Here is a 55,578-nt window from a genome sequence, read left to right on the forward strand (position 1 = left end):
CCCCCGGCGCACGGCTGGGCGCCGCGCCCGCCGACGGCTCGATCACTGCCGCGTCGGACCCGCAGCCGGGCAAGGAGCCCGTGCAGCCGGGCATGTGGCTGGCCGCCTTCACCAGTGCCGTGTCCGGTGAGAGCACTGCCGCCTCCTCTGACAGCAACAGTGACGAAACGTTAGATAAGGGTGAGTAGCCGTGATTCAGCAGCGGGCCAACATGGACTGGATGCTCAAGGACCTGGCCACGAGCGTTCCGGAGACCCGTCACGTCGTGGTGCTGTCCTCGGACGGCCTGCGCATGGCCCAGTACGGCGGCGACACCGATGCGGCCGACCGTCTGGCCGCCGCCTGCGCGGGCCTGCAGAGTCTGGCCGCGGCCATCGCCGGTGAGTTCCCGCACGGCGACGGGCGGATGCGGCTGGTCGTCATCGAGGTGGACGGCGGCTTCTTCTACCTGATGGCGGCCGGCGCGGGGGCGTACCTCGCGGTCCTCGCCGACGAGGGCGTGGACGCCGGGCTCATGGGCAATCGGATGCGGGACCTGGTCGCGCGGATCGGCGCACACCTCACCAGTCCTCCGCGCCGGGACGGGCAGGCCGTATGAGTGACGGACCTGCGGAGGAGTGGGACAACGGCAACCCCGAGCGGCTCTACGTGGTGACGGGAGGTCGCAGCGGAACCTCGGACGAGGCCGCCATCGACCTGGTCACCCTGGTGCGGGCCCGCTCGGGGCCACCCCCGGGCATGGCGCCCGAACGAGCCGCGATCCTGCGGCTGTGCACCTCTCCCCTGTCCGTCGCCGAGATATCCGCGTACCTGAACCTCCCGGTCAGCGTGGTGACCGTACTTCTCGCGGATCTGCTGGCCGACAAGCGGGTGGAGGCACGACCACCGGTCCCGCCCGCACTTCTTCCCGACGCTGCACTGATTGAGGCGGTGATGCATGGACTTGAAAGGCTCTGACGCGATCGGCGTCAGGGGGCCGCGGAGCGAGGACGCTCTGCCGGAATCGGCAGCCGCCGCGGTCAAGATAGTTATTGTCGGGGGTTTCGGGGTCGGCAAGACGACCCTGGTCGGATCGGTCAGTGAGATCCGGCCGCTCTCCACCGAGGAGACGATGACCCAGGCCGGGGTCGGCGTGGACGACATCGTCGGGGTGGAACGCAAGACCGCCACCACGGTGGCCATGGACTTCGGCCGCATCAGCATCAACGACCAGCTGGTCCTCTATCTCTTCGGGACACCGGGCCAGCAGCGCTTCTGGTTCCTGTGGAACGGCCTCTTCGAGGGCGCGCTGGGCGCGGTGGTGCTGGTCGACACGCGGCGCCTGGAGGTCAGCTTCGACGTGATAGGGCGGCTGGAGGAGCGCGGCACCCCGTTCGTCGTCGCCGTCAACTCCTTCCCGGAGTCGCCGACATACCCGCTCGACGAGCTGCGGTCCGCCCTGGACCTGCCGGATCACGTTCCCCTGGTGGAGTGCGACGCCCGGTCCCGCAGTTCCGTCCGTGACGTGCTGATGACGCTCATGCGCCATCTCCAGTCCCTCGCCGCCGCATCGGCCCTGTGATCCCTCCCCCGCCCGTGATCAGGAGCGTCCTGTGACCACCCCACCCCCCGAATGCCCCGCCCACGGCCTCGGCCCGGGCGGCCTGCGGCGGCTCTACGGCCCCGAGGCCGAGGCCGACCCCATGGCCCTGTACGAGAAGCTGCGCGCCGAGCACGGAGCGGTGGCCCCCGTCCTTGTCCACGGTGACCTGAACGCCTGGATCGTCCTGGGGCACCACGAGAACCTCGAGGCCATGCGGAACCCCTCGCGGTTCGCCCGGGACTCCCGCATCTGGCGGCACTTCCGCGAGGGCAACGTCGCCATGGACTCGCCGCTGCTGCCGATGGTCGCCTGGCAGCCGCTGTGCGTCTTCGCCGACGGTGCGGAGCACGAGCGGCTGCGCGGAGCGGTCACCACCAGCATGGGCCGCCTCAACCGCCGGGGAATCCGCCAGCACATCATCCGCTTCTCCAACCAGTTGGTCGACGAGTTCTGCCAGGCCGGCGAGGCCGAGCTGGTGACCCAGTTCGCCGAGCAGCTGCCGGTGCTCGTCATGACCCAGCTGCTGGGCATGCCCGAGGAGTACGGGCCGAAGCTGGTGGAGGCGGCCCGTGACCTGATGCGGGGCACCGAGACCGCCCTCGCCAGCAACGACTACGTCCTGGCGACCTGCCGGCAGCTCGTGCAGCGCAAGCGCGCGGACCCCGGCGGTGACCTCACCTCGTGGCTAGTGCGCGACGACGCCGAGCTCACCGACGACGAGATCGCGGAGCACCTGCGGCTGCTCCTCGTGGCCGCGAACGAGCCCACGGTCAACTTCATCACGAGCGCGCTCAAGATGGTGCTGACCGACCCCCGTTTCCGGGCGCATCTGTCGGGTGGGCACATGACGCTGCCCGACGCCCTGGAGCAGGTGCTGTGGGACGAGCCGCCGATGGCGGCCTTCCCCGGTCGCTGGGCGGCCGGGGACACCGAGCTGGGCGGGCAGAAGATCAAGGAAGGCGACATGATCATGCTGGGCATCGCGGCGGGGAACGTCGACCCGCGCGTCCGCCCGGACCTGAGCACGCCGGTGTTCGGAAACCGTTCGCACCTCTCCTTCAGCAGCGGTCCGCACGAGTGCCCCGGGCGGGACATCGCCCGCGCCATCGTGGACACGGGCATCGACACGCTGCTGATGCGGCTGCCCGACCTGCGGCTGGCCGTGCCGGAGGAGGAGCTGGAGTCGAGTTCCGCGTGGATGACGCGCCACCTGGTCGCGCTGCCCGCGGAGTTCAGCCCGGCCAAGCCCCTCGGCGGCCAGGAGGCCGTGCCGGGGGAAGGACAGGCGCATGAGGAGCCCCGGATCCCGCAGACACCGCCGCGCCCGCGGCCCTCGCACGACACGCCCACGGTCGGCGCCGAGTTGCCCCCCGCAGCCCTGCCGGAGAACACCGCCCCGTGGCCCGCGGCCGCGGTTCCCCCGCCGCGCCGTTCCTGGTGGCGCGTGCTCGCCGCGCGACTGCGGGGGCGGTAACAGTCGTACCGTGTCTCACTGTGTGACCGGTTCATGACGGGCGCACGGGCGAATGCGCCCGTGCGCCCGTTCGTGCGCCCTCCATGCCGTATGGCCATCGTGGCTGGTTCGGCCCAGGTCGAGCATCGGGCGCACACACCTTGCTCATGAACGCAACCGGAATGTGCGTCAACTGTCGATCTGATGACGCGTTTTGGTCTCTTGACTGCTTCGCCATATGCCGGAGTAATTGTCAGTTGAATGATCCACTTGTGTTCGATTTCCGCCACCCGTGCGGAGTGTCGCAGGTGGAACGGTTGTGACAGCTGACAGCTGAGAGGTGATCGCCGGTGGAGCGTGGGCCCGTCGTTCTGCTGCGGTATCCCCTCGACGCCCGTCCGGTGCTCGTCCGCGGCCTGCCCGGGTGCCGCCTTCTGTGATTTGGCGCGTCCATGGCAAGGCTGTGTGGAAGGTGGCCGGGGCCGGCCTGCCCTCCCCCAAGCTCGAAGGAGCATGTCCGTGACCACTGTGCCCGCTCTCCAACTGGCTCCCTTCTACTGTCCGATCGCACCCGCCAGACACCCCTTGGCGGACCTGTTCGACCGGACCACCAACGAGTGGCTCCGTCGGTTCGGTCTCTACGAGGACGAGTCCCAGCGCGAGCGCCTGGAGCACGTCGGTGCGGGCCGGCTCGCCGCCCTCACCTCGCCCTTCGGGAGCCGGGAGGCGACGCAGATATCGTCCGACATCGGCATGTGGCTGTTCGCCTTCGATGACGCGCACTGCGACGAGGGTCGGCTCGGACGCGATCCCGGTGAGCTGAGCCGGGTGCTGATCCGGCTGCTGCGCATCCTGGAGGCCCCCGAACCTCCGCTGTCGCCGGACAGCCCCTACCACTCCTTCGAGGCGGCCTTCCTGGACCTGCGGCTGCGCCTGGGTCGGGTGGCGACGCCCGTCCAGATAGGCCGCTGGACCGATGCCATGCGCATGTACTTCTTCAGCCAGGTGTGGGAGGCCGCCAACCGCGTCGAGCGGGTCACGCCCGACCTCGACACGTATGCCCTGCTGCGCATCCACAACGGCGCGATGAAGGTCAGCGTCATGATGCTCGATATCGCGGAGGGCTACGAACTGCCTCCGGCCGAGCTGGAGCGCCCCGACGTCCGCGCGCTGACGGAGGCGACCTGCCTGCTGGCCGGCTGGGACAACGACATCCTGTCCTACCGCAAGGAGCACCTGCGCGACGGTGACGACCAGAACCTGCTCGACGTCCTCGCGCACGCCACGGGCAAGCCCGTCCCCGGCATGGTCTCCGAGGCGATGTTCCTGCGCGACCAGGTCATGGTCCTCTTCCGGACGCTGAGCGAGCAGGTGAGCGGTACCGCCTCGTCCGAGCTGCGGCGGTACGTGACCTCGCTCGGCCACTGGATACGGGCGAACCTCGAATGGGGAACCACCTGTGAGCGCTATCTCAACCCCGAGGACCCGGCCTACCTGCCGACCACCTGGGCGGCGGCGCCGCTGCCAGGCAGCGACGCCCCGGTCGACCTCCCGGCGATCTCCTGGTGGTGGCGGCAGCTGAAGGGCTGACGCCCGCCCCGCGCAGCCGCGCCCTGATGTCCTCGCGCCCTCGTCGCGTTCCCGTCAGCGGGATGCCGCGAGGGCGCCGGCGCGTCCGGGTGCGAAGGCGTCGTCCGTGCCGGCGGCCGCCGGAAAGTCGGCGGTGGGGCCGTCGGCGGACTGGGGGCCGGGTGCCGTGCCGGGCGGAGGCTCACCGGCGGCCGGGTGCTTGTCGCAGGAGCAAGTGGGCTTCAGCATGTCGATCTCTCCCAGCGTGTGAGCCCGGGACCATCGCACGGGACGCGATGATCCACGGTCGTTTCTTACCAGACCAGGACATTCGCCACTGTGGCGTTGAGGATTCCCGCGCCCCGGCCGACTCAACCGGCTAACGTGCTCCGTTCTCAACAGGCCGGTGCCGCCAACCGGGTTGAACGCGCGGGCCACTTGATCCGTACCGGCGGCCGGCGGGCGCCGGCGCCTCCTAGGATCGCGCCATGGAACTGACGTTCGTGGACGTGAAGCCCGGTGAACCGGCTATGACCGCTGAAGTCGGGCCTTTGATAAGGATGTTGAGGCCTGCCCTCACCGCCGACGGTTTCGCGGCCTTCGCCGCCGAGGCGCACGGGCAGGGCGTGGTCTTCACCGCGGCGCTGGACGAGCGGGACCGCTACCTGGGGGTCGCCACGCACCGTGTGCTGACCTCCAGCAGGGGACGGCTGATGCTCGTCGACGACCTGGTCACGGCGCCGGAGGCGCGTGGCGCGGGGGTCGGCACGCGGCTGCTGGCGGAGGTGGAGGCCAGGGGCCGCGCGGCGGGGTGCCAGCGGCTCGAACTGGACGCGGGCGTGGCCAACCACGGGGCGCACCGCTTCTGCCACGCACGCCGTATGGCGATCACGGGGCTGCACTTCGCGCGCGAGCTCACCTGAGGCCCGCCGGCCCGGCAGCCCCGCCAAGGGCCGCCCGCCGGCCCGGCCCGCTCAGAGGTCCCCGGTGAAGGCGACCAGTTGCGGGGTTCCCCACGGCGCGGTCACCGGGGTCCGGGTGGCGTGGTCGACGAGCCACTTCTTGAGCACCGTGAAGTCGGCGTCCCCGTAGGTGTCCTTGTAGAGCGCGGCGATACCGGTCACGTGCGGGGCCGCCATCGAGGTGCCGCTCATGATCGCGTAGAGCCCGTCGGGGTACGCGGAGGCGATGTCGACGCCGGGCGCGTTCAGGTTGACGCAGCTGCCGAAGTTGCTGAACGGCGCCCGGTGGTCGGCCCGGTCGGTGGCGGCGACGGTGAAGGCCTCCGTCGCGCTGGCCGGGGAGATGACGCAGGAGCTGACGTCGTCGTTGCCGGCCGCGACGACCGGGAAGACCCCGGCCCGGGCCAGCGCGTCCAGGGCCTCGTTCATCGTCGGCGAGTAGAGCCCGCCCAGCGAGATGTTGGCCACGGCGGGCTTCACCGCGTGCCGGGCGACCCAGTTGATCCCGGCGATGATGCCGGAGTTCGGGCCGCGCGCCTCGCAGTTCAGCACGCGTACGGCGACCAGCGAGACCGCCCGGGCGATCCCGGTGTGCTCGCCGCCGACCGTGCCGGCGACGTGCGTGCCGTGCCCCGCGCAGTCGGCGCCGTTGCGGTCGTCGTCCATCTCGTCGATGCCCGGCCTGGCGCGGCCGCCGAACTCCGGGTGGGCGAAGTCGATCCCGCTGTCGATGATGTACGCGGTGACCTTGGCGCCGGTCGCCTTGACGGTGAAGCCGTGCGTCGCCGGCGCCCGGTTGTTCACCCGCTCCAGGCCCCAGAACCTGCCGGTGCCGTCGGCCGGGGGCGCACCGGAGGGCAGGCTCCGGCTGGTCGTCACCGGGACCCGGTCCTCCGCGGGCAGCGTGACGGTGGTGTCCTGCTCGACGCCGCGCACGGACGGCAGGGCGCGCACCCGGGCCAGTTGGGGTCCGGTGAGCGGGGCGGCGAAGCCCCGCACGACGCTGTCGTACACGTGGGCCGGGGTGACTCCGGCCGCGCTCGCGACGGAGGCGGGGTCGCTTTTCGGCGCGAGGGTGACGATGTAGTGGCCGGGGATGGCGTTCGGCGCCCCCGCGCCGAGCAGCGGTGCGAGGGCGACGGGGGTGTGCGCGTGCGCCGGGTTCGGCGCGGGGAGGGCGGCCAGCGCGGGGACGGCGGTCATCAGCACCGCGGCGAAGGTCCGGCGCAGGGACACACGCATGCGTCGATCTCCTCCAGGTCGGCGGACGGGTCGGCCGGCGGGCCGTCAGCCGGCCCTCTGTTCCACCCTGTCAGCCGGGATCGGGCCCGGGCGCGCCTTGGTACGCCATCCGTGCCGGGGTGCGACGAGCAGTCCCAGTCCGATCCACACGTAGGCGCTGCCGCCCACGAACGCCCCCGCGCCGCCGGTGCCCGGAGCACCCCGCCACAGCCACACGACGCTGCTGCAGAGCAGGACGTAGCTGCCGACCGCGGCCATCGCGAGACCCCTGGTCCGCACCAGCAGCGCCTCGCCGGCCAGCGCCGCGAGCGCCGGGATCAGCCACACCAGGTGGTGCACCCAGGTGACCGGGCTGACCAGACAGGCCGTCACCCCGGTCAGCGCGACCCCCGTCACGACGTCGGCCCGCCGCACCTTGTACGCCCACACCGCGAGCACCGCGACCACCGCCACCGCCCACGCCCCCGTGGGTGCGTCGAGTCGGGCGAAGGTGCCGCGCAGCGACTGGTTCGAGGCGTACGAGAGGGAGCCGACCCGGTCGGTGTCCCACATCGCCCGCGTCCAGAAGTCGCGTGACGCCCCGGGCGCGACCAGCGCCGCCAGCAGGGTCGCCCCGGCGGCCGTGGTGGCCGCGGTGATCCCGGCGCGGCGGTGCCCGGAGAACAGCAGCCACCCGATGAACAGCGCGGGTGTCAGCTTCACGGCGGCGGCGAGGCCGATCGCGCAGCCCGCCCACCGGCCGCCGCGCCGGAGCAGTTCCGCGTCGGCGAGTACCAGCGCGAGCAGGACCAGGTTGACCTGCCCGAAGGTGAAGGTGTCGTGGACCGGCTCCAGGAGCGCCATCAGGCACACGGCCAGCACCATGGTGTACCAGGGGTGCCAGCCCTCGCGGCGCACGATCGGCCACACCGTCCACCACAGGACCGCCGCCGCGGCGCAGATGTTGAGCGCGGCCGCGATGACGACGGCCGCGGGCCAGCTCACCAGGGCCATCGGCAGCATGCACAGCGCGGCGAACGGGGGATAGGTGAAGCCGTACCGGGTGCCGGGCTTCAGGTAGTCGTAGACGCCCACGCCGCCGTGCACCCAGGAGTTGACGGCGCCCCAGTACACGCCGACGTCGAACCAGTGCCGGTGCAGGGGCACGGTGGCCAGGAACAGCGCGGTCGCGGCCACGGCGGCGGCCGCCGTCACGGTCCGTCTCATGAGGCGAGCGCGGGCCGTACGAGCCGCACCAGGCGCATCGCGGCGAGCGGCAGCAGGGCCAGGGCCGCACCCGTCGCCGCGAGGGCGATCTGACGGGGTGTCGCGGCGAATCCGCTGGGCAGCACCGCGAGCGCCAGCGCGGCACTGGCGAGCGCGGCGAGCCTGCGCACCCGGCCGTCCGGGGCGGCCACGGCGAGCGGCACGAACCCCCACAGCAGGTACCAGGGGCGTATCGCCGGGCCCAGCAGTGCCACCGCGAGCAGGCTGATCCCGAGGGCGTACACCGGCCCGATCCGTTCGCGGAACAGCCAGACGGCGGCGATGACGAGCGCGGCCGCGGCCATGCCGAGCAGCCGCCAGACGTCCGGGGTGCCGATGAACCGGCCCAGGACGTTGACCAGCGACCAGTTGGAGGCGGAGGCCGGTGTGGTCAGCGCGCCGATCCAGCCGTAGCCGACGCCCGTGACGGCGGTGACCGCCACGGTGGCCGCCCCGGCGACCGCCGCCGTGGCCGCCCCGGCGCGCGCGAGGCGCCGGCGGCCCTCCAGGTGTTCCGCCCACAGGCTGGCCACGACCAGCAGTCCGAGCGCCGCCGGTGCCTTGACGAGGGCGGCCAGGGTGACCAGCGCGGCGGCCACGACCGGGCGCCGGGCGAGTGCCGCCCCCAGGCCCGCGCCGAGCAGGCCGAGCATCACCGCGTCGTTGTGCGCCCCCGCCACCAGGTGCAGCAGCACCAGCGGGTTGAGCGCCCCCAGCCACACGGCCGCGGCGGGGTCCGCGCCGCACCGCCGGGCGAGCCGGGGCAGCAGCGTGGCCAGCAGGGCCACGCCCAGCAGTGCCAGCGCCCGCATCCCGGTCACCCCCGCGTGCGCCCCGAACCGTGCCAGCGCCAGGAACGCCGGCCCGTACGGTGCCGGGGTGTTCTGCCAGATCGCCGGCACCTCGGCCGCGGCCGTGCCGCCGAGCACGCTCGGCCCGTGCGTGTAGGCGTCGATGCCCGCGTTGACCATCGCGCCCTGCGCCAGATAGCTGTAGACGTCCCTGCTGAACAGCGGCGGGGCCAGCAGCAGCGGCGCCGCCCACGCGGCGAAGGTCGTCAGCAGGGCGCGTATCGAGGGCGGCCGGGGCCCGCGCACCACCCGTCCGAGCTGCCACCACGCCGCGATCAGCAGTCCGAGGCCGAAGTACGCCACCAGCAGCCCGGCCGCCGCCTCCCCCCGCGGGAGCGCGATTCCGTCCCGTACGGGCAGCGCCCCCGCGGCCCTGCCGCCGACCGCCAGCGCGGTGGTGCCGGCCAGTCCGAGAGCCATCGTGCGAGTCACGCCCGCACGGTCCCATCGCCGGGTGTCCGCCGGACGACCGGCGGGCGACCTGCGGATGACCGGCCCGCACGCGCTCCGGCCGCTTCGCTACGGTGAGGGGATGTTCACGCCCGAGGAACGCGGCCGAGTGCGGGCCCGGCTGCTCGGTCTCGCCGCGGACGACCCGGACGTCACGGGAGCCGCGGTCACCGGTTCGCTCGCGGTCGCGGACGGCGGCGACCGGTGGTCCGACATCGATCTGGTCCTCGGGGTGCGGGGCGGGGTGGGCGCGGCCCTGCGGCGCTGGACGGCGTGGCTGTACGGGGCGGAGTTCGGGGCGCTGCACCACTGGGACCTTCCGGCGGGGGAGACCGTCTACCGGGTGTTCCTGCTGCCGGGGGCGCTGGAGGCGGATGTCGCGTTCACGCCGGAGGAGGAGTTCGGGCCCCGGGGGCCCCAGTGGCGGACCGTGTTCGGCGCCGCGGGTCCCGTGCCGGAGGCCGTACGGGCGGATCCGGGGACGCCCGCGGGTCTCGGCTGGCACCACGTGCTGCACGCCGCGGCGAGCATCGACCGGGGTCGGCTGTGGCAGGCCGAGCACTGGATCGGCGCGGTGCGCACCCAGGTCATCGCCCTCGCCTGCCTGCGCCTGGGGCACCCCGCGGCGTACGCGAAGGGTGCCCACCTGCTGCCGGAGGAGGTGACCGCCCCGCTGCACGCCACGCTGGTGCGCTCACCGGACCCGGCGGAGCTGCGCCGCGCCCTCGCCGCGGCGGCCACCGCCCTGGGCCGCGAAATGGCCCGCACCGACCCGGCGTTGGCGCGGCGGCTGTGGCCGGTCCTGGTGGAGCGGGGCGGCGCGGCCGGCTGAGGCCCCGGGCGGCCGCCACGAGGGACGGCCCGCCCGGCGCGGGGCACCGTGACGAGGGCCGGCGGGGCACCGTGCTCCGTGCGCGAGTGGCGATGCGATCCTGAACCGCGTGCGAGATGCGATGACGGTGGTCGAGGCGGCGTTCGCCGGTGTCCTCGGGGCGGCGGAGGGGGACGTGGAGGCGGCGCTGGACGCCGGGGCCTCGGCCATGGGGGCCGCGGAGGCCGGGTGGGAGGAGGTCGGCCGGGCGGTGGTGGCTGCGGCGGGCGGGCTGCTGCGGGGGTGCCGGGCGCGCGGCTGGGAGGACGCGGACCTGCTGCGGATGGCCCGCCGGGAGCTGCGGCCGGAGCACGTGCGGCTGGCCGGGCGGCTTGCGGCGGAGCAGGGCGGGGACCGGGACGGGGGGACCGGGGACTTCCTGTCGGCGTACGGCGCGGCCGAGCGGCTGGACCGCTTCGCCGTGGCGACGGCCGTGCTGGAACTCGTCCGCCTGCTGGGGCGGCTGCCCCGGATCGCCCCGCTGACCACGCCCGAGTCCCCGCCCTCGCCGGGCGGGACGGGGCATCCGATGCTGAAGCGCATCAGGGCGCTGCTGGCGAAGGCGGAGTCCACGTCCTTCCCGGAGGAGGCGGAGGCGCTGAGCGCTAAGGCCCAGCACCTGATGGCGCGGCACAGCGTCGACGAGGCACTGGTGGCGGGCGCCGCGCCGGGCGGCGGGGGTCCCGGCGCGCGGCGGATCGGCGTGGACCGGCCGTACGAGGCGCCGAAGGCACTGCTGCTGGACGCGGTCGCGGCGGCGAACCGCTGCCGTGCCGTGTGGTCGGCGGAGTTCGGCTTCTCGACGGTGGTCGGCTGGGAGGCCGACCTGGAGGCGGTGGAGGTGCTGTACACCTCGCTGCTGGTGCAGGCCGAGGCGGCGATCCTGCGGGCCGGCGGCCCGGGGCCCGCCGTGAAGCAGGGGCGGAGGGGCGCGAGGGCCGGGAAGGGCGCGAAGGGCGGGAACCTGTCCCGGGACTTCCGTGAGTCCTTCCTCATCGCGTACGCCGGCCGGATCGGGGAACGCCTGGCGGCCGCCGCCCGCGACGCGACGGAGGAGGCCGCGGAGGACGCCGGGGGCACGGAGGTGCTTCCCGTGCTCGCGGCCCGCGAGGTCGCCGTCGGGCGGGCCGCCGACGAGATGTTCCCGGAGACCAGGACCCAGCGGCTGAAGGGCCGTGACCGCGAGGGCTGGGAGCACGGCACGGCCGCCGCGGACCGGGCGGCCTTCCACCGCCCGGGCGGCTCCGGACGGGGGCGGAGCGGGGGTCCGCCGTCGGGGCCTCGCGGCTGAGGGAGCGTCGTCCGCAGCCCGTGGACGGGCGCCGGGCGGGTGCCGGGGTCCGCCGTCACCTTCCCGCCCGCCCGCCCTTCGGGCGGCCGGAACGCGGCGGCGGACCCTAGAACAGCCACCTGGTCTGGCTGTAGGTGGTGCCCCGGGCGTACGCGAAGGCCGTGGTGGGCTCCACCTCGTAGACCAGCGCCTCGTGGCCGTCGCCGACGAAGACCTGGTCGCCCACGTCGAAGTGCCACGCGGACCCGTACTTCGCCTCGTACGCCGCGGCGATGCGGCGCAGCTGGTTGTCGCTGCGCACACGCGCCGCCTGGCCCTCCAGCACCACGTCGAGGCCCTCGCCCAGCGCGTTGTTGCCGGTGGTGAGGACCACCCGGCGGTTGTGGGCGAGGTTCTTCGCCTTGCGTTCGTCGGCGCCGGTGCAGAAGTGCAGGGCGTCGTCCAGCCAGACCCCGATGAGCGGGGTGACGTGCGGGCGGCCGTCGGGACGGACGGTGGTCAGCCAGTAGATCTCGGCTCCGGCCAGCTGCCCGCGGGCGTCGTGCCAGGTCGTGGGGGCGGCGTCGGCGCTGCTGTAGCGGGAGTCGAGCTCGGGCTCGGGTTCTTTTTCTTCTGCCATGGCTCCACTGATACTCCATCAGCCCGCGCGCAGCGTGTACGCGCTGTCCACGGCTTCCGCCAGGTCGCGCACCGCGGGGTCCTCGGTGACCTCGGCCAGCGCGTGCGCGCGGTCGCCGAGCTCGGCCAGGCCGGGCGCGCCGGGCAGCTGCTCGTCGCCGGTGTCGTAGGTGCGCAGCGCGTCGGCGAAGTAGGCGGCGACCGCGTCCACCCGCAGCCTCGGCGAGGTGCCGGAGTCCCACAGCCGGCCGGCGAGCCGGTCCGCCTCGATGCCGGTGGAGGCCTCGTGCGGGGAGCGGTCCGCCGGGTCGAGCCAGCGCACGGTCGCGGTGGCGACGTGGCCCCGGGCGCCCTGCTTCAGCCGTACGGCGTAGAGCGCGGTGACGGTGTGGCCGGGGCCGACCTCGCCGCCGTCGACCCGGTCGTCGCGGAAGTCCTCGTCGGCGACGGCGCGGTTCTCGAAGCCGATCAGGCGGTAGCGGTCGACGGTCCGCGGGTCGAAGGCGACCTGGGCCTTGGCGTCGCGGGCGCGGAGGCCGATGTTGACGGGCAGTTGCTCCACGAACAGGGCGCGGGCCTCGGCCGGCGTCGAGACGTACGAGGTGTGGCCGTCGCCCTTGTCGACCAGCGCTTCCATCAGCCGGTCGCCGTACTCGCTGCCGACACCGACCCCGAACAGCGCGATGCCGTGCCGGGCGCGGGCCCGGTCGATGCGCTCCAGGAGGGCGTCGGGCTCGGTCTCCCCGGTGTTGGCGAGGGCGTCGGACAGCAGCACGACCCGGTTGGTGGCCCCGCGGCGGGCGCTCTCCAGAGCCACGTCGTAGCCGGTGCGCAGGCCCGCCTCCAGGTTGGTCGAGGCCTCGGGCGCGAGCCGGCCGATGACGGAACGGGCGTGCCGCCGGGCGCCCTCGGCGCCGAGCCGGGTGGCGGGCAGGACGACCCGCGCGTGGTCGCTGAAGGTCACGACGGCGAGGGAGTCGTCGTCGCGCAGTTCGCCGACGGCCGCGCCGAGCGCCTTCTGCACCAGGTCGAGGCGGCCCGGATCGCCCATGGAGCCGGAGACGTCCACGACGAAGGTGAGGACGGCCGGCGGCCGCGCCAGCTCGTCCGCGGCGCGCGTGGCGAGGCCGACCCGCAGCAGGGTCCAGCCCTCCTCGTCGCCGATGCGCGCGCCGTCCGCGGTGACGGAGAAGCCGTCGCCCCTGGGGGCGGGGTAGTCCTGGCGGAAGCTGTTGACGAACTCCTCGTAGCGCACGTCCGACGGGTCGGGCAGCGAGCCCTGGCCGAGCCGCCGCTTGGCGTATCCGTACGACGCGGTGTCCACGTCCAGCGCGAACGTCGACAGCTGTGCGGCGTCCGGCGCCCGCCGCAGGCCCTGGTCCCGCGCGTCGGTGTCCCCGCCGTTCCACTCGGTGCCCTCGGGGGCGTCCGCGCCCCGTACCGGTCCGGGCCGCGCGTCGCCGGTGTGCCCCCGGTCGCCGCTCGCGCTGCAACCCGTCAGCACCGCCCCGGCGGCGACCGCCGCCAGCACCGTCGCCGTGATCCGCCGCATCACCGTCACCCGCTTCCCCCGGGGCGCCCCCTGCGCCTTCTGCGACTGTGACGCACGGGGTGCCGGACGGGTGGCATCGGGGCCGTTGCGGAAGGGTCTCAGTCGGGCAACGTCCCCTCGCCCGGGCCGCCTTGACGATCGCGGTACAGGTCCCGCAGCAGCGCGATCTCGGCCCCGTGGTGGATGACCTCGCGGTTGATGTGCAGGACGAGCGCCGCCAGCGGCTCCTTCGCGAACGGCCCCTCCTCCGGCCCGCACGGCCGTGCCAGGCCCTCGGCGCCGAGGCCGCGGACGCCGTCGCGCCATGCCGCGTACGTCGCGTCCAGTTGCGCGAGTGCGCCGTCGGCGGTGCCCGCGAACGCGAAGTCCCGGCCGGCGAAGTCCACCGGCGGCCCGCCGAAGTGCGAGGCGACGCGCAGGCCCAGCACACCCGTGATGATGTGGCCCAGGCGCCACGCGATCGTCGTCACGGGGCCGGGCTCCTGCGGCGGCCACGCGAAGTCCAGCCTGAAGTCCCCGGTCCCGGCCTCGATGGGGGCCCTGCCGCTGCCGTGCGGCCGGACGCTCCAGCAGCCGGGCACGGGCTCCCAGAAGTACTCGTCGTCGGTCAGGCCCTCCAGCCGTGGGCGCAGCTGGTTCCGCCAGTGCCAGTCCAGTTGGTCCGTCAACTGGGCGTTCCAGTCGGGTTCCGCCGATTCCATGGGGCCCAGGATAGGGCGGGGCGCCGGCGGCGCGCCGGTACGTCGACCACCCGGACGGCGGGGCGGGTGCCGCCGGCTCAGGCGTCCGATCCGGCGCGCGCGGCACGGACGCCGTAGAGGGCCGCCCCGGCGGCGAGGACGGCCGCGCCCGCGGCGACGGAGGTCCAGGGCAGGGCGAAGGCGAGGACGAGGCAGCCGAGGAGGCCGAGGGCGGGCACGGCGCGCCGGGCACCGGGGCCCAGGGTCCAGGCCGAGGCGTTGGCGACGGCGTAGTACGCGAGGACGCCGAAGGAGGAGAAGCCGATCGCACCGCGCAGGTCGGCCGTGGCCGCCAGGACGGCGACGACGGCGCCGACGGCGAGTTCGGCGTGGTGCGGGACCCCGAACCGCGGGTGCACCGCGGCCAGCGTCCGCGGCAGGTGCCCGTCGCGGGCCATGGCCAGGGTCGTCCGGGAGACCCCGAGGATGAGCGCGAGCAGCGAGCCGGTCGCGGCGACGGCGGCGCCCACCCGCATCACCGGGGCGAGGCCGCCCGCCGCGTCGGCCAGGGGCGCCGCCGAGCGGGCGAGCCCCTGCGGGCCCAGCACCGCCAGCAGGGCGACCGCGACGGCGGCGTACACGGCCAGCGTGATGCCGAGGGCGAGCGGGATCGCCCGGGGGATCGTGCGTGCCGGGTCCCTGACCTCCTCGCCGAGCGTGGCGATCCTGGCGTACCCGGCGAAGGCGAAGAACAGCAGGCCCGCCGCCTGCAGCACCCCGCCCACGGTCGCGTCGGCCCCGATGTCCAGCCGGGCGGCGTCGGCCTCGCCGCCGGTGAACGCGGCGACCACGAAGGCCGCGAGCACGGCGAGCACGACCGCGACGATGCCGCGGGTGAGCCATGCCGCCTTCTGGACGCCGGCGTAGTTGACGGCGGTGAGCGCCACGACCGCCGCGACGCCGATCGCGCGCTGCTGCTCGGGCCAGACGTAGGTGCCGATCGTCAGCGCCATCGCCCCGCAGGAGGCCGTCTTGCCGACGACGAAGGACCAGCCGGCCAGGTAGCCCCAGAAGGGTCCGAGCCGCTCGCGCCCGTAGACGTACGTCCCGCCCGAGGCGGGGTGGAGCGCGGCGAGCCGGGCCGAGGACATCGCGTTGCAGTAGGCGACGACGGCGGCCGCCGCGAGCCCGACGAGCAGCCCGGACCCCGCCGCGCGGGCGGCCGGGGCGAAGGCCGCGAAGACCCCCGCGCCGATCATCGAGCCGAGTCCGATGACGGTGGCGTCGAAGACGCCGAGCCGTCGCTGCAGTATCGCGTTCCCACCGGTCACGGCAGCAAAGCTATACCGTCCCACTGCTAGACACGGCGTCAACAAGCTGCCATCGTGACCGCCGGGAACGGGGACGGAACGACGAAGTGACAACGCGACGACGCGAAGGCGAAGGGCGGCGAGCATGGCGCAGCGCTGGGTCACGGCCTCCGACGGGGTGCGGCTGGCGGTGTACGAGCAGGGGGACCCGGCCGGGCCCACGGTCCTGTGCGTGCACGGCTTCCCCGACGACCACGGCGTGTGGGACGGCGTCGCCGCCCGCCTCGCCGGCCGCGGCTTCCACGTCGTGACGTACGACGTGCGCGGCTCCGGCGCCTCCGGGGTGCCGCGCCGCACCCGCGCCTACCGGCTGCCGCAGCTCGCCGCCGACACGACCGCCGTCGCCGACGCGGTCAGCCCGCACGCGCCGGTCCACCTGGTCACCCACGACTGGGGCTCGGTGCAGAGCTGGCATACCGTCAGCACCCCGGAACTCGCCCACCGCTACGCCTCGATCACCTCGATCTCCGGCCCCGACCTGGACCACACCGGCCGCTGGTACCGCGCCCAGCTGCGCCGTCCGGCCCCGGCCCGGCTGCTGAAGCTCGCCAAGCAGTCGCTGGCCTCGCAGTACGTGGGCTTCTTCCACCTCGCCGGGGTCGCCGAACTCGCCTGCCGCAGCGGCTTCCTGGACGGCGTGGTCAAGACCCTGCGCCGCCTGGAGACCGGCGAGGCCCCGGCGGGCTACGGCCCCGGGCTCGCCGCCCGCAACCGCGCCGGGCTCAGGCTCTACCGCGCCAACGTGCTGCCCCGCATGCTCCGCCCTCGCGTCCGGCACGCCGCGCTCCCGGCGGTCGTGCTGGCCCCGTCCAAGGACGTGTTCGTCCTGCCGCCCTGGCAGACCGAGATCACCGACTGGGCGCCCGGCGCCGAGATCCACCACGTGGAAGGCGGCCACTGGCTGCCGTCCCACCGCCCGGACCTCGTCGCCGAGCACGCCGCGCGGCTCATCGACCGCGCCGAGAAGGAAAGGACCGCGGCATGACCACCGAGCCCGAGCACCTCGTCCTCAAGCCGCGTGACGTGCAGTGGGACTGGGCCGGTCTGCCCGTCCGCTACCTGGACGACGACGCCTTCCTCACCCACTTCGCCAACGTGCTCAACATCCTGCTCCCCGAGGGCGAGGACTGGTTCCTCACCGTCTTCCAGCAGGCCGTCCCCATGATCAGGGACGACCGGCTGCGCGAGGACGTCATCGGCTTCATCGGCCAGGAGGCCATGCACTCGCAGGCCCACCAGTCGCTGATGGAGCACTTCAACGCGGCCGGCCTGGACACCGACGGTTTCATCGCCCAACTGCGCTGGTTCTTCCAGGAGATGCTCGGCGACCGCGGACTGACCGGCAGGGCCGCGCACGGCTGGCTCGTCGAGCGGGTCGCGATCATCGCCGCCATCGAGCACGTCACGTCCTTCCTCGGCGACTGGATCCTGGGCGCGCACGCGCTGGACGCCCTCGACAAGCACGAGAAGGCCGAGGCCGTCCTCGACCTCTACCGCTGGCACGGAGCGGAGGAGGTCGAGCACCGCGCCGTCGCGTACGACCTGTTCACCCATCTCGACGGCCGCTACCGGCACCGCGTGCGGGCGCACCTGGTCGCCTTCCCCGTGCTGCTCTACTGGTGGGTGCGCGGCCTGCGCTGCCTCATGGCCGCGGACCCGCTGGGCGCCGGGAAGCCGCGCTGGCGCGACTGGTACCGCGGCGCCCGGCGCGGACTGCTGCCCCCGCCGCGCGCGGTCGCGCGGCTGTTCCTCTCCTATCTGCGGCCCGGCTACCACCCGTCCCAGTACGGGTCCACCACGCAGGCCGTCACCTATCTCGCGTCCTCGCCCGCCGCGCGCGCCGCGCTCCACTAGGGGGTCTTCGTACGTGTCCCTGCACGACCCGCGCACCCTTCCCTCGCCTCCGGCATGGCCGACCCCGCCGCCCCGCCGGGCCGGGGGCTCCCGCCCCGAACCTCTGCTCGCGCTGCTCGCCCGGATCACCCCGCTGCTGGTGCGCGGCAGCGCGCGGCGGCCGGTGCGCGAACCGGCCGCCGTCGACCGTTCGCTGGCGCTGCGTGTCGCGGACGTCTCGGCGGAGGCGGAGGGCGTCGTCGGCCTGCGGCTGGTCCGCGCGGACGGCGGGACCGCGCCGCTGCCCGCCTGGCACCCCGGCGCCCATCTCGACCTCGACCTGCCGTCCGGGCGGCGCCGCCAGTACAGCCTGTGCGGCGACCCGGCCGACCGGGGCGCCTACCGCATCGCGGTGCGGCTCGTCCTGGGCGGGGAGGGCGGCTCCCGCGAGATGCACCTCCTCACCCCCGGCGCGGTCCTGCGCACCCTCGGCCCGCGCAACGCCTTCCCCCTGGCCCTGACCGGCTCCGGGCCCCTGCTGTTCCTCGCGGGCGGCATCGGGATCACGCCGATCCTGCCCATGGTGCGCGCCGCGGCCGCCGCCGGGGCGGACTGGCGCCTGGTGTACGCGGGGCGCAGCCGGGCGACGCTGCCGTTCCTGGCGGAGCTCGCGGAACTGGCGGCACACGATCCCTCGCGGGTGCGCGTCCGTACCGACGAGGAGGCCGGCGGGCCCCCGACGGCGGCGGAACTGCTGGAGGGCGCCGGCCCCGGCACCGCGGTCTACTTCTGCGGGCCGCCCGGGCTCATCCCCGCGTTGCGTTCCGCGCCGGTGCTGCATGTGGAGCGCTTCTCGCCGCCGCCGATCACGGACGGCACGGCCTTCGAGATACAGCTCGGCCGGGGCGGGGAGGTGCTCCCCGTCCCGGCCGACCGCTCCGCGCTCTCCGTCCTGACGGCCGCGCGGCCCGCGACGTCGTACTCCTGCCGCCAGGGCTTCTGCGGCACATGCCGCGTCCGCGTCCTCGCGGGCGGGGAGGCGGTCCGTCACGGCGGCAGCGCCACCGCCCGCCGCACGGACGACGCGATGCTCGTCTGCGTCTCCCGCGCGGCCCCGGGCTCCCGCGTCACCCTCGACGTCTGAACCGGGGCGGCCCGTGCCATGGTGGCGGGGTGCCGGACGGCCGCCCGGCACACCCCGCCAGGCCGGGCGGCTACGCGGACAGGGGGTCCAGGGGCATGGGGACGGCGTGGCCCTCCAGCATCGCGCCGAGGCCGAGCACCGCGCAGACGTCTGGCCGGTCCGCGATCGTGACCGGCATCCCGGTGGCCTGACGGAGCATCATGTCGAGCCCCGGCAGCAGCGCGCTGCCGCCCGCGAGCATGATGCCGCGGTCGGTGAGGTCGGCGACCAGGTCCGGCGGGCACCGCCTGAGCACCATGCCGATCCCATCGACCAGCGTCGCCATGGGCATCCGGATCGCCTGCCGCACCCCCTCGGTGTCGACGCGGACGGTGCGGGCGATCCCGCTCGCGACGTCGCGCCCCTGGACCTCCGCGCTGGGTGCGGTGGGCCCGGGGGCGGAGAGGATCTCGTGCAGCGGCCGCACCGACTGGCTGGGCAGGACCAGTTCGTGCGTGTTGCGCAGGTGCTGGACGACCGCGTGGTCGATCGCGTCGCCGCCCACCGGGATGGTCTCCGCCGCGACGATCGCGCCCAGCGACATGACGGCGATCTGCGTGGTGCTGGCCCCGGCCAGCATGAGCATCGTCGCTTCGGGCTGCTCGACCGGCAGCCCGCACCCGACGGCGGCCGCGATGACGGAGTCGACCAGTTCGACCCGGCGTGAGCCGAGGCCGTACAGCGTCTCGACCGCGGCCCGCTGGGCCAGCGGGCCGCTGCCGTTGGGGGTGCACACGGCCGCCCGGAGCATCGGCTTGCGCCGCCAGGCCTTGCGGAGCTGACCGCCCAGCAGGTGGCGGAGCATGCGCTGGGCCATGTCGATGTCGACGACCATGCCGGCCTGGATGGGGCGGACCACGCGGATGTGGTCGGGGGTGCGTCCGGTCATCTTCTCGGCGAGCTCGCCGACCGCGATGAGGGCGCCGCTGTGCGCGTTGACGGCGGCCACGCTGGGCTCGTCCACGACGAGTCCCTGGTGCTTGAGATAGACCCGGGTGCGGGATGCCCCGAGGTCGACGGCAACGGAGCAACGACGCAACTGCGCCAGACTGACGGTCACGGCAGATCCTCCCCGAGGGGCCGGTTCCAGGGCCCGCCCCTGCGGCGGCCCGTCTGATCATCGTGCGGGCGCAAGTCGAAATCCGCCTGTTGTGATGGTCCGAGCGGATGATCCGGTCATCGCACGATCCGTGCCGCCAGGACCGCTATGTCGTCGTCCGCCGGCTCCACGACCAGCAAGGACAGGACCCTGTCGATCAATCCGCCCAGATCACCGTCGGGGTGCAGTCGCAACCCGGCGAGACGGTCGAGGGAGGCGTCGATGTCCTCCCCGCGCCGCTCGACGAGGCCGTCCGTGTAGAGGAGCAGGACGTCGCCGGGCCGGCAGGCGATCGAGACGGGTTCGTAGCCGCCGTGGCCGGTGCCCAGCGGCGGCCCCACCGGGATGCTGACGATGTCGACCGTGCCGTTCGGCCGGATGACGGCGGGCGGCAGATGACCGGCGCCGGCGTAGGTGCACTTGCTGCGCGCCGGGTCGACCAGGGCCAGCAGGCAACTGGCCGGGCGGCCCGACTCGGTCTCCGAGATGAGGGTGTCGAGCCGGCGCAGGATGCGGTGCGGCGGCAGGTCGGCCGCGGCAACGAACCGCAGCATCGAGCGGTACTGGCTCATGTCGACGGATGCCTCGACCCCGTGCCCCATCACGTCGCCCATGGCCAGCAGGGTGCGCCCGTACGGCAGCCGTACGGTGTCGTACCAGTCGCCGCCCACCAGCGCGGTGCTGCCGGCCGGCTGGTAGCGGAACGCGGCCTCGACGGAGGGGTGCGGGGAGCCCGGCTCGGACATCAGGGCGCGCTGCAACTCCAGGGCGATGCCGTGCTCGTGGGTGTATCGGCGGGCGTTGTCGAGGTAGATCGCGGCCCGCCGCACGACGTCCTGGACGGTCTCGGTGTCCCGGTCGGTGAACCCCGGGGACTCGCCGCAGCGGACCAGGGTCACCGTGCCGATCGGCTCGCCGCGCGCGGCGAGCGGCACGACGAGCGCGGAGTGGATGCCGACCGCCCGGTAGGCGGCCATCCGCTCCCGGCCGGGGCCGCCGTGACCCAGCGCGTTGTCGCCGGCCAGGTTCTGCAGCACCGGGCGGCCGCTCTGCAGGCAGCGCGGGATGGTCGTGCCGGACGGGTACTCCACGTACTCCCCGGGCTCGCCGAAGATCTTGACCTGCTCGCGCAGGTTCGGCAGCGCCGCCATGGCGGCCCGGCGCAGTCGCAGCACGCCGCGGTTGTAGGGGGTGGCGCGCTCGGTGGGGAAGACCTCGACGGTGGCGATGTCGGCGAGCAGCGGCACGAGGAATCCGGCGAGCTCGGCGCAGGTCTCGTCCATCTCCAGCGTGGTGCCGATGAACGTGGCCGCGCGGTCCAGGATCGCCAGCCGCTCCCGGGCCCGCTCCAGTTCCTGCTGGTGCTGGCGGGCGGCGCTGACCTCCAGCATGATCCCGACGAGCCCGAGCACCGTGCCGTCGTCGGCGTCCAGCCGGTGGTAGGCGCCCTGCCAGTGGCGCCGGGCCGGTTCCGCCTCGGCCCGTGTGCGGCCGCTGGACGGCACCTCGCGCGACTTGCCGTCGGACAGGACCTGACGCAGCGCCTCCTCGCCGGCGTCGTCGAGGTCCGGCAGCACCTCGCCGATCGTGCGGCCCAGGTGGGCCTCGGCGGGCAGGCCGTTCATCCGGGCGAGGGCGGGATTGACGTAGACGTAGCGAAGCTGCGGGTCGAAGATGCCCACGCCCGCCGGCGTGCCGTCCAGTACCTGCCGCAGGACCGCGTGGTCCAGCGGTGACCAGCTGCCGGGCTCACCGTCGCCGCTCACCCGGTCACCCTCCTGTCCGCCGAGTGCGCCCGTTCCCATGATCGGCCGGTCCCGCGCCGGGCGCACGCCCGGATGCGGTCACCCCGCCGGGTGGCCGTCGGCCGGTGGGGCGTGTCGTCCGGGCACCCCGGTGACCTGGCCGGAAAGGATCGGGTGATGCGATGGAGGACGGCGGTCGCGGCGCTCTGCCTGCTGCTGACCGCGTCGCCGGCGGCGGCCGGTGAGCGGCCCGACCCGCGCCCCGGCCCGCCGGCGCGGGTGGAACGGCTGTACGCGCAGGCCGCCCGGGCCGTGCAGGCGTACGAGGAGGCGGAGCGGGCGGTCCGCCGCAAGCGCGCCGACCTGCGGCTGCTGCACCGGGCCGCGGAGGGTGAGCGGCGCCGGCTGGCGGTGCTGCGGGACCGGATGGGGGCGATGGCCCGCAGCGAGTACCGAAGCGGAGGGCTGAGTCCTTCGGCGCGGCTGCTGCTGACCGGACGGCCCGACCGGCTGCTGGAGGGCGCGACCCTGGCGTGGCAGGGCGACCACGCGCAGGCCGCGCTGCTGGCCGAGCGGACGCTGGCCGAGCGCCGGCTTGCGGCGGACACCGAGGCGGTCGACCGGACGCTGGCGGTGCTGGCCCGCGAGGCCCGCCGCAAGGACGCGCTCCGGCGGCGCATCGAGGCGCGGCTGCTGCGCGCCCAGGCCCAGTTGTCGGCCCGGGACCTGGCGCTGATGGCCCACGAGGGCCTCTCCGCGGACTGCCCGCACGACGTCCCCCCGGCCCCGCGGCGCTCGTCCGCCGCCGCCCTCCGTCACGGCGCCCCGCACTGGGTCCGCCCGGTGGCGCACTCCACGCTGACCGCGGGGTACGACGAGGCCGGGGCGCACTGGGCGCACCGCCACACCGGCCAGGACTTCGCGGTCCCGCCGGGCACCCCGGTCCGCGCGGTGGGCGACGGCACGGTGGTGGTGGCCGGGTGCGGCGACGGCTTCGGCAACCAGATCGTCATCCGGCACGACGACGGCTACTGCACGCACTACGCCCATCTGTCCGTCCTGGAGGTTGTCCCCGGGCAGCGGGTCCGCGCGGGCGAGCAGATCGGCCGGTCCGGCAACTCCGGCAACTCCACCGGTCCGCACCTGCACTTCGAGGTCCGCGTCACGCCCCAGATGGGCTCCGCCGTCCCTCCGCTGCCCTGGATGGCCCGGCGCGGTGTGCGGTTCGCCGACTGACCGCCGCGGGCACCCCACCCCTGCCACGGTTCACACGGGCTCGCCGGTGTGCGGCCGCCGGCGCTGATCATTCGGCGCCGGTTTCCGACCTGCGGGGGGCTTGCGTGCGCACTTCGCGCACACCGGCCTGCCGTCTCCGTACCGCAGCCGTACGTCCGACCGCGACCGGCCTGTGGCCGGGCCGCTGACCGCCTCGTCCGCCTTCGCCGGTCAGCCCCCGCCCTCGTGGCGTGCCGCCTCCGCGCGCAGCGAGCGCCGCAGTTCCTGCGCCGCGCGGCGGTCCTCGGCGGAGGCGTCGATGACGTCCAGGAAGATCTGGTCCAGTTCGGGGAACTCCTGGGTGAGCGTGCGCTTGATGCGGACCGCGGCCTCCTCCACCGTCTCGCTGTCGATCCCCTCGGTCAGGTCCACCCGGGCGGCCAGCAGCACCGAGTCGATGCCGAGCCGCATCGTCAGCAGTGCGGTGACCGTGTCGATCTCCGGCTGCCGCGCCAGCAGTTCGTGCGCCCGCTGGCGGAGCCGCGGGTCGGCGGCCTCGCCGATGAGGGTCTCCCGGCAGTCCCTGCCGAGCCGGTAGGCGACGTACATCAGCAGCGCGGCGATCGCCAGGGACGCGTACGCCTCCCAGGTCCGGTTGCCGGTGATCCAGTGCAGTACGACACCGGCGAGCGCCAGCAGCACACCGAGGACCGCGGCGCTGTCCTCACCGATCACCGTGCGCAGCGTGGGGTCCTCGCCCCCGCGCAGTTCGGCGCGGAACGAGCGGCCGTGCGCGCGGGCCCCGTCCCGTACCTGGAGCAGCGCCTTGGCCAGCGAGGACCCCTCGGCGAGCAGGGAGACGACCAGGACGGCCAGCGCGGTCAGGAAGGCCCGCGTGGTGTGCGGCTCACGCTCGTGGAACGCGGATACACCCTGGTAGAAGGAGAAGCAGCCGCCCATCACGAAGATCCCCACGGCGGCGAGCAGCGACCAGAACCAGCGCTCCTTGCCGTAGCCGAAGGGGTGCTGGGCGTCGGGCCCGCGCCGGCTGCGGCGCAGCGCGGCCAGCAGGAAGACCTCGTTGAGGGTGTCGGCCACCGAGTGCGCCGCTTCCGACAGGAGCGCCGGCGACGTGGTGAGCAGCCCGCCGACCGCCTTCGCCACGGCGATCATCAGGTTCGCGGCGAGAGCGACGAAGACGGTGCCCCTGGTCTGCTTGTCCTTCCCCATGGGGAGCGTGTGCCCCGCGTGGAGCCGCTCAGTGGTGGAAGGCGGTGGGCGCCTCGCCGGGCGGGTGGAGCGGGTGCTCCTGGGCGCGCAGCTGGGGGAGGTAGCGCTGCAGGTCGGCGAGGAAGAGGTCGGCGAGGTCCTCGGAGAAGCCGTTGCGGACCACGATCCGCAGCACCGCCAGGTCCTCGCGGTTCGGCGGGTAGGTGTAGGCGGGCACCTGCCAGCCGCGCTCGCGCATCCGCCGGGAGACGTCGAAGACGTCGTAGGCGGTGACGTGGTCGGCGGTGGTGAAGGCGAAGACCGGCAGCTGGTCGCCACGGGTGATCATCCGGAAGTCCCCGCACTCCTCGATCCGCGAGGCGAGGTAGCCGGCCACGTCGCGGGCGGTCTGCTGGACGGTGCGGAAGCCGTCCCGGCCCAGCCGCAGGAAGGTGTAGTACTGGGCGACGACCTGGGCGCCCGGCCGGGAGAAGTTCAGGGCGAAGGTCGGCATTTCGCCGCCGAGGTAGTTGACCCGGAAGACCAGTTCCTCGGGCAGGGCGTCGGTGTCCCGCCACAGCGCCCAGCCGACGCCGGGGTAGACGAGCCCGTACTTGTGGCCGGAGGTGTTGATCGAGGACACCCGGGGCAGCCGGAAGTCCCAGACCAGGTCCTCGTCGAGGAAGGGCGCGATCATCGCCCCGGAGGCCCCGTCGACGTGGACGGGGATGTCGAGCCCGGTCCGCTCCTGCAGGGCGTCGAGCGCGGCGCAGATCTCGGCCACGGGCTCGTAGGAGCCGTCGAAGGTCGAGCCGAGGACGGCCACGACCCCGATGGTGTTCTCGTCGCACAGCGCGACGGCGGCGTCCGCCTCCAGGTGCAGCCGGTCGCCCTCCATCGGCACCAGGCGCGGCTCGACCTCCCAGAAGTTGCAGAACTTCTCCCAGCAGACCTGCACGTTGCCGCCCATGACCAGGTTCGGGCGGCCGGAGCCGGGGTGGCGGTCGCCGGTGCGCTTGGTCCAGCGGCGGGCGAAGGACGTGCCCCGGCCGGCACCGTCGCCGGCGCGCTTCATCCAGCGGCGCTTGAGGGCCATCCCGGCGAGCATGCATGCCTCGGAGGAGCCGGTGGTGGAGCAGCCGACGGCGCTCTCCGGATCGGGGGCGTGCCACAGGTCGGCGAGCATCGACACGCAGCGCCGCTCCAGTTCGGCGGTGCGCGGGTACTCGTCCTTGTCGATCATGTTCTTGTCGCGGCACTCGCCCATCAGCACCCCGGCCTCGGGCTCCATCCACGTGGTGACGAAGGTGGCGAGGTTGAGGCGGGCGTTGCCGTCGAGCATCAGCTCGTCGTGGACCAGCTGATACGCCGTCGAGGGTGTCATCGGCCCGTCGGGCAGCCGGTGCTTCGGCGGCGCCGCGCGCATCCCGGCGACCGGGTCGGCCCCGGCGTAGAAGGGGTTGACGGCGAGTTTCGGCAGGCCTTCGGCACCTTTGTGCAGCGACATACCGTCACGATAAGGGCGAAATCGGCCATCGGCAGGTCGGCGGCCGGGGACGTCCGGGCGCCGGGTCAGCCCGCCGAGGCCATCGACAGCTTCGCCGCGAAGCCCAGGAAGAGCGCCGCGGCGCCCGAGGTCAGCCCAGCCGCCAGCCGCCTGCGGCGGCGGAACTGGGCGGCCAGGAAGGTTCCGCCGAATATCAGCAGCGTCAGGTAGCAGAAGCTGAAGATCTGCGCGATCGCGCCCAGCGCCAGGAAGGACAGCGCCGGATGGGCGTAGCCGGGGTCCACGAACTGCACGAAGAAGGAGATGAAGAACAGGATCGCCTTGGGGTTGAGCAGGCTGATCACCAGCGCCCGCCGGAAGGGCTGCTCGGTGTCCGCCACCGCGTCGGCCACGGCCTCCACCGCCACCGGCTCCGTGTGCCGCGCCCGCCACATCCCCCAGGCGGCCCGCGCCATGCCGAAGGCGATCCACGCCAGGTAGCCGGCGCCGGCGTACTTCACGATGCCGAACAGCACGGCGTTCGCCTTGAGCAGCCCCGCCACCCCGGCCGCCGAGGCGGTCATCAGCACCGTGTCGCCGAGGAAGACGCCCAGCGCCGCGCGGTACGCCGTGCGGACCCCTCGGCGCGCCGCGACGGACAGCGTGTACAGCGAGTTCGGCCCCGGCAGCAGCACGATCAGTACGGTGCCCAGCACATACGTCGACAGGTCGGTGATTCCCAGCATGCGCACCAATATGGCACTTGCACCTCACGTGGCGTGAGGCCGGAGGGTGTGGTCATGAACACGAGCACGGGCTACTCGGTCGGGCAGGTGGCGGGCTTCGCCGGCGTGACCGTCCGCACGCTGCACCACTACGACGAGATCGGGCTGCTGTCGCCCAGCACCCGCAGCCACGCGGGTCACCGGCGCTACAGCGACACCGACCTCGACCGGCTGCAGCAGATCCTCTTCTACCGGGAGCTCGGCTTTCCCCTGGACCAGGTGGCGGTCCTCCTCGACGACCCGGCCGCGGACCCGCGGGAGCACCTGCGGCGCCAGCACGAGCTGCTGACCGCGCGGATCGGGAAGCTGACGGAGATGGCCGACGCCGTCCAACGAGCCATGGAGGCACGCACGATGGGCATCAACCTCACGCCCGAGGAGAAGTTCGAGGTCTTCGGGGAGTACGACCTCGACCAGCACGCCGAGGAGACCCGGGAGCGCTGGGGCGACACCGAGGCGTACGAGCAGTCGCAGCGCCGCGCCGCCTCCTACACCAAGGAGGACTGGCTGCGGATCAAGGCGGAGCAGGACGAATGGGCCGCCCGGCTCGTCGCGCTCCGCGACACCGGCGCCCCGGCCGACGGCGAGGCCGCGATGGACCTGGCGGAGGAGCACCGGCAGTTCATCGTGGACCACTACTACGACTGCACGTACGAGATCCACACCGGTCTCGCCGGGATGTACCTGGCCGACCCGCGCTTCCACGCCTTCTACGAGGCGATCGCGCCGGGCACCGCGCAGTACGTCCACGACGCGATCCTGGCCAACGCTAGGCGTGCCGGGGCGTGATCACCGCCGCCGTGCCGTAGGCGCACACCTCGGTGCCGGCGTCCGCGGCCTCGCTGACGTCGAAGCGCATCATCAGCACGGCGTTGGCGCCGCGCGACTGCGCCTGTTCGACCAGCCGCTCCATCGCCTGGGTACGGGTCTGCGCCAGGGTCTTGGTGAGCCCCTTCAGCTCGCCGCCGACCAGGGACTTCAGGCCCGCGCCGATCTGGCTGCCCAGGTGGCGGGAGCGCACGGTGAGGCCGAAGACCTCGCCGATCACCCGGTCCACCCGGTAGCCCGGCACGTCGTTCGTGGTGACCACCAGGACGGCGGACTGGGGCGACTGTCCGCCGCCGTACTCGTCGATACCCATACGGGCATCGTCGCCCTGGCCGCCGTCCCGCGCAGTCTCAGTACTCCAGGCGCGGTGTCCGCTCCGGGGCCGGGCAGATCCGGTTGCCCTCGTGGTCGAAGACGTAGAGGTGCGCGAGGTCGACCAGCAGCGGCACGTGCTGGCCGGGGCGCAGCCGCAGGTCGGGCCCGGTGCGGACGACGAGGTCGCCGCCCCCGGCGGCGGACCGCTCGGTCTCCGGACGCGGTGCCGGGCGGTCCAGCACGGCTGTCTGGCACTGGCCGGAGACCCGTGCGGCGGCCTTCTGCACCAGGCGGCCGAGGCCGGCCCCGCCGCCCGGCCGGGACGCGGCCCGGGAGCGCTGCCGCGCGCCGGCCGGACGGGCGGCCTCCAGCTCGGGCACGACGGCCGGGCGGGCCCCGGTGCTCAGGTGCACCAGCGACTCGTGGCCCTGGTACTCCACGTGCTCCACGACGCCGCTCAGCACCACCTCGCCGGGCCGCGCGCTGCTCGGCCGGTCGATGCGCACGGCCTCCGAGCGCAGGCCGACGATGACCGGCCGGCCCTGCTGGATGCGGAGCATCTGGTGGTCCCTGCTCAGCGGCTGGGGGAGGACGAGCCGCTGCCGGCCGAGGTCGATCCACATCGCGCCGTCGAGTGGGGCCACCACCGTCGCCTCCAGCAGGTTGATCCGCGGGGTGCCGATGAAGGCGGCCACGAAGACGTTCTGCGGCAGGTGATATGCCTCACGCGGGGTGCTCACCTGCTGCAGCACACCGCTGCGCATAATCGCCACACGGTCGCCCAGCGACATCGCCTCGGCCTGGTCGTGGGTGACGTACACCGTCGTCACGCCCATGCCGCGGGTCAGCCGGGCGATCTCGGCGCGCAGGTGCGAGCGGAGCTTGGCGTCGAGGTTGGACAGCGGTTCGTCCATCAGGAAGACGGACGGGTGCCGGGAGATGGCCCGGCCCATCGCGACCCGCTGCCGCTCGCCGCCGGACAGCTGGCCGGGGTAGCGGTCGAGGATGTCCTCGATGCCCAGGGTGCGGGCGGTCTCGGCGACCCGGGGGCCGGTGTCCTGCCCGGGCATCTCGAAGCGCAGCGGGAAACCGATGTTCTCCCGGCTGGTCATGCTCGGGTAGAGGGCGAAGTTCTGGAAGACCATGGCCATCCTCCGGTCGCCCGGTGCCAGGTCGTTGGCGTACTCGCCGTCCAGGAGCAGCTCGCCCGAGGTGATGTCCTCCAGACCCGCGATCATGCGCAGGACCGTGGATTTGCCGCAGCCCGACGGGCCGAGCAGCACCAGGAACTCACCAGGGGCGATGTCCAGGGAGAAGTGTTCGACGGCGCGTACGCCGCGGCCGTAGGACTTCGAAACGTCGTGCAGGGAGATGGCGCGAGTCATGTGGGTTCCGCCGGATGATGATGATTCTGGAGTGACGGGCGACTTGCGGTGTTGCACGGTAAAACGCTTGGGAGGACCGTAGCCGAGCGTTCGCGGGCTGGGAACGGTTCGGTCACGACCACGTTGATACTTTTGGCGCGTGACGACTCTCGCCCTGGGCCCGCAATGGCTCGACCCCGATTACCTCATCTCGTCCGCGGGCCTCATCGGCCTGCTGGCGATCGTCTTCGCCGAGTCGGGTCTGCTCATCGGCTTCTTCCTGCCCGGTGACTCGCTGCTCTTCACCGGCGGTCTGCTGGTCGCCGGCGGCAAGCTGGACTATCCGATCTGGCTGGTCTGCGTGCTGGTGGTGCTCGCCGCGGCCGCGGGCGACCAGGTGGGCTACCTCTTCGGCCGCAAGGTCGGGCCCTCGCTCTTCCGGCGACCGGACTCCAAGCTCTTCAAGCAGGAGAACGTGGAGAAGGCCCACGAGTTCTTCGAACGGCACGGCGCCAAGTCGATCGTGCTGGCGCGCTTCGTGCCGATCGTGCGGACCTTCACCCCGATCGTCGCCGGCGTCAGCCGCATGAACTACCGGGTCTTCGTGACGTACAACGTCGTCGGCGGCCTGATGTGGGGCGCGGGGGTGACCCTGCTCGGTTACTGGCTGGGCCAGATCGATTTCGTCCACAGGCACATCGAGCTGATCCTCGTCGGGATCGTCCTGCTCTCCGTCATCCCGATCGCCATCGAGTTCCTGCGCGCCCGAGCGGCGTCCAGGAAGGTCGCCGCCGCCGCCCCGCTGCCCGGGACCCCCGCCGACGCCGACGCCGGCCAGCCGCCCGTCCAGCGCGGCTCGGGCGGCCGTCACCGCGCGAACCGCCGTTGACCGACTGAGGGAGTGGGCAGTCGTTCCGCTGTGCCAGGGGGGAGGGTGCTGACGCCCTCCCCCCTGGCACACCCGGAACCGTCAAGCGATCACGCGCCGAAAGGAGGACCCCGTGGCGCATCCCAAGGAGCCCGAGCAGCCGGCCGGCGGCTCGGAGTTCACGCCACCCCTGGGCGTGGAACTGCCCAGGCCCGAACCGCAGGGTTCCGCCTTCACCCGCCCCGGCACGCGGACCTCCCCGCAGCTGTCGCACCCGGCCTTCATGCCCCCCGAGGGCATCCCGATCGTCAGCCTCTCCAAGGAGACGCCCTGGCCCGATCGCATGCGCACCCTGCTGCGCATGCCCGTCGGCGAGCGCCCCGCCCCCGAGCAGCCGGCCCGCCGGTCGGAGGCGGAGGCGGAGGCCGGACCGCCGGTGCCGCGCGTGCTCGACCTCACCCTGCGCATCGGGGAGCTGCTGCTCGCCGGCGGCGAGGGCGCGGAGGACGTCGAGGCCGCGATGCTCGGCGTGGTCCACGCCTACGGCCTGGGCCGGGTCGAGCCGAACGTCACGTTCACGCTGCTGAGCATCTCCTACCAGCCCTCGCTGGTGGACCCGCCGGTCACCGCCAACCGCACGGTGCGCCGCCGGGCGACCGACTACACCCGCCTCGCGGCCGTCTTCCGGCTGATCAACGACATCACGGCCGCCGACCTCAGTCTTGAGGACGCCTACCGGCGGCTCGCCGAGATCCGCCGCAACCGCCACCCCTACCCGGGCTGGCTGCTGACGGTGGCGGCCGGGCTGCTGGCGGGTGCGGCGAGCATGCTGGTGGGCGGCGGGGGGCCGCTGGTGTTCGCGATCGCCGCGCTCGGCGCGATGCTGGGCGACCGGCTGGCGTGGCTGTGCGCCGGTCGCGGGCTGCCGGAGTTCTACCAGTTCGTGGCGGCGGCGATGCCCGCCGCGATGATGGGCGTGCTGATCGCCCGCTTCGGCCAGGACCTGCCCGGTACGAGCACCCTGCAGGCCTCGGCGGTCATCACCGGTGGACTCTTCGCGCTGATCCCGGGACGGGCCCTGGTGGCGGCGGTGCAGGACGGCCTGACCGGCTTCTACATCACCGCCTCCGCCCGTCTGCTGGAGGTCATGTACCTCTTCACCGGCATCGTCGTCGGCGTGACGCTGATCCTCTACGCCGGGGTCAGCCTGGGCGCCGAACTCGACCCCGACCAGGTGCTGCGGACCTACGAGAACCCGCCCGTGCAACTGGTCGCCTCGATGGTGCTGAGCCTCGCCTTCGCGGTGCTGCTGCAGTGCGAGCGGAGCGTGCTGGTGATCGCCGCCCTCAACGGCGGCGTCGCCTGGACGGTCTACGCCGCGCTGCACCAGGAGAAGATCGGCATCGGCATGTCGCCGGTCGCGGCCACCGCGGTCGCCGCCGGCCTGGTGGGCCTTTTCGGCCAGGTGCTGTCCCGCTACCGCTACGCGTCGGCGCTGCCGTACGTCACGGCGGCGATCGGGCCGCTGCTGCCGGGTTCGGCGACGTACTTCGGTCTGCTCGGGCTGACCCGCGGCCACCTGGACCAGGGTTTCGCCTCGTTGACGAAGGCGGCGGCGCTGGCACTCGCCGTGGCCATCGGGGTGAACCTGGGAGGCGAGATCGCACGTCTGTTCATCAAGCTGCCCGGTGGCGCTGACCAGGCACGACGTCGTGCGGCGGCCAAGCGGACCCGCGGATTCTGAGCCCTTCGGGACGCCGCTTCGGCGGCGCCCGGAACCCGGCCGTGCAACCTGATGTTAACTGTCCGTATCGTGGTCGTAGTTGACTGTAATCGGTTCCAGGCGTTTCACTTCAAAATCCGTAGTCCGATCCGGGGCAAAACCCGACCTTCCGGAGGCATGGAGCCTTGGCTGACGAGCACCTGAGCCCGCTGGACCTCGCCTTCTGGAACCTCGACTCGCCCGGCCATCCCATGCACCTGGGCGCCGTGGCCGTCTTCGAACGCGACCCGGGGCATCCGGTCGACGCCGAGGGCCTCGCGGCGCTGATCACCGCCCGAGCCGAGGCCGCGCCGCGGATGCGGCAGCGCGTGAAGGACGTCTGGTACGGCGTCGGCGGCGCCGCCTGGGCGACCGACGAGCACTTCGACGCACGGCACCACGTCCACGCCGTGCGGCGGGCCGACGCCGACGCCGCCGTCGCCGAACTGATGTCCCGGCCCATGGACCGCGATCGCCCGCCGTGGGAGGTGTACGTCATCGAGGGCGCCCCCGACGCGCCCTTCTCGGTCCTGGTCAAACTGCATCACGCCCTCGCCGACGGCCTGCGCGCCGTGGAGTTCGGCGCGGTCCTGCTCGACCAGGGGGCCCGCACCCCGGCGCCCGCCCCGGCGGCACCGGCGCCGCGGCAGGGGGCCGGGACGGTCCCGGCCCAGGGCCGGGGCCCCGGACTCCACCTGCCCGCACTGCCCGATCCGCGGCAGGTCGTCGCCTCCCTGCCGGACCGGGTGCGCGAGGCCGGACGGGCACTGGGCATCGGCTCGGCCGTGCTGCGGGCCTCCCTCGACCCGGGCGGGCCCGCCGCGCTGGGCGCGGCCTGGACGCCCGGCGGCGCGGAGCGCCGGTTCGCCACCGCCTCCCTCGACGTCGACGACCTGCACCGGATCCGCAAGACCGGCGGCGGGACCGTCAACGACGTCGTCATGGCCGTCGTCGCCGGCGCCCTGCGGCGGTGGATGGAGGCCCGCGGCGACGACCCCGCGGGCCCGGGCCCGCGCGCCCTGATCCCGGTGGCGCGGCGCCGCCGCAGGGGCGTACGCGGCGGCCGGGGCAACCGCATCTCCGGCTACCTGCTGAGGCTGCCGGTCGGCGAGCCCGATCCGCTGGCCCGGCTGCGCGACGTGCGCGCCGGCATGGACCGCAACAAGGACGCCGGGCCGGACTCCGGCCCCGGCGCCGTCGCGCTGCTGGCCGACAGCGTGCCGCCGCTCGCGCACCGCTTCGCGGCGCCGCTGCTCGCCGCCTCCGCGCGGCTGCTGTTCGACGTCCTGGTCACCAACGTGCCGATGCTCGACGTGCCGCTGACGCTGGACGGCTGCCGGATGACCGAGCTCTACCCGATCGCCCCGCTCGCCCGCGGCCAGTCCCTGGCGGTCGCCGTCTCCACCTACCGCCGCCGCGTCCACATCGGGCTGCTCGCGGACGCGGATTCCGTACCCGACGCCGACAGGCTCGCGGCGGCGCTGCACGGCGCGCTGGCCGAACTCCTCGACGCCTGCGAGTGACGGCGCCGGACGTGCGCGAGGGCGGCCCGCGCCGGAAGGGAGCGCGCCGCCCTCGTGGCTGCGGGAGAAGCGGGGTCAGTGACCGCCGTGCTCCTTGAGGCGCTTGTAGGACGCCTCGATCTCGGCCTCGGCCTCGGCCCGGCCCACCCAGTTGGCGCCCTCGACGGACTTGCCGGGCTCCAGGTCCTTGTAGACCTCGAAGAAGTGCTGGATCTCCAGGCGGTCGAACTCGGAGACGTGGTGAATGTCACGCAGGTGCTCGACCCGCGGGTCCGAGGCGGGCACGCACAGCAGCTTGTCGTCGCCGCCGGCCTCGTCCGTCATGCGGAACATGCCGATCGCCCGGCAGCGCACGATGACGCCGGGGAAGGTCGGCTCGTCGAGCAGGACCAGGGCGTCCAGCGGGTCGCCGTCCTCGCCCAGGGTGTTCTCCACGAAGCCGTAGTCGGCCGGGTAGACCGTCGAGGTGAAGAGGTGCCGGTCCAGGCGGATACGACCGGTCTCGTGGTCCACCTCGTACTTGTTGCGGGAACCCTTCGGGATCTCGATCGTTACGTCGAACTCCAGCACAGCCTGTCCTCCATGATCAGCACATACTTCTGGTGATTAAGTGTCTCCCACGCTTGTGTGTGGTCGCGAAAGGGGCTGGTCCGGGGTGCCCGTCTCGAAGAACTGGCAGGTGGTGGCAGGATCGGCTGCCGCAGGTCTTGCCGTGGCGCTGACGGCGGTGGCCGTCGCAGGACCGTGGGAGTCAGGCCAGCGTACGGCCGAACGGGCAATCGCCGCCTCCCGGGAAGGTCAGGGGACGCAGGCGCGTCCCCCCAAGAAGAGCGGGGGCGGCCACAAGGGGGCGGTCGCACCGGTGCCGCCCGCCCCCGAGGTGCTCGCCGCGGTGGCCGGGGCGCACGACGTGCCGGTGCCCACCAAGGCGGGCCTGACCGGCGGGCTCGGCCCGCTCCTGCACGACCCCGCGCTCGGCGCGCTGACGACGGGCGCCGTCGTCGACGCCGTGTCCGGCCGGATCGTGTGGGGGCAGCGCCCCGGCACGCCCGCGGTCCCCGCCTCCACCACGAAGGTCGCCACAGCTGTGGCGGCCCTGTCGCTGCTCGGGCCGGACCACCGGCTCACCACCGGCGTCGTCGCCGCGGGCAAGGACCGCATCGTCCTGGTCGGCGGTGGCGACCCCACCCTCACCGCCCGCGCGAAGCCGGGCGGGGGCTGGACCGCGGCCTCGATGCGGACCCTCGCCTCCGACACCGCCCGCGCCCTGCGAGCCAAGGGCGTCCGCTCGGTGAGGCTCACGTACGACACCTCGCTCTTCAGCGGCCCCGCCGTCCACCCCATCGGGCACAACGACAACATCGCGCCCGTCACGGCCCTCGTGGCCGACGAGGGCCGCAGCGACGGCAAGAGCTACAAGGGCCCGGCCGCCCGGCAGTGGGACCCGTCGGCGAAGGCCGCCGCCGCCTTCGCCGACCTGCTGCGGGGACGCGGGATCACGGTCGACGGCGCGGTGAAGGCCGGCAAGGCGCCCAAGCGCGTGCCCTCGGCCGACCGGCTGGCGGAGGTGCGCTCCGCCCCGCTGGCGGAACTGGTCGAGCGCATGCTCACCAACAGCGACAACGACATCGCCGAGGCCCTCGCCCGCCACACCGCGCTCGCCGCGGACCGTGCCGGCTCCTTCTCCGGCGGCGCGGAAGCCATCGGCTCCGCACTCCGCGAGCTCGGGCTCCCGCTGAAGGGGGCCCGCTTCACGGACGGCAGCGGGCTCAACCGGAGGGACAATCTGACGGCGGAACAGCTGGCCCGGCTGCTGGCGCTGGCCGCGGACCCCGACCACCCGGAGCTGCGGCCCGTCCTCACCGGGCTGCCCGTCGCCGGCTTCACCGGCTCCCTGCACAACCGTTTCACCTCCGCCGGCGGCGCGGGCGCGGGGCTCGTCCGCGCGAAGACGGGCACGCTCACCGGGGTCAACGCCCTCGCGGGCACGGTCGTCGACGCCGACGGCCGTCTGCTGACGTTCGCCTTCCTCACCAACGGCACGGCCAACCCCATGGCCGCGCAGTCGGCCCTCGACCGCCTCGCCGCCGAACTCGCCACCTGCGGCTGCCGCAAGTAGCCGCGGGCGGTACGGGGGTTCGTGGGAAGTTCCTCCCCCAGCCACCGCTGGGGGAGGGCCGGCACAACCCCCGCGACGGCGCCGCATCCGTGCGGTGCCGCGGGTGTCGCCGGCGTCTGCACGCCCGTGGGGTACGCCCGGCCTCCGGCGAGCGGCCGACCCGCAACCCCGTGCCGCGGGCGAGGAACGCTCCCGGGAGAGGGGACAAGCACGTACCGTGAAGGAATGACGAGCATCGGTGGTGCGGAGATGGTCGACTGGAATCTCGCGGTCGCGACCGCGACCCGCTTCGTGCGGCCCGGACCGGAGGTGAGCCGGGACGAGGCGCGTGCGGTCGTGGCGGAACTGCGGCGGCACGCCAAGGAGTCGGAGGCGCACGTCCGGGCGTTCACCAGGATGTTCGGCGATCAGGAGGACCCGGCCGACACCGGGACCCCCGTGCTGATCGTGGACCGCCCGGGGTGGATCAAGGCGAACGTCGCCGGCTTCCGCGAGGTGCTGAAGCCGCTGCTGGACAAGATGCAGGCCCGCAAGCCGGGCGGCCCCGGCGGCGCCGTGCTCGGCACCGTCGGCGGGAAGGTCACCGGCGTCGAGGTCGGGATGCTGCTGAGCTTCCTGGCCTCCCGAGTACTCGGCCAGTACGAGACCTTCGCCCCCGCGACCCGCGACATGCCGGCCGGTCCTGCCGCGGCCGGCCCGGGCGAGCCGCGGACCGGGCGCCTGCTGCTGGTCGCCCCCAACATCGTCCACGTGGAGCGCGAACTCGACGTGGAACCGCACGACTTCCGGCTGTGGGTCTGCCTGCACGAGGAGACCCACCGCACGCAGTTCACGGCCGTGCCCTGGCTGCGGGACCACATCGAGCAGGAGATCCAGGCCTTCCTCGGCGAGACCGAGATCGACCCCTCGACCCTGATCGAGCGGCTTCGCGAGGCGTTCCAGGCGTTCTCCTCCGGCAGCCGGCCCGATGCGGAGGAGGCGTCGGTCGACGCGGACGGCGGCGAGGGCCGCAGCCTGATCGACCTGGTGCAGACCCCCAACCAGCGGGAGATCCTGGGCCGGCTCACCGCCGTCATGTCGCTGCTGGAGGGGCACGCCGACTACGTGATGGACGGCGTGGGCCCGGACGTCGTGCCGTCCGTGGCCGAGATCCGGGAGAAGTTCCAGCGCCGCAGGCAGAGCGGCGCCGGGCGGCTGGACATGGCGCTGCGCAAACTGCTGGGGCTGGACGCCAAGCTCCGGCAGTACCGTGACGGCGAGCGCTTCGTGCGGGCCGTGGTGGACCAGACCGGGATGGACGGCTTCAACCGGATCTGGACCTCGCCCAACACACTGCCCACCAAGCAGGAGATCGCCAAACCCGCGGACTGGGTGGCGCGGGTGCACCGGCGGAGCGAAACCTGAGACGGCACGGGGCACAACAGGCCCCGGGGCCTCCCGGTTCACCCGTCCGAGGGACCGTGGGCGCAGGGTAGGCGTGCGATGCTCGAGTATTGCCCGCTGTCTGTCACCATCTAGCTACCCTGCGTCATCTTCACCGTCCCGACGCCTCCCCCAGCCTCTCCAGGAGGGAAACCGGACATGGGTCCCCACCCCGCGGTCGCGGCGATACGCCTGTCGGTCCGCCGCGTACTCCAGGACGTCCTGACCGACCACCCCGGCGGCAGCCCGCTCGTGCTGGCCGCCTGCAGCGGCGGAGCCGACTCGATGGCCCTCGCCACCGCCCTCGCCTTCGAAGCGCCCAAGCTCGGCGTACGCGCCGGCGGCGTCACCGTCGACCACGGCCTGCAGGACGGCTCGGCGGCCCGCGCCGTCGACGTGGCCGACCGCCTGCGGGCCCTCGGTCTCGACCCGGTGGACGCGGTCGCGGTCACCGTGGGCCGCCAGGGCGGTCCGGAGGCCGCGGCGCGGGACGCGCGGTACGCGGCTCTCGACGCCGCCGCCGAACGCGCCGGCGCCGCCGCCGTACTGCTCGGGCACACCCGGGACGACCAGGCCGAAACGGTGCTGCTGGGGCTGGCCCGCGGTTCCGGCATCCGGTCGCTGTCCGGCATGCCCGCCGTCAACGGGCGCTACCGCCGCCCCTTCCTGCTGCTCGACCGCGACACGGTCCGCAAGGCCTGCCTGGCGCAGGGCATCGACGTGTGGGAGGACCCGCACAACCACGACCCCGCCTACACCCGCTCCCGGGTCCGCCACGAGGCCCTGCCGGTGCTCGAGAAGTCCCTGGGCAAAGGCGTCGTGGAAGCGCTGGCCCGCACCGCCCAGCTCTCCCGGGACGACGCCGACGCCCTCGACCAGTGGGCGGCCCAGGCCGAGCGGTCCGCCGCCGACGCCGACGGCGGGCTGGACATCGCCCGGCTGCTGACGCTCCCCGCCGCCGTGCGCCGCCGGGTGCTGCGCCGCGCGGCCATCGCCGCGGGCTCCCCCGCCGGTTCGCTCTTCGCCCGCCACATCGAGGAGACCGACCGGCTGCTCACCGCATGGCGCGGTCAGAAGCCGCTCAACCTCCCGGGCGGCGTCGTCGCCGGCCGCCGGAATGGCAGACTGTTCTTCCAGGCCTTGTAGACCGAGCCGGAAGTTGTGCGGGTGAACGAGAACGACATGGGCACCGACCTCGAGAAGGTGCTCATCTCCAAGCAAGAGATCGACGCCAAGCTGGCGGAGCTGGCTGCGCAGATCGACAAGGACTACGAGGGCAAGGATCTCCTGATCGTCGGCGTCCTCAAGGGCGCCGTCATGGTGATGGCGGACCTCGCGCGCGCCCTGTCCTCCCAGGTCACGATGGACTGGATGGCGGTGTCCTCGTACGGCGCGGGCACCAAGTCCTCGGGTGTCGTGCGCATCCTCAAGGACCTGGACACCGACATCGCCGGCCGGGACGTCCTGATCGTCGAGGACATCATCGACTCCGGGCTGACCCTGTCCTGGCTGATCAGCAACCTGGGCTCGCGCCGTCCGGCCTCGCTCGAGGTCTGCACCCTGCTGCGCAAGCCGGACGCCGCCAAGGTCGAGATCGATGTGAAGTACGTCGGCTTCGACATCCCGAACGAGTTCGTGGTCGGCTACGGCCTCGACTTCGCGGAGAAGTACCGGAACCTGCCGTTCATCGGCACTCTTGCGCCGCACGTGTACGGCGGCTGAGGCTCCGGGAACCCCGACGCCCTCCTTTGCGTTGGAGGGTGGTAACGCTGTTTGTTTACGGTCTCCGGCGACTTCGGGTGACAATGCTGGGGTACCGTCCGAAGGTCGGTTCATACACCGGATGCACTGGCGGCCCTCTGGCCGCGGTGCCTCACTGTGGCAGGAGGGACGGGGCGTGATCGCCCCGCATGGATGGACGTGAAGCGCTATTTCCGTGGGCCAGTCATGTGGATCGTGCTGGCTGTCCTCGCCGTGGTCGTATTGATGCAGGTCGTCGGTTCGTCCGGTGGCTACAAAACGGTGGACACCGGCCAGGCCATTGAGGCGATCAACAGCAACCAGGCCAAGTCCGCCGAGCTGACCACCGGCGACGAGAACACGATCAAGGTCGAGCTCAAGGACGGCGCCAAGGTAGGCGGCAAGGACCTGGGCTCCAAGATCAAGGCGAGTTACATCGGCGACCAGGGCGTCGATGTCGCCAAGATCCTCCAGACCAAGGTCGACGACAACGACAAGACCACGCTGCCCGACGGCTACACCGTCGCGCCCTCGAAGCAGAACGCCTTCGTCGGCATCCTGCTGTCGCTGCTGCCGTTCGTCCTCATCGTCGTGGTCTTCCTGTTCCTGATGAATCAGATGCAGGGCGGCGGCTCCCGGGTGATGAACTTCGGGAAGTCCAAGGCCAAGCTGATCACCAAGGACACCCCGAAGACCACCTTCGCCGACGTCGCGGGCTCGGACGAGGCCGTGGAGGAGCTCCAGGAGATCAAGGAGTTCCTGCAGGAGCCGGCCAAGTTCCAGGCCGTGGGCGCCAAGATCCCCAAGGGTGTGCTGCTGTACGGCCCGCCCGGAACGGGCAAGACGCTGCTCGCGCGTGCCGTCGCCGGCGAGGCGGGCGTCCCGTTCTACTCGATCTCCGGTTCCGACTTCGTCGAGATGTTCGTGGGTGTCGGCGCCTCGCGTGTCCGCGACCTGTTCGAGCAGGCCAAGGCGAACGCCCCGGCCATCGTCTTCGTCGACGAGATCGACGCCGTCGGCCGGCACCGCGGCGCGGGCCTCGGCGGCGGTCACGACGAGCGCGAGCAGACGCTGAACCAGCTGCTGGTCGAGATGGACGGCTTCGACGTCAAGGGCGGCGTCATCCTGATCGCCGCCACCAACCGCCCGGACATCCTGGACCCGGCGCTGCTGCGCCCGGGCCGTTTCGACCGGCAGATCGCCGTCGACCGCCCCGACCTGCAGGGCCGCCTGGAGATCCTCCAGGTCCACCAGAAGGGCAAGCCGGTCGCCCCGGACGTCGACCTCAAGGCCGTCGCCCGCCGCACCCCCGGCTTCACCGGCGCGGACCTGGCGAACGTCCTCAACGAGGCGGCGCTGCTCACCGCGCGCAGCGACAAGAAGCTGGTCGACAACGCGATGCTGGACGAGGCCATCGACCGTGTCGTGGCCGGCCCGCAGAAGCGCACCCGGATCATGTCCGACAAGGAGAAGAAGATCACCGCGTACCACGAGGGCGGTCACGCCCTGGTCGCGGCGGCCTCTCCGAACAGCGACCCGGTCCACAAGATCACGATCCTGTCCCGCGGCCGCGCCCTCGGCTACACGATGGTCCTGCCGGACGAGGACAAGTACTCCACCACCCGCAACGAGATGCTCGACCGGCTGGCCATGACCATGGGCGGCCGCGCGGCGGAGGAGCTCGTCTTCCACGACCCGACCACGGGTGCCGCGGACGACATCGAGAAGGCCACCGCCACGGCCCGCGCGATGGTGACCCAGTACGGCATGACCGAGCGGCTGGGCGCGATCAAGTTCGGCACGAGCGACTCCGAGCCCTTCCTCGGCCGTGAGATGTCGCACCAGCGCGACTACTCGGAAGAGGTCGCCGGGCTGGTCGACGAAGAGGTCAAGAAGCTCATCGAGACCGCGCACAACGAGGCGTGGGAGATCCTGGTCGAGAACCGCGACGTCCTCGACAACCTCGTTCTGGCCCTCCTGGAGAAGGAGACGCTGAACAAGGAGGAGATCGCCGAGATCTTCAAGCCGATCGTCAAGCGCCCGCCGCGTCCGGCCTGGACGGGTTCGTCGCGGCGTACGCCGTCGACCCGCCCGCCGGTGCTCTCGCCCCGCGAGCTCGCCCTGACCAACGGCACCCAGCCGACGGCCAACGGCAGCACCACGGCGGCCTCCCTGAACAAGACCGCCGAGACGGTCGAGCTGCCGGAGGACCCGACCCCGGAGGCCTGACGCCTCTGACGTGGCCTTGGTCACGGAGAACGGAATGCGTGCCGCGCCCCCCAGGTTTCCTATCCTGGGGGGCGCGGCGTTTCCGTGGTTCCCGCGGTTCGCCCGTCTGGTACGTCCGTATGAGGAACGAGGCACACATGACCGACCCGGTGACCCTTGAGGGCGATCTGCGCCCCATCGGCGAGTTCGACGAGAAGCGTGCCGAGAACGCCGTCCGTGAGCTGCTGATCGCCGTCGGGGAGGACCCGGACCGCGAGGGGCTGCGGGAGACCCCGGCGCGGGTCGCGCGGGCGTACCGGGAGATCTTCGCGGGCCTCTACCAGGAGCCGGAGGACGTCCTGACGACGACCTTCGACCTGGGGCACGACGAGATGGTCCTGGTCAAGGACATCGAGGTGCTGTCGAGCTGCGAGCACCACCTGGTCCCGTTCGTGGGCGTTGCCCACGTCGGCTACATCCCCTCGACGGACGGCAAGATCACCGGACTGTCGAAGCTGGCGCGGCTCGTCGACGTCTTCGCGCGCCGCCCGCAGGTGCAGGAGCGGCTCACCACGCAGGTCGCGGACTCCCTCATGCGGATACTCGAACCGCGCGGCGTGATCGTGGTCATCGAGTGCGAGCACATGTGCATGACGATGCGCGGGGTGCGCAAGCCCGGCGCGAAGACCATCACCTCGGCGGTGCGGGGCCAGCTTCGCGACTCCGCGACCCGCGCGGAGGCCATGAGTCTGATCATGGCCAAGTGACCCGCGGGGCCACCGGTCCCGGCTGACGGCACGGCGACGGAACCCACCCGCCGGAGTTCACGTCCTACAGGACGCAAATCTCCGACGAGAGTGGGGCGTGCGGTGTCGATCGCATCGCCGGGGCCTGGTGAGCGATGTCTGTCTTCGTAGAGGAAGAGCCCGGTGTCCGGGTTTCCCGGGACGGGGCGAGCCGGCTCCCGCGGCTGATACCGGCGTCCGCGGCACCCCGTGTGGCGGGGACGGCGTGCGCCCTGGTGGGACTGCTGGACCTCGCGGCGGGAGTGTTCCCCGGCTTCCGGCACAGCCGGATGCACGTACTGGCCGGGGTGTTCCCCGGCACGGTCACCTCGGTGGCCGCGGCGGCGGGGGTCGTCACCGGCATCCTCGTGCTGATGCTGGCGCACGCCCTCAAGCGGGGGAAGAAGCGCGCCTGGCGGGCGGCCGTGCTGCTGTTGCCTGCCGGGGCCGTGGCGCAGGTGCTGCACCGGCACTCGCTGGGCGGGGCCGTGCTGTCGACGGTGCTGCTGGCCCTGCTGATCAGGTACCGGGCGCAGTTCTCGGCGCTCGGCGACCCGCGCACCCGGCTGCGGGCGGTGGCGGCCTTCGCCGGGCTGAGCGTGCTCAGCCTGGTCCTGGGACTGGTCATCGTCAGCGCCCACCCGGCCGGCCAGCTGGGCGACCCGTCCTGGACGGACCGGCTGACGGAGGTGCTTTACGGGCTGTTCGGTTTCGAGGGCCCGGTCACCTACGCCACCGACCAGGCCGCCGACGTCGTCGCGTACTCGCTCGGCGGGCTCGGCTTCCTGATCGCCGCCACCACCGCGTACCTGGCGCTGCGCCCGGCCCATCCGGTCGCCGAGCTGACAGCCGGCGACGAGGAGCGGCTGCGGGAGCTGCTGGCACGGCACGGGGCCCGCGACTCCCTGGGGCACTTCGCGCTCCGCCGGGACAAGAGCGTGGTCTTCTCGCCGAGCGGCAAGGCCGCGGTCTGCTACCGCGTGGTCTCGGGTGTCATGCTGGCCAGCGGCGACCCCATCGGCGACGTGGAGGCCTGGCCTGGGGCGATACAGAGGTTCATGGCCGAGGCCCGGGCGCACGCCTGGATCCCCGCGGTCATGGGCTGCAGTGAGACCGGCGGCGAGGTGTGGACCCGGGAGACCGGGCTGGACGCACTGGAGCTGGGGGACGAGGCGATCGTCGAGACCTCCTGCTTCTCGCTGTCGGGGCGGGCGATGCGGAACGTGCGGCAGATGGTCAAGCGCATCGAGCGCTCGGGTTACGGCTGCCGGGTCCGGCGCGTCGCGGAGCTGGGCGAGGAGGAGCGCGACGCGATCCGCCGGGCGGCGGACGCCTGGCGCGGCACGGACACCGAGCGCGGCTTCTCCATGGCGCTGGGCCGGTTCGGCGATCCGGCGGACGAGGAGTGCGTGGTGGTGACGGCGCACGACGCGGACGGCGTCCTGCGGGCCGTGCTGCACTTCGTGCCCTGGGGGAAGGACGGCATGTCGCTGGACCTGATGCGCCGCGACCGGTCCGCCGACCCGGGGCTGAACGAACTGCTGATCGTCGCCGCGCTGCGCGAGGCGCCGGGGCTGGGCGTGCGGCGGGTCTCGCTGAACTTCGCGATGTTCCGCTCGGCGCTGGCCCGCGGGGAGCGGCTGGGCGCGGGGCCGGTGCTGCGGACCTGGCGGGGGCTGCTGGTCTTTCTGTCCCGGTGGTTCCAGATCGAGTCGCTGTACAAGTTCAACGCCAAGTTCCAGCCCGAGTGGCTGCCGCGCTTCCTGGTCTTCCGCGCCACCAAGGACCTGCCCCGGATCGGCCTGGCCGCCATGCAGGCCGAGGGATTCGTCACGCTGGCCCTCCCGGCGTGGGCCTCACGGCGCCTGCGGTGACCGGCCCGCTCTAGGCTGGCCCCATGGGTAGGATGCGCGGCCACGTGGCCGGATTGCCGTCCTGGGACCGGTGCGCGGTCATGGGCGTGGTGAACGTCACGCCGGACTCGTTCTCCGACGGCGGCGAGTGGTTCGACACGGACCTTGCGGTGAAGCACGGCCTGGACCTCGTCGCGGCCGGTGCCGACCTGGTGGACGTCGGCGGTGAGTCGACCCGTCCGGGCGCGGCGCGGGTGGACGAGGCGGAGGAGCTGCGCCGGGTGGTCCCGGTCGTCCGCGAGCTGACCAGGGCCGGGGTCCTGGTGAGCGTCGACACGATGCGGGCCTCCGTCGCGGAGAAGGCGGTCGAGGCGGGCGCGGCGCTGGTCAACGACGTCAGCGGCGGCCTCGCCGACCCGGCGATGGTCCCGGTCGTGGCGGCGGCGGGCAGCCCGTTCATCGTGATGCACTGGCGCGGCCAGAGCATCGACATGAACAACCGGGCCGTCTACGCGGACGTCGTCGGCGAGGTCACCGCGGAGCTGCGGCGCAGCTTCGACCGCGCGGTGGCGGGCGGCATCGACCCGGAGCGGATCGTCCTCGACCCGGGCCTGGGCTTCGCCAAGAACGCCGAGCACGACCTGGCCCTGATCGCCCGCATCGAGGACCTGCTGGCCCTCGGGCGCCCGCTGCTGATCGCGGCCTCCCGCAAGCGGTTCCTGGGCCGCGTGCTCGCCGGCGAGGGCGGCGACCCGCCCCCGGCGAGGGAACGCGACGCCGCCACGGCCGCCGTCACCGCGATCGTGGCGGGCCGCGGGGCCTGGGCGGTACGGGTGCACGAGGTGCACGACAGCGCAGACGCCGTGCGGGTCGCACGGGCGCTGGAGGGGGCACGGTGAGCGTCGCGGGGGGAGACCGCCGGGCGGTACGCGACGACGGTGCGCGCAGGCGTGCGCCGAGCACGCGGAGAAGCGAACGAGGGGGCGGCACGGTGAGAGAGCCATCGGGCGGTAGGAAGGGGGCGCAGTGACGCCGCGTACGGCCGAGGCCGCGCAGGTCGAGCAGGCGAACCAGGCGTTCTACGACGCCGTGGAGCGCTCCGACCTGGACGCGCTGGAGGAGCTGGTGCTGACCGGCCCGCTGGCGGAGACCGTGTCCGTGGTGCACCCGGGGTGGCCGGTGCTGCGCGGCCGCCGCGAGGTGATGCGCTCGTACGCCCTGATCATGGCGAACACGGAGTACATCCAGTTCTTCCTCACGGACGTGGAGGTGGCCGTCGAGGGGGACACGGCCCTGGTGACCTGCACGGAGAACATCCTCACCGGCGGTCCCGCCGAGGAGGAGGGCGAGATGGGCTCGCTCGTCGGCGGCCTGGTGGTCGCCACGAATGTGTTTCGGCGCACACCCGAGGGCTGGCGGCTGTGGGTGCACCACGGCTCCCCGGTGATGGCCGACGGGATCGACGAGGACGACGCCGAGGACGCCGGCAACGGCGGAGAAGGGTCAGCCTGAAGCCTTCTGACCACTCGTTCGAGCCAAGAAGTGGTGAAGGCCGGAGTAGGCCGGTCCGTCCCGGGGTAAGCGCGGGGCGGTCGGCCCCCTCGGTGCCCGGTACTGGGGACTGTCGGCGGTCGAAGGTAGATTCGAGTAAGGGCAGTGCGGCTCACCCCTCCCGCTGGGCGGGCGGACCGCGCCCGTCCGACCGACCGGCGACCAGCGGGAGTGAATCGTGGATCGTGTAGCGCTGCGCGGCCTGAAGGCCCGCGGGCACCACGGCGTGTTCGAACACGAGCGCCGCGAGGGCCAGGACTTCTTCGTGGACCTCGTCCTCGGCCTGGACACCGCCCCCGCCGCCGCCTCGGACGACCTGACCAGGACCGTGCACTACGGCATCGTGGCCGAGGAGGTCACCGCCGTCGTCGAGGGCGAGCCCGTGGACCTGATCGAGACCTTGGCCCAGCGGATCGCCGACCAGGTGCTCAAGCACGACCTGGTCCAGGAGGTGGAGGTCACCGTGCACAAGCCACAGGCCCCGATCACCGTCCCGTTCGCCGATGTGTCCGTCACGATCACCCGGAGGCGCCCGTGAGCTACGACCCCACCGTGCAGCCGGTCCCGGCCTCCGTCGTCGCGCAGGTCGACGCCGCGGACTCCACGCTGCAGAATCCGAAATTCGCCGTCATCTCGCTGGGGAGCAACCTCGGCAACCGCCTGGAGACCCTCCAGGGCGCCGTGGACGCCCTGGAGGACACCCCGGGGGTTCGGGTCAAGAAGGTCTCACCGGTGTACGAGACGGAGCCCTGGGGCGTCGAGCCGGGCTCGCAGCCGAACTATTTCAACGCCGTGGTGCTGATCAAGACCACGCTCCCGCCGTCCTCGCTGCTGGAGCGCGGCCGCGCGATCGAGGACGCCTTCGCCCGGACCCGGACCGAGCGCTGGGGCGCCCGCACCATCGACGTCGACATCGTTTCCTACCAGGGCGTCGTCTCCGACGACCCCGAGCTGACGCTGCCGCATCCGCGGGCGCATCAGCGGGCCTTCGTCCTGGCGCCGTGGCTCGACATCGACCCTGCTGCCGAGCTGCCGGGGCAGGGCGCGGTGGCCGGGCTGCTGGCCGGTGTGGGCCGGGAGAGCGTGTGGACGCGCGGCGACGTGGAACTCAGGCTGCCCGAGTAATCGTTACGATCCCGTCCGTACATTCGTCGCTGTGATGTGGGGAGCGAGCACTCGGTGAAGGCGCTGCGCATCAGGACTCTCGTCGGACTGTTCGTGGTGGCCGGAGTCCTCTCCTGGGCGGGTGCCAAACTGTGGGACTCGCTCGGCACCCTGCCGGGCGCGCCGGTGGCCGCGCCGATCGTGCTGGCGCTGATCGCCGCCGTGCTGGCGGCGACCGCGCTGTCGTTGCGGTCGCGGCTGCGCGCGCAGCGTGAGCGCCGTCCGGGCGCGAAGGGGGTGGACCCCTTGCTGGCCGCCCGCGCGGTGGTCTTCGGGCAGGCCAGCGCCCTGGTGGCGGCCCTGGTGGCGGGGATCTACGGCGGCGTGTGCGTCTTCCTCGTGATGTACCAGCTCGACAACGACCCCCGCCGTGACCAGGCGATCTACGCGGGGGCCGCGGTGATCGCGGGGATCGCGGTGTGCGCCGCCGCGATCTTCCTGGAGCGGGTCTGCCGGCTCCCCGAGGACGAGGACGACAACCGCACCGGTGTCGTAGGCGGCCGGGCCTAGGGCAGCCCTGGACGCGCGGCTCAGTAGCCGCGCCGGACGTTCTCCGCCGCCGCGTCGGCACGCCGCCGGGAGCGCCGCTGCCGTTCGGCCGTCAGCTCGGCCAGCGCGTCGTCCAGGGCGGCCAGTACGCGGTTCGCGGCGTCGTCGGTCACGTCGGGCGCCGCGTCGGCGGCCGGCCCGCCGCGCAGGCCGATCGCCTTCACGAGGGCGGCGAGGACGGGCTCGTCCGCCGCCCGGCGGTCGGCCGCCCTGCGGCGGGCGGGGGAGTCGGTCAGCGCGGTGCGGGTGCCGCGCAGGATCAGCCGGTGCCGGCGCCGCTCCCGTACGAGCACCCCCTCGGCCTCCAGGCCGGTGAGATAGGCGTCGGTCAGGTTGCGGCCCCTGCGCCACAACCAGTCGCCGACGGACTCGTACGGTGGCTCGCGCACGAGCGCGGAGCCGGCCTCGTCCAGCAGGGGGTCGGTGATCTCCGGGCGTCCGCGCGGCACCACGCGGCCGCCCTCCAGGACGACGGCCCCGGCGGCCAGGAGGTCGACGGCCTCGGCCGCCGCGAGGGCGAGGGAGAGGTCTCCGGGTTCCACGGGGCGTTCCTCCGCCCGTTCGAGGGCGGTGATGATCAGGTCCCGCGGGGTGGTCATGGAACGCTCCACATCAGGAGGCATCGGCGCTCGGCCCGGCTCGGCGATTGTCACTCCCGCGCGCCGCGCACGCCAGTGAGCGGCGCGCTGCGCCGGACGACGGCCGTCGGCGGCCACGCCCGCGGAGTCCGGGACGCGGCGGCGGACTGCCCGAAGTGGAAGGGGCTGCCGAAGGGTTGAGGCCCGGCGGACAGGATCGGGCGACGGCCGCCGGAGGAGGATCGCGCGACGCTTCGTGTGCGTACGAGCGCCCTCCGTATTTGTCGTCGGGTGTTCGGCGAGAAATCGGATGCCGCGGCCCCATGCGACCCACGGGCACGCTAAGTTCCATTCCATGCCCCGAGGACGACACCGCCATTCCCAGCCGCTGCACCGGCTGCTTCCGCCCGTGACGGTCGCCGGTTCCGCCGCGGTCCTCGCCGTCGGCGCCCTGGTGATCGGTGATCCGGTGCTGCTCCGCGTGTTCGTCGTCGCCGCTGCCGGTGTCGCGGCCGGCGGCGCCTTCCTGCTGCGCAGCTGGGACCGCGCCGCGGGGAAGCAGGTCGCCGACCTCAAGACCGCGCGCGTGCGCGACGAGTGGCGTGCCGACGAGCGCATCGCCGAGCTCGAGGTGGACCTCGAGGACTCGCGCGAGCTGCGCGGCAAGCTGGAGAACAAGCTGCGGGGCAAGCGTGCCGAACTGGCCCGGCTCCGCACGGAGCACGCGGACCTGCTGCGCCGCTACGCCACCGCCGAGTCCGAGCGGGCCCGCGCCCTGGAGGACGGCCGCGTGCTGGCCAAGAAGGCCGCCGGATCCATGCTGCCGGTGCCCGTCTCGACCGGCGTCAGCCCGGCCGCGTACCTGCGGGCCGCCACCGCGCTGCGGGACCTGCCGCGCAACGCCGCCCGCCAGCAGGCCGCGCTCACCGTCCAGGAGGCCCGCCGCCGCGACCTCGCCGACACCGCCGACGAGCCGCAGGGCAAGCACGCGGCGGACGCCGCCGTCCGTGAGCGTCCCGTCGACGCCGGTGACTCCGGGGGCAACCCGGCGCTCCCGGTGCGCCAGCCCAAGCTCGTCCCCGCGGTCGCCGCGGCCGTGCTGCCCTACGCCAAGCCGAACCGGCAGGCCAGCCGTGCCCAGGGCGGCTTCGACTTCTTCGGCACGAAGGGCGAGAAGGCCCATCCGAAGGAGCTGCCGGCGGCGGACTCCGCGGAGCCGGAGGAGGCGGACCTCGCCGACGTCGTCGGGGACGAGGCCGTCGCCGAGCAGGGGGCCGAGGTCATCGACCTCACCATGCACGACGAGACCGAGCAGCTGGACCTCAGCGAGCTGCGCGCCCGGTCCTCCTGACACCACCCGGCCCCGCCTGCGCCCGGCGGGCCGCCCTGGGGCGCCCCGCCGTTCAGCGGTTCACCGGGTCACTTGTCGATGTCGCCGACGACGAAGAACATCGAGCCCAGGATCGCCACCATGTCGGCGACCAGCGTGCCGGGCAGCAGCACGGCCAGCGCCTGGATGTTGTTGTAGGACGCCGAGCGCAGCTTCAGCCGGTACGGGGTCTTCTCGCCCTTGGACACCAGGTAGTAGCCGTTGAGCCCGAGCGGGTTCTCCGTCCAGGCGTACGTGTGGCCCTCCGGGGCCTTGAGCACCTTCGGCAGCCGCTGGTTGATCGGCCCCGGGGGCAGCTCGGCCAGCCGGTCCAGGCAGGCGTCGGCGAGGTCGAGGGCGTTGTGCGTCTGCTCCAGCAGCACCTCGAAGCGGGCCAGGCAGTCGCCCTCGGTGCGGGTGGGGACCTTCAGGGTGTCCAGCAGCTCCCCGTAGGCCAGGTACGGCTCGTCCCGGCGCAGGTCGAAGTCGACGCCCGAGGCGCGCGCGATCGGGCCGCTCACGCCGTACGCGTGCACGTCCGGCGCGCTCAGCACGCCGACGCCGCGGGTGCGGCCGCGGAAGATCTCGTTGCCGAGCACGAGGTCGTCGAAGGTGCCCATGCGCGAGCGGGCGGCCGCGACGGCGGCGCGGACCCGGCCCTGCCATCCGTTGGGCAGGTCCTCCTTGAGGCCGCCGACGCGGTTGAACATGTAGTGCATGCGGCCGCCGGAGACCTCCTCCATGACCGCCTGCAGGTCCTCGCGCTCGCGGAAGGCGTGGAAGATCGGGGTGATCCCGCCCAGTTCGAGGGGGTAGGAGCCGAGGAACATCAGGTGGTTCAGGGCCCGGTTCAGCTCGGCGAGCAGCGTGCGGGTCCACACGGCGCGCTCGGGCACCTCCATGCCGAGCATGCGCTCCACGGCGAGCACCACGCCGAGCTCGTTGGAGAAGGCGGAGAGCCAGTCGTGCCGGTTGGCCAGCATGATGATCTGGCGGTAGTCACGGGCCTCGAAGAGCTTCTCGGCGCCGCGGTGCATGTATCCGATGACCGGCTCGACCGAGCTGATCCGCTCGCCGTCCAGGCGCAGGCGCAGGCGCAGCACACCGTGCGTCGAGGGGTGCTGCGGGCCGATGTTCAGCACCATGTCGGTGCCCTCGGCGGCGCCGCCGATGCCGATCGTGGTCTCCGTCATGGCCACAGTTTCCCATCCCTTTACGCGTCCCGGGGGGTGCCCCCCGCGGCACTTCCGGGGACCGGGATCCGCTGCTCCAGCCAGAGGAAGCCGCCGAGCCCGGCCGGGTCCGTGAGTTCGGCGGCCTCGCCCGCGGACGCCAGGGCGCGGACGTAGCCCGCGGGGTCGGCGGCGGCCTGGGAGAGCGGTGGCCGGGCCCCGGTGACCCCCAGGTCGCGCAGCGCCTCGCGCTGGGTGCGCAGGACGGCTCCGGGGCCCGCGCACGCGTCCATCGCCACGTGGGCGGTGATGTCGCAGGACCCGTCCGGCACGGGAGGCGACAGCTGGCGGCCCTCCCGGAACGCGGTGAGCGTCCCGTACGGCGGCCGGGCCCCCGCCATGTGCCCGTAGTCGACCGCGACGGCGAGCCCGGCCTCCAGGGCGGCCACCGCCGCCGCCCAGGCGGAATCCCGCCAGCGGCCTATTTCCGCCCGGGTGCCGGCCTCGGCGCCCTCGATCGGCCACCATCGGCGCAGCCATGCGGCGTCCTCGCCGGACACCGCGTCGCCGAGCCGTTCGGCCCCGTCCGAGGCGCGTACGAGGACCTGGCGGGGCACGCCGTGCTCATCGGTCTCGGCGACGCCGACCGGCACGTTGTCCAGCCACTCGTTCGCGAAGAGCAGTCCCCGCAGCCCCCTGGGGACCTCCTCGCGCCACGTCACCCGCGGGTCCAGGCCGTCCGGCCGCGGGGCCTTCTCCACCCCGTACGGGAGAAGACGGGCGCGCAAAGTGGCCGGAACCGCATCGAGCACCCCCGTGAGCAGTTCCCCGGCGCCCGCGCCGACGTCCACCAGGGCCAGCTCGCCGGGGTGTCCCAGTTCCGCGTCGACGCGCGCGAGGAGACGGGCGACGGCTCCCGCGAAAAGGGGTGACGCATGGACGGACGTGCGGAAGTGGCCCGCCGGGCGCTCCCGGCGGAAGAAGCCTCCCGGGCCGTACAGGGCCCGCTCCGTGGCCTCCCGCCATCCCGTCCACGCGGCTGTGGTGTCGATCACGCCTCCACCGTATGCGCACACCCCGGGGCATCGGACGGTTGAGCGGCTTGTCACCGGTTCCAGGTAGGGTGCCGTGGTCAGAGGTGTGTCCGCACAGGACGGCCGCGGATGAATCGATCATGAACATCGGCCATCTGGAGAGCGCACCCCCTTTTACCGGATGGCCCGGTACTGATAGGTGCTGTGCAAGCGATAGGCAGTGGAAGGTGAAGAGCGGATGACGGCCGGCGACAACGGTGCTCCCGAGCCCGGGAATGACGACCCCTTCGCGTACCTGTACCGCCAGGACGGCGAAGAGCCGGGTCAGCCGGCGGCTGCCCAGCCCGGCGTGCCCCGCACCTCGTACAACCAGGTCCAGCGGGTGGGTGAGCGGCGCCCCCAGCAGCCGCAGCAGCCCCCTCAGCAGCCCGCGTACGGCTACCCGCAGCAGCAGCCCTCCTACGGTCAGCAGCAGCCCTCCTACGGCCAGCCGCAGCCCCAGCAGACCCAGCAGTTCCCCCACGGCCCCGCGGGCCCGTCCGGCCCTGCGGGCGGCGGCCGCCGCGCCGTGTCCCCCCGTGCCGGCGGCCCCAACGGCAAGGGTCTGCTGATCGGCGCCGTCGCCGTGGTCGCCGCCGTCGCGATCGGCATCGGCGTCGCCATGGCGGGCGGCGGCGACGACACCCCCAAGGCGGGCAGCTCCTCCTCGCCGTCGGCGGGCGCCGACGGCGACAAGGACGCCAACTCCGCGGAGCCCTCGGCGTCCGCGAGCGAGGCGGTCCCGGGAGTCGTCGACGCGGCGACCCTGGAGAAGGCGGGCGGCGCCACGGTGGGCTCCCAGTACAGCGGCACTCTTGCCGCGGGCGGCAAGTACGTCGAGAACATGTCCGCGGTCGGCGCGTCCGTGACCTGGAAGGTCAATGTGCCGAAGGACGGCACGTACGACTTCTGGATCCGCTACGCCAACGCGGAGAAGGACTCGGCCAGTGCCACGACCGTGGTCAACGGGAAGCCCCAGAGCTACAAGCCCGACCTGAGGAACTACGGCAAGAAGGGTGACTGGAACGCGTGGTACCGGTCCTTCGTCACCCTCGACCTCAAGCAGGGGTCCAACACGATCGCCCTCACCTGCGGTCAGGGCGACGCCTGCCACTTCAATCTCGACCAGCTGGCGCTCCTGGACAAGGGCGAGAAGCCCGCGGGCTGGGGCGGCTGAACCGGTCGCGGCCCCGGCACGAGGGGTCGTTACGGAAACGGGCCGCGAGCGCTTGGCGCCGCGGCCCGTCTCGTTCATCCGGCGTGCGCGCCGCGGATCAACGGTCCCCGGACCGAGATGTCCGCGACCGGCCACGGAGTGCTGCCGGGCAGTGGCCCCGGCGTCGGGTCGATGTGATCGCCGTGGCAACCGGCTTCCCTGTAGAGCGTGATGCGGTGGCTGCTCTGGTTGGACACGGTCCGGCCGTCCCACGCATATCACCTGGGTGTTCCCCTGCCTATTGGCGCGAATCGGGCTGCTGGGGCACCTCGATCCGCGCCAGCAGGTCCTCGTAGACCCCGTGGTCGAACTCGCCCGCCACCGGCGCCGCCACGGTGGCCGCCGAGAGGGCGACCGCGCGGGCGAGGCGCCGGGGCCAGTCGAGGCCTTCGACGAGGCCCGACAGCAGGGCGGCGACGACGGAGTCGCCGGCGCCGGCGGGGTTGCCGGGGAGCGGGGCCGGGGGGCGGGCGGTCCAGACGGTGCCGTCCTCGGCGAGGGCGAGCATGCCGTCGGGGCCGAGCGAGGCGGCGACGGCACGGGCGCCGCGGCGGCGGGCGTCGCGGGCGGCGCGCAGCGGTTCCGTGGCCCCGGTGAGGCCGGCCAGTTCCATGGCGTTGGGCTTGACCAGGTCGGGACGGGCGGCCAGGCCGCGCCGCAGGGGTTCGCCGCTGGTGTCGAGGAGGACGGGGACGCCCGCGCTCCGCGACTCCCGGACGAGGTCGGCGTAGCAGCCGACGGGCAGTCCGGGCGGCAGGCTGCCGCACAGCGCGACCGCGCGCGCCGTACCGCCCTCCAGGAGCTTGCGGTACGTGCCGAGGAAGGCCGCCCACTCCTCCGAAGTGATGGTCGGCCCGGGCTCGTTGAACATCGTCGTGTCGCCGCCCGACTCGTCCACGACGCCGACGGTGCGCCGGGTGCTGCCGGCTATGGGCACCAGGGCGTCCGTGACGCCGTCGGTTCCGGCGAGGTACGCGCGCAGCCGGTCGCCGGCGACGCCGCCCGCGAAGCCGGTCGCGACGGCCTCGTGGCCGAGCGCGGAGAGGACGCGGGCGACGTTGAGCCCCTTGCCGCCGGGACGTTCCGCGGCCTCCGACACCCGGTGGGTGGTGTGCGGCCGCAGGCGGGGGACGCGGTAGGTCACGTCGAGGGCGGCGTTCAGCGTGACGGTGACGATCACCGCATGATCCCTTCGAACAGCGTGTGCGACGGGAAGGGATCATGCCAAACGAACGCCCGGAGGCACAGACCCTACGGCGCGATGGCCATCAGGGCTCGATCACCCACTGCCCCTTGCGCATGACGCCGACCAGGTCGAACGCCCCGTCCAGGACCACCAGGTCGGCGTCCTTGCCGGGTTCCAGGGAGCCGACGCGGTCGGATACGCCCAGCAGCCGGGCGGGGTTGGCGCTCAGCGCCCGTACGGCGTCGCCGACCGGCAGTCCGTCCACGGTCACCGCCCGCTTGAACGCGGTGTCCAGGGTCAGGGTGGACCCCGCGATGGAGCCGCCCTCGACGAGCCGGGCGACGCCGTCGACGACGTCGACCTCCATCGGGCCGAGCAGGTAACGGCCGTCGCCGAAGCCCGCCGCGTCCATGGCGTCGGTGACGAAGGCGACCCGCTCGGCGCCCGCGCTGCGGAACGCCAGTTCCAGGACGGCCGGGTGGAGGTGGACGCCGTCGTTGATGAGCTCGACGGTGACCCGCTCGTCCTCCAGCAGCGCGGCGATCGGGCCGGGCTGGCGGTGCTGCAGCGCCGGCATGGCGTTGAACAGGTGCGTCGCCACGGTCGCACCCGCGTCGACGGCCTCCAGGGTGGCCTCGTACGCGGCGTCGGTGTGGCCGACGGCGGCGATGACGCCGTGCTCCGCCAGCATCCGCACCGAGTCGAGCCCGCCGGGCAGTTCGGGGGCCAGGGTCACCATGCGCGCGGCGCCGCGGGCGGCGTCGACCAGCTTCCGGACGTCCGAGGGGTGCGGGTCGCGCAGGAGCGAGGGCTTGTGCGCGCCGCAGCGGTGCGGGGAGATGAACGGCCCCTCGAAGTGGATGCCCGCCAGATCGCCCTGCTCGACCAGTTCGGACAGCAGCGCGGCCTGCCGGGCGAGGTCGTCCAGGTCCCCGGTGACGGTGGAGGCGACCATGGTCGTGGTGCCGTGCCGGCGGTGGGTCGCGACGCCGGTGAGGACGGCCTCGGCGTCTCCGGAGGAGAAGGACGCGCCGCCGCCGCCGTGCACGTGCATGTCGACGAAGCCGGGGACGATCCAGTGCCCGGTCAGATCGCGGGTGGACGCCTGGCGCGCGTCGTTCGCGGTGATCGAGCGGCCCTCGACGGTCACCCGGCCGTCCTCGACCACACCGTCCGGCAGCACCACACGGGCACCGGTCAGCACGCTAGTTGCCGCAGTCAAGCGGTCACCTCCACGGAGAGAAGATCCCAGGCGAGCAGCCCTGCGCCCAGGCATCCGGCGGTGTCCCCGAGGGCCGCCGGCACGATCAGGGGGAGTTGCTGGAAGGTCAGCCGCCGCTCGACGGCGGCGCGCAGCGGCGTGAAGAGGGTGTTGCCGGCCTCGGCGAGCCCGCCGCCCACGATCAGCGTTCCCGGGGCCAGCAGGGTGATCCCGGTGACCAGGCCGTCGGCGAGGGCGGCGACCACCTCGTCCCACACGGCCACCGCGCGGGGGTCGCCCGCCGCCACGGCCGCGGCGCAGTCGGCGGCCCCGGCCCCCGGGCTTCCGCCCGCCGCCTCCCAGGCGCGGGCCAAGGCGGCGGCGGAGGCCATCGTCTCCAGGCAGCCGTGCTGGCCGCAGCCGCAGGTCAGACCGCCGGGGCGGACGACGATGTGCCCGAGTTCGGTGGCCTCGACGCGGTCGCCGATGCCGATCGCCCCGGCGATGCCGGTGCCCAGCGCCACGAACAGGAAGCGTTCGGCGCCGCGTCCCGCGCCAAGCCGGCCCTCGGCCAGGCCCCCGGCGCGCACGTCGTGGCCGAGGGCGACGGGGGTCCCGTCGAGCCGCCGTGCGAGCAGGTCGCGCAGGGGTGCGTCGCGCCAGCCGAGGTTCGCGGAGAACACGGCGATGCCGGCCGGCTCGTCGACCAGCCCGGGCACGGCCACCCCGGCCGCGGCGGCGGGCTCGCCGTAAGCGCTTTCGCCGTACTTCCGGAGTTCCGCGGCGAAGTCGAGGACGGACTCGACCACGGCCTCGGGGCCGCGCTCCCGGCCGGTCGGACGGCGTGCCTCGTGCAGCAGCGTGCCGTCCGCCGCCACCAGGGCGGCCTTCATGCCGGTGCCGCCCACATCGAGGGCGATGACGTGTCTCACGGGGGACAGTGTCGCGCGCGACCCCATAAAAGGTCTAGTCCACTCGTCGAAAGAGATCGCGTGCCGCGGCGAACGGCCACCGGGGGACGCTGCGCAGGCGAAACGCAAGTGGTGTAGACCTCATGCGAAGCCGGGGCAGGGGTGACCGGGGCGCGGATATGGTTGTCGGATGGAACGGGACGAGACCGGGGCTGAGGCGCCCCAGGACGGGCTGACGGAGCAGGACCGCGCCGTCCTCGACATCGCCCGCCGCGCCTGGGCCGGCCCCGGCGCGAAGGAGCGGGCCGTCCGCGAGCGTCTCGGGATCTCCCCGACGCGCTTCTACCAGCTCCTCAACGCCCTCCTCGACGACCCCCGCGCCCTGGCGCACGACCCCGTCACGGTCAACCGCCTCCGCCGCACCCGCGACACCCACCGCACCAACCGCTGACCGCGCCCGCCGGCGGCTGACCCGGTCTCCCGCCCACCCGCGCGGCCCGTCTCCCGCCTGCGGTTCCTCCCCTCCCCTC

The 55,578-nt window shown here is 73.4% G+C and carries 54 protein-coding genes (1 of these 54 cut by a window edge); 32 read left to right on the plus strand and 22 right to left on the minus strand.

All coding sequences use genetic code 11. From position 1 onward, the window contains the following. The 6 genes from ACWDAS_RS04925 to ACWDAS_RS04950 all read left to right on the plus strand — a co-directional run. Positions 1 to 188: the end of an ATP-binding protein gene (locus ACWDAS_RS04925; RefSeq protein WP_450387617.1), read on the plus strand. Its footprint begins 1,396 nt before the window's first position; only the last 188 of its 1,584 coding nucleotides appear in the window; its start codon lies beyond the left edge, outside the window; it ends in the stop codon at positions 186 to 188. A 23-nt stretch (positions 189 to 211) separates the two neighbouring features. Then, entirely contained in the window at positions 212 to 598 is a 387-nt protein-coding gene (locus ACWDAS_RS04930) for a roadblock/LC7 domain-containing protein (protein ID WP_450387618.1), read from the plus strand. Continuing rightward, positions 595 to 957: a DUF742 domain-containing protein gene (locus ACWDAS_RS04935; protein WP_450387408.1), complete on the plus strand. Its 363-nt coding sequence runs from the start codon at positions 595 to 597 to the stop codon at positions 955 to 957. Before ACWDAS_RS04930 ends, ACWDAS_RS04935 begins: the two co-directional genes overlap by 4 nt. After that, positions 938 to 1,561 (plus strand): GTP-binding protein, encoded by a 624-nt coding sequence (locus tag ACWDAS_RS04940; protein ID WP_450387409.1) that lies wholly within the window; start codon positions 938 to 940, stop codon positions 1,559 to 1,561. The genes ACWDAS_RS04935 and ACWDAS_RS04940 overlap by 20 nt, the downstream gene beginning before the upstream one ends. Positions 1,562 to 1,592: 31 nt before the next feature. Further along, entirely contained in the window at positions 1,593 to 3,056 is a 1,464-nt protein-coding gene (locus tag ACWDAS_RS04945) for a cytochrome P450 (RefSeq protein ID WP_450387410.1), read from the plus strand. 498 nt (positions 3,057 to 3,554) lie between these two features. Beyond that, positions 3,555 to 4,625 (plus strand): terpene synthase family protein, encoded by a 1,071-nt coding sequence (locus tag ACWDAS_RS04950; protein ID WP_450387411.1) that lies wholly within the window; start codon positions 3,555 to 3,557, stop codon positions 4,623 to 4,625. 54 nt (positions 4,626 to 4,679) lie between these two features. Here the strand turns inward: ACWDAS_RS04950 and ACWDAS_RS04955 are convergent, their stop codons facing one another. Continuing rightward, positions 4,680 to 4,853, minus strand: coding sequence for a hypothetical protein (locus ACWDAS_RS04955; RefSeq protein ID WP_450387412.1), 174 nt, complete (start codon positions 4,851 to 4,853; stop codon positions 4,680 to 4,682). Positions 4,854 to 5,092: 239 nt separating this feature from the next. Here ACWDAS_RS04955 and ACWDAS_RS04960 point away from each other — a divergent pair, with 239 nt between their 5' ends. Further along, complete coding sequence (locus ACWDAS_RS04960) at positions 5,093 to 5,527, plus strand: GNAT family N-acetyltransferase (RefSeq protein ID WP_450387413.1); 435 nt, start codon at positions 5,093 to 5,095, stop codon at positions 5,525 to 5,527. Between the two features lie 51 nt (positions 5,528 to 5,578). Here ACWDAS_RS04960 and ACWDAS_RS04965 read toward each other — a convergent pair whose 3' ends face one another. Genes ACWDAS_RS04965 through mptB form a run of 3 tightly spaced genes read right to left on the minus strand, consistent with a single transcriptional unit; the run spans position 5,579 to position 9,324 of the window. Then, positions 5,579 to 6,808 (minus strand): S8 family peptidase, encoded by a 1,230-nt coding sequence (locus ACWDAS_RS04965; RefSeq protein WP_450387414.1) that lies wholly within the window; start codon positions 6,806 to 6,808, stop codon positions 5,579 to 5,581. Between the two features lie 45 nt (positions 6,809 to 6,853). Then, complete coding sequence (locus ACWDAS_RS04970; RefSeq protein ID WP_450387415.1) at positions 6,854 to 8,014, minus strand: glycosyltransferase 87 family protein; 1,161 nt, start codon at positions 8,012 to 8,014, stop codon at positions 6,854 to 6,856. Continuing rightward, positions 8,011 to 9,324 carry a polyprenol phosphomannose-dependent alpha 1,6 mannosyltransferase MptB gene (gene mptB / locus ACWDAS_RS04975; RefSeq protein ID WP_450387619.1) on the minus strand — a complete coding sequence of 438 codons (1,314 nt, stop codon included), beginning with the start codon at positions 9,322 to 9,324 and terminating at the stop codon, positions 8,011 to 8,013. Before mptB ends, ACWDAS_RS04970 begins: the two co-directional genes overlap by 4 nt. A gap of 34 nt (positions 9,325 to 9,358) precedes the next feature. Here mptB and ACWDAS_RS04980 point away from each other — a divergent pair, with 34 nt between their 5' ends. Together ACWDAS_RS04980 and ACWDAS_RS04985 are read left to right on the plus strand one after the other, a co-directional pair. Further along, the gene (locus ACWDAS_RS04980; protein WP_450387416.1) at positions 9,359 to 10,186 is read left to right on the plus strand and encodes a hypothetical protein; all 828 of its coding nucleotides are present in this window, start codon (positions 9,359 to 9,361) and stop codon (positions 10,184 to 10,186) included. Between the two features lie 121 nt (positions 10,187 to 10,307). Continuing rightward, a complete protein-coding gene (locus ACWDAS_RS04985; RefSeq protein ID WP_450387620.1) occupies positions 10,308 to 11,516 on the plus strand; it encodes a DUF2786 domain-containing protein in 1,209 nt (402 codons plus the stop codon). 106 nt (positions 11,517 to 11,622) lie between these two features. On the opposite strand, the gene ACWDAS_RS04990 is transcribed toward ACWDAS_RS04985, so the two are convergent. The 4 genes from ACWDAS_RS04990 to ACWDAS_RS05005 form a co-directional block, all read right to left on the minus strand. After that, positions 11,623 to 12,135 carry a pyridoxamine 5'-phosphate oxidase family protein gene (locus ACWDAS_RS04990; protein ID WP_450387417.1) on the minus strand — a complete coding sequence of 171 codons (513 nt, stop codon included), beginning with the start codon at positions 12,133 to 12,135 and terminating at the stop codon, positions 11,623 to 11,625. An 18-nt stretch (positions 12,136 to 12,153) separates the two neighbouring features. Further along, positions 12,154 to 13,686, minus strand: a complete 1,533-nt coding sequence (locus tag ACWDAS_RS04995) for a YfbK domain-containing protein (RefSeq protein ID WP_450387418.1) — start codon at positions 13,684 to 13,686, stop codon at positions 12,154 to 12,156. Between the two features lie 98 nt (positions 13,687 to 13,784). Further along, on the minus strand, positions 13,785 to 14,387 hold the full coding sequence (locus ACWDAS_RS05000) for a DinB family protein (protein WP_450387419.1): 603 nt from the start codon (positions 14,385 to 14,387) through the stop codon (positions 13,785 to 13,787). A 77-nt stretch (positions 14,388 to 14,464) separates the two neighbouring features. After that, positions 14,465 to 15,697 (minus strand): APC family permease, encoded by a 1,233-nt coding sequence (locus tag ACWDAS_RS05005; RefSeq protein WP_450387420.1) that lies wholly within the window; start codon positions 15,695 to 15,697, stop codon positions 14,465 to 14,467. A gap of 124 nt (positions 15,698 to 15,821) precedes the next feature. On the opposite strand from ACWDAS_RS05005, the gene ACWDAS_RS05010 reads away from it, so the two are divergent. From ACWDAS_RS05010 to ACWDAS_RS05020, 3 genes are read left to right on the plus strand one after another with little or no spacing between them, the layout of a single operon-like run. Continuing rightward, on the plus strand, positions 15,822 to 16,721 hold the full coding sequence (locus ACWDAS_RS05010; RefSeq protein WP_450387421.1) for an alpha/beta fold hydrolase: 900 nt from the start codon (positions 15,822 to 15,824) through the stop codon (positions 16,719 to 16,721). Beyond that, positions 16,718 to 17,590 carry a metal-dependent hydrolase gene (locus ACWDAS_RS05015; RefSeq protein ID WP_450387422.1) on the plus strand — a complete coding sequence of 291 codons (873 nt, stop codon included), beginning with the start codon at positions 16,718 to 16,720 and terminating at the stop codon, positions 17,588 to 17,590. Before ACWDAS_RS05010 ends, ACWDAS_RS05015 begins: the two co-directional genes overlap by 4 nt. A 13-nt stretch (positions 17,591 to 17,603) precedes the next feature. After that, positions 17,604 to 18,713, plus strand: coding sequence for a PDR/VanB family oxidoreductase (locus tag ACWDAS_RS05020; protein ID WP_450387423.1), 1,110 nt, complete (start codon positions 17,604 to 17,606; stop codon positions 18,711 to 18,713). A gap of 70 nt (positions 18,714 to 18,783) precedes the next feature. Here the strand turns inward: ACWDAS_RS05020 and ACWDAS_RS05025 are convergent, their stop codons facing one another. Together ACWDAS_RS05025 and ACWDAS_RS05030 are read right to left on the minus strand one after the other, a co-directional pair. Then, positions 18,784 to 19,812 (minus strand): rod shape-determining protein, encoded by a 1,029-nt coding sequence (locus ACWDAS_RS05025; protein WP_450387424.1) that lies wholly within the window; start codon positions 19,810 to 19,812, stop codon positions 18,784 to 18,786. Between the two features lie 116 nt (positions 19,813 to 19,928). Further along, positions 19,929 to 21,617 (minus strand): SpoIIE family protein phosphatase, encoded by a 1,689-nt coding sequence (locus ACWDAS_RS05030; RefSeq protein WP_450387425.1) that lies wholly within the window; start codon positions 21,615 to 21,617, stop codon positions 19,929 to 19,931. Between the two features lie 156 nt (positions 21,618 to 21,773). Between ACWDAS_RS05030 and ACWDAS_RS05035 the strand changes: the two genes are divergently transcribed. Beyond that, positions 21,774 to 22,832, plus strand: a complete 1,059-nt coding sequence (locus tag ACWDAS_RS05035; protein WP_450387426.1) for a peptidoglycan DD-metalloendopeptidase family protein — start codon at positions 21,774 to 21,776, stop codon at positions 22,830 to 22,832. A 210-nt stretch (positions 22,833 to 23,042) separates the two neighbouring features. Here the strand turns inward: ACWDAS_RS05035 and ACWDAS_RS05040 are convergent, their stop codons facing one another. From ACWDAS_RS05040 to leuE, 3 genes are all read right to left on the minus strand, one after another. Then, positions 23,043 to 24,041, minus strand: a complete 999-nt coding sequence (locus ACWDAS_RS05040) for a cation diffusion facilitator family transporter (protein ID WP_450387427.1) — start codon at positions 24,039 to 24,041, stop codon at positions 23,043 to 23,045. A 28-nt stretch (positions 24,042 to 24,069) separates the two neighbouring features. Then, a complete protein-coding gene (locus ACWDAS_RS05045) occupies positions 24,070 to 25,527 on the minus strand; it encodes a glutamate decarboxylase (protein ID WP_450387428.1) in 1,458 nt (485 codons plus the stop codon). A 65-nt stretch (positions 25,528 to 25,592) separates the two neighbouring features. After that, positions 25,593 to 26,252, minus strand: a complete 660-nt coding sequence (gene leuE / locus ACWDAS_RS05050) for a leucine efflux protein LeuE (protein WP_450387429.1) — start codon at positions 26,250 to 26,252, stop codon at positions 25,593 to 25,595. A gap of 54 nt (positions 26,253 to 26,306) precedes the next feature. Between leuE and ACWDAS_RS05055 the strand changes: the two genes are divergently transcribed. Next, positions 26,307 to 27,080, plus strand: a complete 774-nt coding sequence (locus ACWDAS_RS05055) for a MerR family transcriptional regulator (RefSeq protein WP_450387430.1) — start codon at positions 26,307 to 26,309, stop codon at positions 27,078 to 27,080. Here ACWDAS_RS05055 and ACWDAS_RS05060 read toward each other — a convergent pair. Beyond that, positions 27,061 to 27,432: a YbjQ family protein gene (locus ACWDAS_RS05060; protein ID WP_450387431.1), complete on the minus strand. Its 372-nt coding sequence runs from the start codon at positions 27,430 to 27,432 to the stop codon at positions 27,061 to 27,063. The genes ACWDAS_RS05055 and ACWDAS_RS05060 overlap by 20 nt on opposite strands. 37 nt (positions 27,433 to 27,469) lie before the next feature. Further along, on the minus strand, positions 27,470 to 28,819 hold the full coding sequence (locus ACWDAS_RS05065) for an ABC transporter ATP-binding protein (RefSeq protein ID WP_450387432.1): 1,350 nt from the start codon (positions 28,817 to 28,819) through the stop codon (positions 27,470 to 27,472). Positions 28,820 to 28,958: 139 nt separating this feature from the next. On the opposite strand from ACWDAS_RS05065, the gene ACWDAS_RS05070 reads away from it, so the two are divergent. The 3 genes from ACWDAS_RS05070 to ACWDAS_RS05080 all read left to right on the plus strand — a co-directional run bounded on the left by ACWDAS_RS05070 (position 28,959) and on the right by ACWDAS_RS05080 (position 32,951). After that, positions 28,959 to 29,687: a DedA family protein gene (locus tag ACWDAS_RS05070; RefSeq protein ID WP_450387433.1), complete on the plus strand. Its 729-nt coding sequence runs from the start codon at positions 28,959 to 28,961 to the stop codon at positions 29,685 to 29,687. A gap of 112 nt (positions 29,688 to 29,799) precedes the next feature. Beyond that, the gene (locus ACWDAS_RS05075) at positions 29,800 to 31,410 is read left to right on the plus strand and encodes a threonine/serine exporter family protein (RefSeq protein WP_450387434.1); all 1,611 of its coding nucleotides are present in this window, start codon (positions 29,800 to 29,802) and stop codon (positions 31,408 to 31,410) included. A gap of 164 nt (positions 31,411 to 31,574) precedes the next feature. Next, the gene (locus tag ACWDAS_RS05080; RefSeq protein WP_450387435.1) at positions 31,575 to 32,951 is read left to right on the plus strand and encodes a wax ester/triacylglycerol synthase family O-acyltransferase; all 1,377 of its coding nucleotides are present in this window, start codon (positions 31,575 to 31,577) and stop codon (positions 32,949 to 32,951) included. A 75-nt stretch (positions 32,952 to 33,026) separates the two neighbouring features. Here the strand turns inward: ACWDAS_RS05080 and ACWDAS_RS05085 are convergent, their stop codons facing one another. Then, positions 33,027 to 33,518: an inorganic diphosphatase gene (locus ACWDAS_RS05085; RefSeq protein ID WP_450387621.1), complete on the minus strand. Its 492-nt coding sequence runs from the start codon at positions 33,516 to 33,518 to the stop codon at positions 33,027 to 33,029. 88 nt (positions 33,519 to 33,606) lie between these two features. On the opposite strand from ACWDAS_RS05085, the gene dacB reads away from it, so the two are divergent. From dacB to ACWDAS_RS05145, 12 genes are all read left to right on the plus strand, one after another. Further along, positions 33,607 to 35,070, plus strand: a complete 1,464-nt coding sequence (gene dacB / locus ACWDAS_RS05090; protein ID WP_450387436.1) for a D-alanyl-D-alanine carboxypeptidase/D-alanyl-D-alanine endopeptidase — start codon at positions 33,607 to 33,609, stop codon at positions 35,068 to 35,070. 225 nt (positions 35,071 to 35,295) lie between these two features. After that, positions 35,296 to 36,474, plus strand: coding sequence for a zinc-dependent metalloprotease (locus tag ACWDAS_RS05095; RefSeq protein WP_450387437.1), 1,179 nt, complete (start codon positions 35,296 to 35,298; stop codon positions 36,472 to 36,474). A gap of 177 nt (positions 36,475 to 36,651) precedes the next feature. Beyond that, complete coding sequence (gene tilS, locus ACWDAS_RS05100; protein ID WP_450387438.1) at positions 36,652 to 37,638, plus strand: tRNA lysidine(34) synthetase TilS; 987 nt, start codon at positions 36,652 to 36,654, stop codon at positions 37,636 to 37,638. Positions 37,639 to 37,674: 36 nt separating this feature from the next. Next, complete coding sequence (gene hpt, locus ACWDAS_RS05105) at positions 37,675 to 38,214, plus strand: hypoxanthine phosphoribosyltransferase (RefSeq protein ID WP_319139064.1); 540 nt, start codon at positions 37,675 to 37,677, stop codon at positions 38,212 to 38,214. Between the two features lie 192 nt (positions 38,215 to 38,406). Next, positions 38,407 to 40,461, plus strand: coding sequence for an ATP-dependent zinc metalloprotease FtsH (gene ftsH, locus ACWDAS_RS05110; RefSeq protein ID WP_450387439.1), 2,055 nt, complete (start codon positions 38,407 to 38,409; stop codon positions 40,459 to 40,461). A 137-nt stretch (positions 40,462 to 40,598) separates the two neighbouring features. Then, positions 40,599 to 41,207 carry a GTP cyclohydrolase I FolE gene (gene folE, locus ACWDAS_RS05115; RefSeq protein ID WP_450387440.1) on the plus strand — a complete coding sequence of 203 codons (609 nt, stop codon included), beginning with the start codon at positions 40,599 to 40,601 and terminating at the stop codon, positions 41,205 to 41,207. Positions 41,208 to 41,341: 134 nt separating this feature from the next. Beyond that, positions 41,342 to 43,099 (plus strand): phosphatidylglycerol lysyltransferase domain-containing protein, encoded by a 1,758-nt coding sequence (locus ACWDAS_RS05120; RefSeq protein ID WP_450387441.1) that lies wholly within the window; start codon positions 41,342 to 41,344, stop codon positions 43,097 to 43,099. Between the two features lie 23 nt (positions 43,100 to 43,122). Further along, positions 43,123 to 43,977, plus strand: coding sequence for a dihydropteroate synthase (gene folP / locus ACWDAS_RS05125; protein ID WP_450387442.1), 855 nt, complete (start codon positions 43,123 to 43,125; stop codon positions 43,975 to 43,977). Positions 43,978 to 44,104: 127 nt separating this feature from the next. Further along, the gene (locus ACWDAS_RS05130) at positions 44,105 to 44,590 is read left to right on the plus strand and encodes a nuclear transport factor 2 family protein (protein WP_450387443.1); all 486 of its coding nucleotides are present in this window, start codon (positions 44,105 to 44,107) and stop codon (positions 44,588 to 44,590) included. 217 nt (positions 44,591 to 44,807) lie between these two features. Next, positions 44,808 to 45,167: a dihydroneopterin aldolase gene (folB, locus tag ACWDAS_RS05135; protein ID WP_450387444.1), complete on the plus strand. Its 360-nt coding sequence runs from the start codon at positions 44,808 to 44,810 to the stop codon at positions 45,165 to 45,167. Continuing rightward, positions 45,164 to 45,754 (plus strand): 2-amino-4-hydroxy-6-hydroxymethyldihydropteridine diphosphokinase, encoded by a 591-nt coding sequence (folK, locus tag ACWDAS_RS05140; protein WP_450387445.1) that lies wholly within the window; start codon positions 45,164 to 45,166, stop codon positions 45,752 to 45,754. The genes folB and folK overlap by 4 nt, the downstream gene beginning before the upstream one ends. Positions 45,755 to 45,808: 54 nt before the next feature. Beyond that, positions 45,809 to 46,303: a DUF3180 domain-containing protein gene (locus ACWDAS_RS05145; RefSeq protein ID WP_450387622.1), complete on the plus strand. Its 495-nt coding sequence runs from the start codon at positions 45,809 to 45,811 to the stop codon at positions 46,301 to 46,303. Between the two features lie 20 nt (positions 46,304 to 46,323). On the opposite strand, the gene ACWDAS_RS05150 is transcribed toward ACWDAS_RS05145, so the two are convergent. Continuing rightward, the gene (locus tag ACWDAS_RS05150; RefSeq protein WP_450387446.1) at positions 46,324 to 46,941 is read right to left on the minus strand and encodes a GPP34 family phosphoprotein; all 618 of its coding nucleotides are present in this window, start codon (positions 46,939 to 46,941) and stop codon (positions 46,324 to 46,326) included. A gap of 334 nt (positions 46,942 to 47,275) precedes the next feature. Between ACWDAS_RS05150 and ACWDAS_RS05155 the strand changes: the two genes are divergently transcribed. Further along, positions 47,276 to 48,271, plus strand: a complete 996-nt coding sequence (locus tag ACWDAS_RS05155; protein ID WP_450387447.1) for a hypothetical protein — start codon at positions 47,276 to 47,278, stop codon at positions 48,269 to 48,271. Positions 48,272 to 48,339: 68 nt separating this feature from the next. Here the strand turns inward: ACWDAS_RS05155 and ACWDAS_RS05160 are convergent, their stop codons facing one another. Both ACWDAS_RS05160 and ACWDAS_RS05165 read right to left on the minus strand, forming a co-directional pair. Further along, complete coding sequence (locus tag ACWDAS_RS05160) at positions 48,340 to 49,482, minus strand: NADH-quinone oxidoreductase subunit D (protein ID WP_450387448.1); 1,143 nt, start codon at positions 49,480 to 49,482, stop codon at positions 48,340 to 48,342. Between the two features lie 20 nt (positions 49,483 to 49,502). Then, entirely contained in the window at positions 49,503 to 50,516 is a 1,014-nt protein-coding gene (locus tag ACWDAS_RS05165; protein ID WP_450387449.1) for an SAM-dependent methyltransferase, read from the minus strand. Positions 50,517 to 50,733: 217 nt separating this feature from the next. Here ACWDAS_RS05165 and ACWDAS_RS05170 point away from each other — a divergent pair, with 217 nt between their 5' ends. After that, positions 50,734 to 51,711, plus strand: a complete 978-nt coding sequence (locus ACWDAS_RS05170) for a carbohydrate-binding protein (protein WP_450387450.1) — start codon at positions 50,734 to 50,736, stop codon at positions 51,709 to 51,711. Positions 51,712 to 51,988: 277 nt separating this feature from the next. On the opposite strand, the gene ACWDAS_RS05175 is transcribed toward ACWDAS_RS05170, so the two are convergent. The 3 genes from ACWDAS_RS05175 to ACWDAS_RS05185 form a co-directional block, all read right to left on the minus strand. After that, positions 51,989 to 52,930, minus strand: a complete 942-nt coding sequence (locus ACWDAS_RS05175) for a 1-phosphofructokinase family hexose kinase (protein ID WP_450387451.1) — start codon at positions 52,928 to 52,930, stop codon at positions 51,989 to 51,991. Between the two features lie 88 nt (positions 52,931 to 53,018). Then, positions 53,019 to 54,212, minus strand: coding sequence for an N-acetylglucosamine-6-phosphate deacetylase (nagA, locus tag ACWDAS_RS05180; RefSeq protein WP_450387452.1), 1,194 nt, complete (start codon positions 54,210 to 54,212; stop codon positions 53,019 to 53,021). Beyond that, positions 54,155 to 55,069 (minus strand): ROK family protein, encoded by a 915-nt coding sequence (locus ACWDAS_RS05185; protein WP_450387453.1) that lies wholly within the window; start codon positions 55,067 to 55,069, stop codon positions 54,155 to 54,157. Before ACWDAS_RS05185 ends, nagA begins: the two co-directional genes overlap by 58 nt. 169 nt (positions 55,070 to 55,238) lie before the next feature. Between ACWDAS_RS05185 and ACWDAS_RS05190 the strand changes: the two genes are divergently transcribed. Then, on the plus strand, positions 55,239 to 55,499 hold the full coding sequence (locus ACWDAS_RS05190) for a DUF3263 domain-containing protein (protein ID WP_450387454.1): 261 nt from the start codon (positions 55,239 to 55,241) through the stop codon (positions 55,497 to 55,499). The last annotated feature ends 79 nt before the right edge of the window (positions 55,500 to 55,578 follow it).

This window comes from Streptomyces sp. NPDC001070 (assembly GCF_053598835.1).

Excerpts from the sequence above, each read along its gene's own strand:
- ACWDAS_RS05045 (WP_450387428.1), bottom strand. The coding sequence starts at position 25,527 with ATGTCGCTGCACAAAGGTGCCGAAGGCCTGCCGAAACTCGCCGTCAAC.
- ACWDAS_RS04965 (WP_450387414.1), bottom strand. The coding sequence starts at position 6,808 with ATGCGTGTGTCCCTGCGCCGGACCTTCGCCGCGGTGCTGATGACCGCC.
- mptB (WP_450387619.1), bottom strand. The coding sequence starts at position 9,324 with ATGGCTCTCGGACTGGCCGGCACCACCGCGCTGGCGGTCGGCGGCAGG.
- ACWDAS_RS05060 (WP_450387431.1), bottom strand. The coding sequence starts at position 27,432 with ATGGGTATCGACGAGTACGGCGGCGGACAGTCGCCCCAGTCCGCCGTC.
- ACWDAS_RS05040 (WP_450387427.1), bottom strand. The coding sequence starts at position 24,041 with ATGGGGAAGGACAAGCAGACCAGGGGCACCGTCTTCGTCGCTCTCGCC.
- ACWDAS_RS05035 (WP_450387426.1), top strand. The coding sequence starts at position 21,774 with ATGCGATGGAGGACGGCGGTCGCGGCGCTCTGCCTGCTGCTGACCGCG.
- ACWDAS_RS05015 (WP_450387422.1), top strand. The coding sequence starts at position 16,718 with ATGACCACCGAGCCCGAGCACCTCGTCCTCAAGCCGCGTGACGTGCAG.
- folP (WP_450387442.1), top strand. The coding sequence starts at position 43,123 with ATGGGTAGGATGCGCGGCCACGTGGCCGGATTGCCGTCCTGGGACCGG.
- ACWDAS_RS05150 (WP_450387446.1), bottom strand. The coding sequence starts at position 46,941 with ATGACCACCCCGCGGGACCTGATCATCACCGCCCTCGAACGGGCGGAG.
- ACWDAS_RS05160 (WP_450387448.1), bottom strand. The coding sequence starts at position 49,482 with ATGACGGAGACCACGATCGGCATCGGCGGCGCCGCCGAGGGCACCGAC.
- ACWDAS_RS05190 (WP_450387454.1), top strand. The coding sequence starts at position 55,239 with ATGGAACGGGACGAGACCGGGGCTGAGGCGCCCCAGGACGGGCTGACG.
- ACWDAS_RS04955 (WP_450387412.1), bottom strand. The coding sequence starts at position 4,853 with ATGCTGAAGCCCACTTGCTCCTGCGACAAGCACCCGGCCGCCGGTGAG.
- ACWDAS_RS04995 (WP_450387418.1), bottom strand. The coding sequence starts at position 13,686 with ATGCGGCGGATCACGGCGACGGTGCTGGCGGCGGTCGCCGCCGGGGCG.
- ACWDAS_RS05000 (WP_450387419.1), bottom strand. The coding sequence starts at position 14,387 with ATGGAATCGGCGGAACCCGACTGGAACGCCCAGTTGACGGACCAACTG.
- ACWDAS_RS04930 (WP_450387618.1), top strand. The coding sequence starts at position 212 with ATGGACTGGATGCTCAAGGACCTGGCCACGAGCGTTCCGGAGACCCGT.
- ACWDAS_RS05055 (WP_450387430.1), top strand. The coding sequence starts at position 26,307 with ATGAACACGAGCACGGGCTACTCGGTCGGGCAGGTGGCGGGCTTCGCC.
- ftsH (WP_450387439.1), top strand. The coding sequence starts at position 38,407 with ATGGACGTGAAGCGCTATTTCCGTGGGCCAGTCATGTGGATCGTGCTG.
- ACWDAS_RS04970 (WP_450387415.1), bottom strand. The coding sequence starts at position 8,014 with ATGAGACGGACCGTGACGGCGGCCGCCGCCGTGGCCGCGACCGCGCTG.
- ACWDAS_RS04960 (WP_450387413.1), top strand. The coding sequence starts at position 5,093 with ATGGAACTGACGTTCGTGGACGTGAAGCCCGGTGAACCGGCTATGACC.
- folE (WP_450387440.1), top strand. The coding sequence starts at position 40,599 with ATGACCGACCCGGTGACCCTTGAGGGCGATCTGCGCCCCATCGGCGAG.
- ACWDAS_RS05120 (WP_450387441.1), top strand. The coding sequence starts at position 41,342 with ATGTCTGTCTTCGTAGAGGAAGAGCCCGGTGTCCGGGTTTCCCGGGAC.
- ACWDAS_RS05010 (WP_450387421.1), top strand. The coding sequence starts at position 15,822 with ATGGCGCAGCGCTGGGTCACGGCCTCCGACGGGGTGCGGCTGGCGGTG.
- ACWDAS_RS05065 (WP_450387432.1), bottom strand. The coding sequence starts at position 28,819 with ATGACTCGCGCCATCTCCCTGCACGACGTTTCGAAGTCCTACGGCCGC.
- nagA (WP_450387452.1), bottom strand. The coding sequence starts at position 54,212 with ATGCCTGGGCGCAGGGCTGCTCGCCTGGGATCTTCTCTCCGTGGAGGT.
- ACWDAS_RS04940 (WP_450387409.1), top strand. The coding sequence starts at position 938 with ATGGACTTGAAAGGCTCTGACGCGATCGGCGTCAGGGGGCCGCGGAGC.
- hpt (WP_319139064.1), top strand. The coding sequence starts at position 37,675 with ATGGGCACCGACCTCGAGAAGGTGCTCATCTCCAAGCAAGAGATCGAC.
- ACWDAS_RS05155 (WP_450387447.1), top strand. The coding sequence starts at position 47,276 with ATGCCCCGAGGACGACACCGCCATTCCCAGCCGCTGCACCGGCTGCTT.
- leuE (WP_450387429.1), bottom strand. The coding sequence starts at position 26,252 with ATGCTGGGAATCACCGACCTGTCGACGTATGTGCTGGGCACCGTACTG.
- ACWDAS_RS05095 (WP_450387437.1), top strand. The coding sequence starts at position 35,296 with ATGACGAGCATCGGTGGTGCGGAGATGGTCGACTGGAATCTCGCGGTC.
- ACWDAS_RS04990 (WP_450387417.1), bottom strand. The coding sequence starts at position 12,135 with ATGGCAGAAGAAAAAGAACCCGAGCCCGAGCTCGACTCCCGCTACAGC.
- ACWDAS_RS05170 (WP_450387450.1), top strand. The coding sequence starts at position 50,734 with ATGACGGCCGGCGACAACGGTGCTCCCGAGCCCGGGAATGACGACCCC.
- ACWDAS_RS04985 (WP_450387620.1), top strand. The coding sequence starts at position 10,308 with ATGACGGTGGTCGAGGCGGCGTTCGCCGGTGTCCTCGGGGCGGCGGAG.
- tilS (WP_450387438.1), top strand. The coding sequence starts at position 36,652 with ATGGGTCCCCACCCCGCGGTCGCGGCGATACGCCTGTCGGTCCGCCGC.
- ACWDAS_RS04935 (WP_450387408.1), top strand. The coding sequence starts at position 595 with ATGAGTGACGGACCTGCGGAGGAGTGGGACAACGGCAACCCCGAGCGG.